Source organism: Lacisediminihabitans sp. H27-G8 (assembly GCF_046156175.1).
Lineage (GTDB): Bacteria > Actinomycetota > Actinomycetes > Actinomycetales > Microbacteriaceae > Lacisediminihabitans.
Genome location: NZ_JAYLVL010000002.1, coordinates 1 through 55,620 on the forward strand (window position 1 = coordinate 1; position 55,620 = coordinate 55,620).

A 55,620-nucleotide genomic window follows, 5' to 3' on the forward strand; every position below is an offset into this window, starting at 1 on the left:
CGGTCATCGTGATGATGCCTTTCGAGTGGGATGTGAGAGTTTCCTCGAAGGATCACACGGTGGCCGCGCCCACGTCGTCACCGACGCGGAAGCCACCGTGAGTTACACCACTATGCGGGACTCAACCAGTGCCGGATCCAGAAGTCTCGATACCAGAGTGACAGTGAAATTGCCGGCGCAACGATGCTTGTGCCGACGGCCACCGGTCCACTACCTGGTACGGCTTTCACCGCGAGCGACTCGAACCGTAGCGACATTCGGTTCCACGTCGATCTCCGACTCCAACCGAGTCTCTTCGGCGGCGCCCACAGAGCTACGTCGGCGCTCAATTAGCGCAGCCGCGAGCGGCTTTGCGAGGGTCACACAGCGCAGCTTGTTGCTCGCACAGGCAACATCCTTGCCTAACAGGAGCCAAGGTTCCCAATCAACACCAGCAGGCCAAATTATCCGCCGGACCCGAATTCCTGCCGCTTTCGACGTTGTGAACTCGGGTCCCGAGATGCGGTGAGCACTGTCTCGATCTTGTTGATCGCCACGATTGGTACTTCGTTTTTGAGCAGTCGCTCGGAAATAAGACCCTCGTCAACGACTACAACGGACCGCACTTCCCAATGCCCTGTCGCGTTTGCTATGCCGAGTTCGGCAAGGACGGGCTGAAGATGTCCCTGAACCCAGGCCGTTCGTTTACCGAGACGGGGCAGGGCTTTGTAAACGAGATTTTCGACCTCGTTCGCAAGCTCCGCCGGGGTGCGAGCCACTTCGAGATCCTTTGCCTCGACCACGACGATGACCTTATACAGCTGATCAACTGCGATTACGTCGATATCGCCGATGTCTTCACCGTCGACATTTCGGAAGTCATATTGTCCGACGCGGCGAAGCCTGCGTCGCACGTTCGTGAACCCAAGTTGCTTCAAGCGACTGGCGACATCGACCTCGAAGAGTTCCCCGTTCCGCTTGCGCTGTCGCCCTAGAGCTGCGTTCAGGCCTCTGGTCTTGGCTTGCAATCGACCCGTGCGGAACTGATTGAGCCGGTATCCGGGTGCTTGCCAAAGATTGCGGCGGCCGCTGACGACCGCAATACCGTCCGTCTCGTGACAAATCAGCGGTCGCCGAAGATAGGACCGCTCGCGATTGAACCGCCACGGGTAGACATCGGCCCGACGTTGCCAAAAGTGGTCTGGGCCCGAGCCGATGGGACCTAATGTTGACCCTGCGATGAAGGCGAGCACCTTCTCAGCAGACCATCCGAGTTCTGTTCGCAGGCGCTGCTCGATCTCTCCGTGGGCAAAAGTGAGGACGTCGCCTTGGTTCTGTTCGTTCGCCAGGCCGAGGATCTGTCCGCACGCGGCTGCGAAGTCCGTGTACGAGAATCCGAATTCGAGGACAGCGCATGCATCGATTTCCGCGATCGGTATTGCGGCCGACTCCACCTCATCTTCCGTCAGCCCGTGAGCCGATGCTTCGGCGAAAGCCTTCTCGGCTCGTGCCTGCCCAAAGCCGGCCAAGGCACGGTAGTAATTGTCCTCGTCGTGATTGGTCCCGAATCTTCCTGACGGCAGCACGCTGAGCTCGATGTCTGTGAGGCCGTGCTGGATGGCATCCGACAGCATCCCCGTGTCGACGATCTCCGACGCCAACGCGAGCAGATGATCGTAGCGCTCTCGGGTCAGCGGCTGGTGCCCCGTAGATGGTGCCGCTGAGACGTACTCGATGAGGAACCTACTCGCGAGCGACGAGGCCGTCGCCTTGCTAGCGTGCTTCGCCATCTTCAGGGCTTGGTCGTCTTCTGCTCCGAAGCACGCGATCCTGGCCTGAAGATGATCGCGCTCGCGCGTCGTTTCCGAGATCAGTGCTTCGTATTGTTCGAGGAGACCCAGCAACAGGCCCTTTTGCTCAAGATCGGCGATGACCGAGTTCAACTGATCGATGAGCCAGACGCTTACTGTGTTGTTAAGAAACTTGGTTCGCTCCTCGGGAGCGATAGGACCAACGTTGAGACCGAGGGTTTCGGTGAGGTGCTCGCCGAGTTCATCGAGAACACGCGCGAACACAGCGTCTTGCGTTCGGCGTGCAGGAGTGAGTTCCCCCGGCCACTTGAGTGGGTCGTCGTCGGAACCGAATAGATGGATCATCTTCTTGAAGCCTGGCGGTGCCAAGCGATCGATCAGGGCGTCGCGATCGGCAGCGGAACGCGTTGGTGTGCCGACTTCCAAGACTTGCAAGAGGGCGCTCACGATGTCTCGGTCGATCTCGTTGGAGGGATCATTCGGTTTCGGCGTTGGCCACTGCTGAATACGCAGCGTTCGCCGACCGGACGAATCGGTGAGAGGACGAATCCACTCACCTTCTGCGGACGGGCCTTCTTCCAAGATGTCTTCGATGACGGTCACTTGAAGGGGCGATTCGGGCAGGTGGCCCAACACTTCGGGTGCGAGTAAGTGGATCTGCCAGATCCAGAAGGCGACGGCTTCACCGATCTCGAAGAGGAACCCACGTGATTTCCCCTGCGCACTTCGCTCGAGATGCACCCAAGCAGGGATTGGACGGAGGCTCACGAAGAAGGAGACCCCAGAACTGCCGCTGGCCATGTGAACGGGAGAGGAGATCCCGTGCATCGCGTGTGCTTCGACGAGGGTCTGAGAGGTCGGATGCACAAGATCTCTCCGACCGATCTTCCGGAAGTTCTCGACGCGGAGGTCTTGTCCGCGCGCGACCTGGACGAACACCGCGTTGGGTCTTGCGTCGTCGCTTGTGTAGAAGCTGTCTCTCTGGTCGTGGTACATCGAGTAAAGATCGACGGCAGAAAAACTCAAGACGTGCGTATCGGCCTGAAACTTCTCCGAAGCTCGGGCGAAGTACCACAAGGTGAGATCGTCTGTCCCAGGTGTTTGGAGGATGGTTTCTAGGTCTCCGAGGGGCAGGAAAAGAGTAGGCGCGGGTTCTCTGGAATTTGGGATCGCGAAGCCCATATCTCGACCGATTCCCTGATAGATGATGAGGCGCAGCGTCTTGTCCGGCGACGAACGGCCATCGTTGAAAACTGAGGCGGCCTGGTCCGCAAGCGGCCACGCATTCCAGCTACCGTAAGGAGAGTCCGGGTTATAGTCCTGAAGATCATCCGAGAACACAATGACGTCCAGAGTTTTGTCCGTGTCATACGGTGCCGTGAGTCGGATTAGGGCCGAGTCGGCGACCTCGATGTCTTCGAATGGTTCATCGGTGATGCCGCGCAGCAGTTCGACCGCTCTTGCGGCTGTGAGTTCGCGTACGGCGAGTGCGAGCGCCTCGTGGCACTTCCATTCGTATGCCTCGAGCACAAGCTGATGACGAAGATACGCGGTCAGTTCACCGGGCGAGGCGATCGTGATAAGGCCCCCGCTCCGTACCAAGGGTTTCAAGATGATCTGGTCATCAAGTAGTTCACCTTCCGTCCACGGCGGAATTTCTCCCTGATTCTGGATCAATTTCTCCGAAAGGAACTCGACCAGGTGCGCCGGATATTCGGCGAAAACATCCCTTTCCGTCATCTGCACCCCTGACGCTTGATTGCTCATCGAAGACGCGCTCGGAACCTCGATTCGGTCGTTATCCGAAGGCACATCACCAACCTGCAGGCCCGCGGAGCGGCAAATACTGTCGCTGAGCTCGAGCACAAACTTCGCAAGTACCTTCGCGCGAAGCAGGTATCCCTTAGGGAACGTACCTACAGGCGTCCCGAAGATCGCCGTGAGTATCATGGCCGCGACACGACCACACTCGGTCGCCTGCCCTTGCAAAACGAGCCGAGGGCCGCCGTAGAACGGTATCTCCACGACATAGATGCCTTCGAAGGCATCTTCTTGCTGGCGAATATCGGGGCCGCCCACTTCGTCCAAGTTGAGCAACCGCTTGATCGTCGATGACGAGAGTTTTCTAGCCGCCGGCCGTGGCGGCAGACGCGCAGCAAACGCAGCAAGACGTTGCAAGCGAACTAAGGCGTGAACGTTGGTAAGGCGAAGCTGCAGTGAGCTCGCAACAGCAAGAAGAGACGGTCCGTCAATATCCCCCCAGGAGTCGGTCACTGTGCTACCTCCCGGACGATGTCGTGCCAGGAACCAGGCTACTCAACTGTGGAGACATTCCCTTGAGCAGCGCGGTCACTTCAAATGCGATCACAATGCTCGGTCGCGAGCGCGAGCTCGAGCTCGACGCACGTCTACGCGCTCTTAATGTCTGGATACTATTTTGGACGCTCGCGGCATTGATCACTGTGGAGTAGAACGAACCTAGAGGTGCGGACTCGGCTGGGTCGAGCCGATGCAAATAGTCATGACACCAAGGTATTGAATCGGCCTGACTTTCGTTCCGTTCTTGAAGTAAGGATGGAACATCATGAACAGGGAGTATTTACCGGAGATGCGTGAGCGGGCGCTGCGGATGCTCGCGGAGGCTCGGCCGGAGCACCCGAATTTGATGACCGCGATCCGTCACGTCGCGGGAATGCTCGGGATGAGCCCGGAGACGTTGCGGCTTTGGCAGCGCCGCTACGAGGTTGGCCATGGCAAACGGTCCGGAGTGACCACGGAGGCGGCCGTGGAGATCAAACGGTTGCAGCGGGAGAACGCCGAGCTGCGGAAGGCCAACGAGATTTTGAAGGCCGCGAGCGTGTTTTTCGCGAAGGAGCTCGACCGCCCCTCGACGAGATGATCCGGTTCATCAACGAGCACCGGGATCGTTTCGCCGGTCGAGCTCATCTGCCAGGTCCTGCGCCCGGCAGTGAGAGGATTCCTGACCTCACGCGGCTATCGCGCTGCTGCGGGCAGGACGCCGTCCGCGCGGCAGCTGCGTGACAATCTCCTGGTGCCCGAGATCGTTCGTCTTCATGCGGAGAACTACGGCGTCTAGGGGCGCCGGAAGATGCATGCCTTGATGCGCAGGCAAGGGTGGGCGATCGGTCGAGACCAGGTCGAGCGACTCATGCGGGATGCCGGCGTTCGCGGGGTGCGCAAGTCGAAGAAGGTGTTCACGACGAAGTCCGGCCCCGCGCTGCAGCGGCCGAAGGACCTCGTCAACCGCCGCTTCACCGCCGCCGGTCCGCGGCGACTCTGGGTCTGCGACGTGGTCTATGTCGCAACGTGGTCAGGGTTTGCCTATGTCGCGTTCGTCACTGATGTCTACTCGCGTCGCATTGTCGGCTGGAACGTCGCAGCGACACTGCGGGCCGAAATCCTGCCCATGCAGGCTCTCGATATGGCGGCGTGGGACGCAGGCGGAGACCTCACCGGGGTTACGTGTCACTCCGACCGGTTGAACTCGCGAACTATATGGCGATGGTCTGAACCGATCGCATCGTCGAACTCGGCGCGGTGCCCTCCACCGGAACTGTCGGCGACAGCTATGACAATGAGATGGCAGAGGCCGTCAACAACCTCTACAAGACGGAGCTGATCCGCCAGCAGGGTCCGTGGCGCACAGTCGAACAGGTCGAGCTCGCCACCCTCGAATACGTGTGGTGGTGGAACAACCAGCGACTCCACGCAGAGCTCGACATGCGAACCCCGACCGAGGTCGAGAACGCATACTACGCAGACAAAGAATCCGCCCAACCGGCACCCGCCGGATAAGGCTCTCGCTAGGAACGAAAGTCAGGCCGATTCAGTGCTTCGCCTATCCCACGACAACCCGGATCGCCCGGGTTCAACAGAATCCCGTCGGGCAGAAGCTCTGAAGAAACCATTCTCAGGACGAATAAACGGTGAGTTAGTGGTGACATCGATCTATTACCGCCAAACACAAAGGCCGGAAATCCTTGGATTTCCGGCCTTTGTCTGTTGCGGGGACAGTGTGCTGGTGCAGGATTTGAACCTGCGACCTCTGGGTTATGAGCCCAAGACCGTCGGCGTGATTCGTTTGACATCGCCGGTTTCGCTTACCGGCTCTGACTAGGTGGAGTGGATCAATCCAACTCGCACTGAACCGTGCTAGGTGAGGTGGATGCTGTGAAGAATTTCCGTGGGATTTTCGCGGGGTTTACGTGTTTTTGACCCGATTGAGGGTTCAACTCGAATGTCCGACTCACCGCAATCGCTGACATGTTGGTGCCCCTGGAGGGACTCGAACCCCCAACCGTTTCCTTAGGACGGAACTGCTCTTCCATTGAGCTACAGAGGCTGGCCAGTCGAGTTTAGCCGCAGGCGCACGCGACGGGTTCTCGAGCGTGCGTCGATCAGGAATTCCAGTGGTAGTGGCCCTTCGCGTCAGCGCCTTTGCTACCGCAGGTGTAGGTCTTGCCGTTCGCTGCGACGCCGGATTGGCCGACCGCTGCATCCGGGCAGAAAGCGCCTGGGGAAACTAGAGCAGGAGCGGCAGGAGCGGGAGCTGCGGGTTTCGGCGCAGCCGGAGCGGGCGCTGCCGGGGCGGGCGCGACGACTACCGGCGCCGGAGCTGGCGCAACGATTTCCGGCGCCGCGACCACCACGGGCGCGGGGGCGAATGATGATGTGAAAGCTCGCTGGTCGGGGCAGCTCGCGAGCACCCGCGCCATAGCTTCCCCCTCGGCAGTCGTCACCCACAGGCCGTAAGTGGCTTTGACCGATATCTGCCTTGCGACGTATTCGCAGCGGAAGGACTTGTTCGCCGGCAGCCAGGTGGCCGCATCGCCGGCACCCTTCTGGTCGTTCGACCTCGCATCGACGGCCAGCAGGTTGATCGGATCGTTGGCCAGCGAGATGCGCTGGGCCGACGTCAATTGCTGGGCGCCCGTCTGCCACGCGTCGCCGAGAGAGACCACATGGTCGATCTGAACGAGAGCGGATGTCGCGGAGCCACGCACAAAGGACATCGAGGTGCCGAGATAGGGGTTCGCCAATTCGCCGGTGAGCACTCGACAGCTTCCTGACATGGTGGTGCCGGTGAGGTCGCGGGAGAGGATGTCGTTGCGGGTGTCGCATCCGTTCCTATCGACATCCAGCCATGCGGCTCCGAAGTCGGCGACGCGCGCATATCCCGTCATGGGCGCTCGGCCCTTGACGGGAAGCGTCGCTAGCACCGAAAAGGCCGTTGCGTCCGTGTCAGCGGAACTCTCTATCGCGACCGAACTGTCGCTCTCAGGAGTGGTGGCGACTTTTGGGTCCGCCGGCTCCTCGGCAGTGAACGCGACGGAGGGTGCTTTCGCGGACGGGCTCGGGGAATCCGTCGGTTCGACCACGGACGCGGCCAGCGATGCGGAGGGCGACGGTGCAGCGACCGCGCCTCCGGCGATGGTCAAGACGAGCGCGCCGCCGAGCACGGCTGCGCCGACTTTACGGGACGGGATGAGTGCCCATGATGTGCGACCGAACACCACCGAGTAGATCCCGGTGAGGAACGCAGCGATACCGAGTGTGATGAGAAATCCGGAGGCGCCCCCGGATGCCAGTCCGATGAAGAGAAATAGGGCCAGGATCGCACCCACCACCCAAGTGGAGACCGTGGGCCGGAGCCGCGGCTTCTTCTGCTCCGGAGCCGCGTCCACTACGTGGCGGTGCTCGGTCCAGGCTGATCCATCCCACCAACGGAGGCCGGGCGTGGCGGGACCGTCGCTGTACCAGCCGGGCGGAGGTGATGACGGCACAGGATTGCTCATGTTCGTCATGGTAGCGGTATATCGGGGAGACACCCCGTGACGCGCGATATGGCTTCGTGCCGGCGGAGCTAGGCCGCGGGCAGGAACTCTTCCCACTCGGCCTCTGCGCGCTCGACCCCGCGCACCAGCCAGGCCGTGCCGTGGGGCGGCTTCGGGCGCACGCGCAGGGTCCAGTTCATCTCGGCCGGCGTGCGGTCGCCCTTCACGTTGTTGCACTTGAGGCAGCACGCCACGAGGTTCTCCCAGCTGTCGGCGCCCCCACGCGAGCGCGGCAGAACGTGGTCGATCGTGTTGGCAGCTCCCCCGCAATATCCGCAGCGCTGTCCGTCGCGACGCAGCACACCGCGACGCGACACCGGAATCAGTCGGCTGTTCGGGATGCGCACGTATCGTGTCAACAAGATGACAGACGGGCGATCATAGGAACCGGATGCCGCCCAGACCGGATGCCCGGCATCCGCCGCGACGATCGTCGCCTTCTGGTTCATCACGAGCACGAGCGCTCGCTTGAACGACACCACGGCGAGGGGCTCGAAGCCCGCATTGAGGACCAGCGTGCGCATTGTCATCCTTTCGAAAATGCCTGGACGGCTTCCAGGCAGATCGATGCACCTTGCGTTCTGGGCGTCGTGGTCGAACGCGGGCAGCAGGCGGTTTCGGGCAAACAAAAAGGCACTGTCAGTGAGACAGTGCCTGATGATTACCCGCGTGGAAGCCCACCCGTTGCTGACAGCAGTGCCGTATGAAAAAGTACGCGCGCGCATCCACGGATTGGATGGCTCGTGACTGTGACATCGGGCTCTTTTCGAAAACGACTCTCAGAAGTGCAAGAAACCCAGCGTAACCCAGAAAATACGCGCAATCGAAGGCACGGCACGCACCGAAACGAAGCGTTAACGCGTTGTTAGATTCCCACGTAGACGTGGATGGCGACCTCGGTGGGCAGCTCGAGGCCATCCTCGTGGCCCTCCACCTGCACGAGCACATACGAACCGACGGCGGTGAAGCTCGCCTTCGCGCCCGGCAGCACACCGGCCGTGCGCAACTGCTCGAGCAGTTCCACCTCGTACTGCACAGGCTCACCGAGACGACGGATGACGCCGGTGATCGGTCCGACCGCACCGAGCGTGTAGTTGACGATGTTCACGACACCGTCGGAGAACTGGCCGACCGCGTGATCGCCCAGCTCATCGAGGCCCGGGATCGGGTTGCCATACGGGGAGTGTGTGGGGTGCTCGAGAAGCTCGATGATGCGGCGCTCCACCGACTCGCTCATCACATGCTCCCAGCGACATGCTTCCTCGTGCACGAGAGCCCAGTCGAGGCCGATGACATCGGCCAGCAGGCGCTCGGCGAGGCGATGCTTGCGCATGACATGCACGGCCTTGCTGCGACCCTCCGCAGTGAGGGCCAGGTGGCGGTCGCCCTCGACGACAACCAGACCGTCGCGCTCCATGCGGCCGATCGTCTGCGAGACAGTGGGCCCGGAATGGCCGAGTCGCTCGCTGATGCGCGCGCGGAGGGGGAAGATGTTCTCTTCCTCGAGCTCGTAGATCGTGCGGAGGTACATCTCAGTGGTGTCAATGAGATCGGCCATCGTCGCCTCCTAACGCTGCGTGCTTCTCAGGTAAGCCTAACCTGCGGCACAGCCCCGGCATTCCGTGCCGAAACCGCTCCCATAGAATTGGCCCCATGCCGCAATTGACCATTCCCTCGTCCCTCCTGCCCGCCGACGGACGATTCGGCTGTGGTCCGTCCAAGGTGCGTCCGGAACAGCTCGCCCATCTCGCGAGCGTCGGGGCGAACATCCTCGGTACGTCCCACCGCCAGGTACCGGTCAAGGACCTCGTCGGGCGGGTGCAGTCCGGGCTGTCGCAGCTCTTCCGCCTTCCCGACGGCTATGAGGTCGTCATCGGCAACGGCGGATCGACCGCATTCTGGGATGCTGCCGCGTTCTCGCTCATCGAGAAGCGCAGCCAGAACCTCACCTTCGGCGAGTTCGGATCCAAGTTCGCGCAGGCCGCCGGCGCCCCCTTCCTCAAGGCACCGATCGTGATCAACGCGCCCGCCGGATCCCGTAGCGAGATCGAGATCACCTCCGGCATCGACGTCTACGCCTGGCCGCACAACGAGACCTCCACGGGAGTGATGGCCCCGGTCATCCGCGCCGCCGGAGACCCGGGCGCCCTCACCGTGGTGGACGCGACGAGCGCGGCCGGTGGCATCGACTTCGAGGCGGCCGAGACCGACGTCTACTACTTCGCGCCGCAGAAGAACTTCGCCTCGGACGGCGGCCTGTGGTTCGGCCTCTTCTCCCCCACCGCGATAGAGCGGGTGGAGCGCATCGCGGCGAGCGAGCGCTGGATCCCGGAGTTCCTCAGCCTCAAGAACGCGGTGGACAACTCCCGCCTCAAGCAGACGCTCAACACCCCGGCACTCTCGACCCTGCTGCTCATGGAGAACCAGATCGACTGGATCAACGGCAACGGCGGACTGGCCTGGGCGGATGCCCGCACCAGGGAGTCCTCCACCGTGCTGTACGACTGGGCCGAGGCATCGACCTATGCGACCCCCTTCGTCACGAACCCCGATCACCGCTCGCAGGTCGTCGTCACCATCGACTTCGAAGACAGCATCGACGCGGCCGCTATCGCGAAGACCCTGCGAGCCAACGGCATCGTCGACACCGAGCCCTACCGCAAGCTCGGTCGCAACCAGCTGCGCGTCGCCACCTTCACCGCGATCGAGCCGGATGATGTGCGGGCCCTCGTGTCCTCCATCGAGTTCGTCGTGGAGAACAGCTGAGCATGCGGCTCTTCCTGAAGGATTCCGAACGCCGCCCCGACCCGGTGCCGGTGAAGACGGATGACCGCCGCCCGCTGCTGGTGGGGTTGGCGGTCTGGGTGATCGCCACCATCATCGTGCTGCTCTTCCTGCGGCCGCTGAGCGACTCCGGCAATGGCCCCATCCTCTGGACCTGCGCCGTCGGAATCCTGCTCGGGCTCGCCGGTCTGATCTACGCGGCGAAGCGCCCGAAGTAGGTCGGTTCGGTCAGACGGAGCGCTCGTGCTCGTCCTCGGGATCGTCAGGATCGTCGAGGTCTGGGTCGTCGTCGTCTGATTCGTCGTCATCGTCGTCGTCCGACTCATCGAGGTCGTCGATATCGACGCCGTCGAGGTCGCCGCCGTGAAGCACGTCACTCCCGAGGTCGTCGTCATCGTCATCGTCATCATCGGACTCGTCGTCGTCTGAATCCTCGTCGTCCGATTCGTCGACGTCGCTCTCGTCCGACTCGTCGTCGTCGTCGTCATCGGAGTCGTCGTCGAGCTCGTCGTTGGACTCGTCATCCTCCACCGCCGTGTCCTGGGCTGCGGTGTAGTCGGCGAGGCGATCCACCCACGGCACCCACGCCGGCGACAGCAGGGCATCGTCACCCGGGGTGAGTTCCGTCTCGAGCACGCTCGCCGGAGCGTCCTCGAGATGCGCGATGCTCACGGTCCAGCGCCAGCCCGGGTAGCCGGAAAGCAGCGTTTCGAAGTAGACCGTGGTCACGCCTTCGCCGCTGTCGATCGATCCCGCGGGGTCACCGATGGACTCGGCCGAGGTGATTTCGAGCAGCGCGGTCCGCCCCAGGTCGAAGTCGGAGTCGAGCGCTACAGAAGCAGGCACATTCGAAGCTGCTGGTTCGGAAGAGGATGCCGCCGAATCAGGCATCGAGTTCATCCGCGACCTTGCGCAGCATCGCGGCGATCGTCTTGCCGTGCTTGCTGTCGGGGTAGCGGCCGCGCTTGAGGTTGGTGCCGATTCCGTCGAGGAGCTTGACCAGGTCCTCGATGATGATCGACATGTCATCCGCGGGCTTGCGGCTCAGCTTGGCGAGGCTCGGAGGGGCTTCGAGCACCCGCACCGAGAGCGCCTGAGCGCCGCGCTTGCCATCGGCGATACCGAATTCGAGTTTGGCGCCGGCCTTGACCGTGGTGCCGGCGGGAAGCGCGGAGGCGTGAAGGAAGACCTCCTGGCCGTCATCAGAACTGATGAAGCCGAAGCCCTTCTCTTCGTCGTAGAACTTGACCTTGCCGGTGGGCATGGCGGTACCTCTTTCACTTGGCTGTGCCCGTAACCCTACGGGGAGTCGGGGGCCGTATCCTTAGGACTGTGGCAAAAGAAACCCCGGTGACCATTCATCGTAACGAAAGCGTGCTGGCCTTCATGATCGCAGGGATCGTGGGCCTGTCGATAGTGGCGTTCCTCACGGTGATCATCGCCACTGCATCTGGCCTTCCGGGCAACCAGTTTCGGGGGGGATTCTGGCAGGCGGTAGCCCTGCTTCCGGGTGTCGGACTGCCCATCGGATTCGTCCTCATCATCGTGCTGATCGTCATCAGCGGCATCCGGCGCAGTCGCGAGGCGAAATCCACAACGGCAGCGCCAGCGCGCACGGCCCGCAACACCAGCACGAAGAAATAGCACGCAGCGATTCAGCGGTGCCGCTGATCTGATGCCACCGAACGGGGGCCGCTGGACCAAGGAACGGGTGGGCAGACATGAGTGACACCCTGTCCCTGGCGACGCGCCTCCGCGCGATGGACGACACGGCCCTCGCCGCAACTCTGCGGGCACGGGAGATTTCACCCTCCGGCATCAAGGACTTCTTCGACCTCGCCGAGGCCTTCCTGGATCGCGCGTCCGTCCAGCAGATCCTCATGCGCCTCGACCGGGAGACGCTGGCGGTGCTCGCCGCGATCGGGCAGCTCACCGAGGAGACCGGACCGCCCACCGCAACGGACATCGCCGCACGACTCTCCGCCCTCTCCGGCCGCGAGGTGTCGGCCGAGTCCATCTCCGACCGCGTTTCCGGAGCAACCGCCCTTCTGCTCGTCGAAGCCGAGTCCCATCGATTCGCCGCCTACGGCAGCGTCCGCGACCAGTTGCGCTCCTGGCCGGCTTTCGGACTTCCCTCTCTCGCCGACCTCGCGTCGACGAATGCCCCGGCCGCCCTCGAACCGGTGCCGGATGTCGACCGCCGATTCATCGACCGCCTGGGTGCCGAACGTGCCTTCGCCGCCATCACCGCGATCACGGAGCTCCTCGTCGAGGTGGAGCGAGACCCCGCCCGCGAGCTGGCGAAGGGCGGTGTCGCCCTGCCCGACAGCAAGCGTCTCGCCCATGCGATGAGCGTCGATCTCGAATCCGTCGCCGTCTTTCTCGCTGTCGCCGACCGCGCCGGGCTCGTGGCTCGTGAGACCGGATCGTGGATGATCACCGACAGCGGCGGCGCCTGGCTGCAGCGCTCGACGGGGGCGCGCTGGGCCACTCTCGGCGCGGCCTGGTTCGAACGCCTGCCCGCCGACATCCGCCAGCTCCTCGGCGAGCGCACCCACGCTCTCTGGGGTTCCGGCCTGCGCGGGTACATCGACTGGCTCTATCCGGCGGGCGGCGACTGGATGGACGAACGTATCGGCGCCTACACCCGCGACGCCGAACTGCTGGGCATCACCGCCAACCAGGCGCCCACCGGACCCGGGTCCCTGCTGCTCGCCGACGGCATCCGCCCCGCGGAAGAGGCGATGACCGCGCTGCTGCCCGCAGAGGTCGAGCAGGTCTATCTGCAGCACGACCTCTCGGTGGTCGCACCAGGGCCGCTGACGCCCCGGGTGGATGCCCGGCTGCGGTCGCTCGCCGACGTGGAGAGTCGCGCGCTCGCCTCGAGCTACCGCGTGTCCACCTCGAGCGTCAATCGGGCGATGGCCGCGGGCGAGACGGCGGAGTCGATCCTGGAGTTTCTCGGCGGAATCTCGCTCACCGGCATCCCCCAGCCGCTCAACTACCTCATCGGCGAGGCATCCAGCCGCTACGGACAGGTGAGGGTGGGCAGCATCGCCGATCCGAGACCGGATGCCCGCAGCTACATCCGCTCCGATGACGAGTTGCTCATCGGCACGATCCTGGTGGACCAGAGCCTCTCGTCCCTTGGCTTCGAGCGCACCTCTGCCACCCGGGTGCAGAGTCGCTTCCCCCTCGACGTGGTGTTCTGGTCGCTGAGCGACGCGCGATACCCCGTTGCCGCGGAGGATGCTGCCGGTGAGATCGTCGCATTGCGGCGGCAGCGCCACGCCAAGGCCGTTGCGCCTGCGGGAATCAATCCGGTGGACGCGCTCATCGAACGGCTGCGCCTCGGCGGTGAACCGGAGGAGGAAGAGACGGGCCACGCCTGGCTGATCCGCCAACTGGATGCCGCGATCAAGGCCAAGACACCTCTCACGGTGACAGTGACCATGCCGAACGGCACCCTCGTGGACTACCAACTCGAGCCGACGAGCGTCGCCGGTGGACGCCTGCGCGGCCGCGACAACCGCGCCGCGATCGAGCGCACCCTGCCGCTATCGCGCATCGCCGGGATCTCCCCGGCGAAGTAGCGCCGGCGGTCACAGAAGACCACCCACCAGCGTGACCTAGGCTTGCGAGGTGGATGCGCTGTCTGGACCCCTGATCGTGCAGAGCGACCGCACCGTGTTGCTGGAGGTCGCGCACCCCGCCGCTGAGGATGCTCGCCACGACCTAGCCGTGTTCGCGGAGCTCGAGCGCGCACCCGAGCACATCCACACGTATCGCATCACCCGCCTCGGGCTCTGGAACGCTCGCGCCGCCGGTCACACCGCCGAGAACATGCTCGACACGCTCGAGAAGTATTCCAAGTTCCCCATCCCCCAGAGCGTTTCGATCGACATCGCCGAGACCGTCGGCCGCTACGGCCGGCTCGTCATCGAGCGCGACGAGAACGGCACCCTCATGCTGCGGTCGACGGATGCCGCGGTGCTGAGCGAGATCGTGCGGGCCAAGCGCATCGCCCCCCTGCTCTTCCTCCCGGAGGACCAGCGCGGCAAAGGTCCGGCGATCGACCGCTATCAGATCCAGGCCTGGGCGCGCGGGCAGGTGAAGCAGGAGCTGGTCAAGCTCGGCTGGCCGGCGGAGGACCTCGCCGGGTACACCCCGGGCACGCCGCATCCGATCGCCCTCGATACCAGCGAGTGGAACCTGCGCGAGTACCAGAACCACGCGGTGTCGAGCTTCGTGGACGGCGGATCGGGAGTCGTCGTACTGCCCTGTGGCGCGGGCAAGACCCTCGTCGGCGCCGGCGCGATGGCGAGGGTCGAGACCACGACGCTGATCCTCGTGACCAACACCGTCTCCGCGCGACAGTGGCGGGCGGAGCTCCTCAAGCGCACGACGCTCACCGAGGATGAGATCGGCGAGTACTCCGGTCAGGTCAAAGAGGTGAAGCCCATCACGATCGCGACGTACCAGATCCTCACGGCGAAGCGGAAGGGCGAGTACGCCCACCTCGCCCTGCTCGACGCCCTGGACTGGGGACTCGTGATCTACGACGAAGTGCACCTTCTGCCGGCCCCCGTCTTCAAGCTCACCGCCGAGCTGCAGGCACGTCGTCGCCTCGGCCTCACCGCCACCCTCGTGCGCGAGGACGGTCGCGAGGGGGATGTCTTCAGCCTCATCGGGCCCAAGCGGTTCGACGCGCCGTGGAAGGAGATCGAGGCCCAGGGCTTCATCTCGCCGGCCTCGTGCTTCGAGGTGCGCATCGACCTGCCCCCGCAGGAGCGGCTCGAGTACGCCGCCTCCGCCGACGATGAGCGCTACCGGCTCGCGGCGACCGCGCCGGCCAAGCTTCAGGTCGTGCGCGACCTGGTGAAGAAGCATTCGGGCGAGCGGATTCTGGTGATCGGGCAATACCTCGACCAGATCGACACTCTCGCCGAAGTTCTCGACGCGCCGAAACTCACCGGATCGACGCCGATCGAGGAACGCGAACGGCTCTATCAGGCCTTCCGCGAGGGTGAGATCACCGTGCTCGTGGTCTCGAAGGTCGCCAACTTCTCGGTGGACCTTCCCGAGGCGACCGTTGCCATCCAGGTCTCCGGCAGCTTCGGATCGCGCCAGGAGGAGGCCCAGCGCCTCGGGCGACTGCTGCGCCCGAAGGAGAGCGGGCTTCCCGCCAACTTCTACACGCTGGTCGCCCGCGACACCGTCGACCAGGACTTCGCCCAGAACCGCCAGCGCTTCCTCGCGGAGCAGGGCTACAGCTACACGATCCTGGACGGCGACCAGATCGCGGCCTGAGCCCCTAGGGCAGCTCGTCTCCCGACTGTGCCGCTTTCATCATTCAGGAAGCTGTGGTGCTGGAGTTACCGGTGGGCCTGGTGAGCTCCCGGGAGTTGACTCTTTGCCCATGGGCCGCAGAACTTCCTGAATGATGAAGGGAGAGCGGCTGCAGGGGTGCGGCGGCGTGGTGCGCTCGGTTCAGCGCAGTTCGTAACGCAGAAGCAGGGTGTCGCCTGAGGCGAGCACGTGCCCGAGGGCCAGGTCGCGGGGGCTCGCGAGGTCGCCGGTGATGATGCGACCGGCCTCCCCCGCCACGAGCTGTGGGCTCACGGTGAGGCACAGCTCGTTCACGACACCGGCGGCGAGCAACGTGCCGAAGAGCGAGGGGCCACCCTCGCAGTGTTGCTGCGTGAGTCCGCGCTCGGCCAGTCCAGCGACGAGACCCACGGGGTCGAGTCGCGAGTCGCCCGCGATCAGGATGTCGGCCACGGCGGACAGCGCGTCTCGGCGATCCCGGGGCGCGGCATCCGTCGTCACCACGATCGGGCGCACCGGAGCCTCGCTGAAGATGCGCGAGGAGGGGTCGAGGTCGAGGCGGTTCGACACGATCGCGAACACCGGATGCGGCGCCAGCCCGCGCGACACGCGCCGGTCGATCGATGCGGGCGGCAGCACCATCGGCCCGTAGCCCTCCCCGCGCACGGTGCCCGCGCCGACGATCACGACATCGGTGAGCTCTCTCAACAGGTCGAAGACCCGGTGATCGGCGTCACCGCCGAGTGCGCCGGATACCCCGTCGACTGTCGCCGCTCCATCCACGCTCGACACGAAGTTCACCCGCAGCCAGAGAGCACCCCGATCTTCGCGGTCGTACAGCGCAGAGAGTTGGCCGTCGGAGAGGTCGGATCCCGGGGAGGGGAACAGCCAATCGATCTGCACGCTCATCAGACCCCCATCAGACGTTGTGACGCGCGTAGGCGGGCTGACGGAATCCCAGCACGGCTTCGGTGAGCCGCACCGCGTCGACGGCGGCGGGCACGTCGTGCATCCGCACGATCCTGGCGCCGTTCATGATGCAGATGACGGCGGCGGCGATCGAACCGGACTGCCGCTGCCCCTGCTCCCGGTCGATGGCCTCACCGATGAAGTCCTTGTTCGATACCGCAGCGAGCGTCGGCAACCCGATCGCCGCGACCTCCTGCAGTCGCCGGGTGATCTCCAGGGTGTGCAGCGTGTTCTTGTTGAGATCGTGTCCGGGGTCGATGACCAGGCGATCCCGGGGGATGCCCGCGGCCTCAGCCTGCTCCACCCGTGCGCGCAGGTAGTCGACCACCTCGGCGATCACGTCGTCGTACTGCGGGCTCTGCGGCTCGCTGCGCGGAACGCCGTTGCTGTGGGTGATCACGAGAGTCGCGCTGCTCTCCGACACGACCTGTGCCATGTCGGCGTCGGAGAAGCCGCTGGTGTCGTTGATGACGGATGCCCCGGCCTCGATGCTGCGCCGAGCGACCTCCGCGTTGGTGGTGTCCACGGAGATCACCACGTCGCTGCGCGCATGGATGGCCGCGATCACCGGCACGACTCGGTCGATCTCCTCCGCGAGACTCACCGGGTCTCCGCGGCCGAATGGCACGCCCCCGATGTCCACCCAGTCGGCTCCGGCGGCCGCCGCGGCCAGCGCGGCATCGACGGCCCGGTCGAGAGCGAAAGTGGCTCCCTTGTCGAAGAAGGAGTCCGGCGTGCGATTGATGATCGCCATCACCGCGACCTGCCGGTCGAAGTCGAAGGTGCGGCTTCCGATGATGCGATTCACGATCACAGACTAGCCACGCGATCCCGGATTCCCGCCGAGAATCGGCAGCTCGAGAGATCCGTCCCCCATACTCAGGAAGCGCACAGCTGACGCGCAGATACTGGTGCCATGAGCGATGGCCCGAAGATCCTGATTGTCGACGACGAACCGAATATCCGCGACCTGCTGACGACGAGCCTGCGGTTCGCCGGTTTCGCCGTGCGCGCCGTGGGAAATGGGGCACAGGCCATCTCGGCCGTGCTCGAGGAGGAGCCCGACCTCATCATCCTCGACGTGATGCTGCCGGACATGAACGGATTCGGCGTGACCAAGCGCCTCCGGTCGAGCGGGTATACCTCGCCGATTCTCTTCCTCACGGCCAAGGACGACACCGAAGACAAGATCACCGGTCTGACTGTCGGTGGCGACGATTACGTCACCAAGCCATTCAGCCTCGATGAGATCGTCGCGCGCATCAAGGCGATCCTCCGCCGCACCATGCAGGACGAGGAAGACGCGATCATCCGCGCCGGCGAACTGACCATGGACCAGGACACCCACGAGGTGACCATCGGATCCGAGCAGATCGAGCTGAGCCCGACCGAGTTCAAACTGCTCCGCTACCTCATGCTGAACCCCAACCGTGTTCTCTCCAAGGCGCAGATCCTCGATCACGTCTGGGAATACGACTTCAACGGCGACGCCGGCATCGTGGAGAGCTACATCTCCTACCTGCGCCGCAAGCTCGACCAGTATTCCGAAGAGCCGGTGATCCAGACCAAGCGCGGCTTCGGCTACATGCTCAAGGCCGCGCGGGCCTGAGCATCCCCCGCAGAGCTTTCGATACGGGGGTCGCTTTCAGGGTGTGCGCCGTAATCTGGATCTCCTGATGCACGAGAAACTCACGCGATGGTGGAGCGGCGTCTCCCTTCGCACCAAGATCACCGGCGTGACCGTGCTTCTGGTGACCCTCGGACTGCTCGTCGCCGGCGTCGGCACCATGACGGTGCTGCGCACCTACCTGCTCGCGGATGCCGACGCGAAGATGACGAAATACGCCCAGGCCGTGCCCGGGTACACCAAGACCGGTGCGAAGACCTGTGACGCGCTGCCCGGGATCAACGACTACTACCTCGCCGTGCTCGACACCAACGGTGACGAGCTCTGCAATAACGGCGCGCTGACGCATTCGGCACCGAACGTGCCATCGATGCCCTTCAACACCGTGATCAAGACCGGTGGTGTGCCATTCACCGTCTGGGACAAAGAACACGACGACCAGTGGCGCATCGTGGCCGTTCCGCGCAACATCGTCGACTCCGCGGACTACGTCACCGTCGTTGTCGCGGTCGACCTCGTGAGTTCCGACAAACTGATCAACCAGTTCCTGGTGATCTTCCTCGGCTTCGGGCTCGCGGTGATCGTGCTCGGTGCCGCGCTCACCCGGCTGCTCGTGACCTCCACTTTCACTCCGCTGCGCGAGGTCGAGGCGACCGCCGCCGCGATCGCCGACGGGGACTTCAGCCAGCGGCTGCAGGGCGCCACGCCGAACACCGAGGTGGGGCGGCTCAATCGTTCGCTCAACACCATGCTCAACCGCATCGACCGGGCCTTCTCCGACCGCGCGCGCACCATCGATCAGATGCGCCGGTTCGTCGGGGATGCCAGCCACGAGCTGCGCACTCCGCTCGTCTCTGTGCGCGGCTATGCCGAGCTGTACCGCATGGGCGCGCTACAGAAGCCCGAAGACGTGGCTCAGGCGATGGAACGCATCGAGAAGGAGGCGATCCGCATGGGCGAGCTCGTCTCCGACCTGCTGGAACTCGCCCGCATCGATGAGGCGAAGCCGCTGCAACTCGGCGCCGTCGACCTCGTGCCGATCGCCCATGATGCCGCCCTCGATGCCATGGCTTCCGCCCCGAAGCGCACGGTCAGCGTGATCGTCGCGAAGGCTGCACCCTCGACGACGGATGCACCCTCGACGACGGATGCCCCGGCAGTACCCGTCTCTCCTGCACGCCCCACGGGCGCGCCGGCCGCGACCGGTCCCATCCGCTTCGCCGGGGCGCAACTCGCCCGTCTCCGCCGTCGCCAGGCGCGCGGTGAGTTCCCGACGATGCCGATCGAGATCGTCGCGCCCGTCGTGGACGCCGTGGAGCAACCCGCCGTCGTGCTCGCCGAGGAGAACAAGATCCGGCAGGTCGTCACGAACCTGATGGGCAATGCGATGCGGTTCACTCCGGATGACTCGCCGCTCGAGATCGTCGTGTCGGTCGACTCCGCCCGGGGTGTCGGCGTGCTCGAGGTGGTGGACCACGGGGAGGGGATCCCGCCGCAGATCCGCGACAAGATCTTCCAGCGGTTCTGGCGGGCGGACTCGTCGCGCACCCGCGAGACCGGCGGCAGTGGACTGGGGCTCGCGATCGTCTCCGGCATCATCGCCTCCCACAAGGGAGAGGTGACCGTTCGGGAGACTCCCGGAGGTGGCGCCACCTTCCGGGTGAGCCTTCCACTCCTCCCCGAGGACTACACTCCCGCCGCTGCCCCCAAGCGCGACTGACGCGGGCTCGCACGCCGCGACCGGAGGTTAGCGTCGGGGAGCGATCCGACCCATCCGGTGTGCGGACGTGAACCCACGGAGGCAGACATGACGCGCTATCAGGTCGACAGCGAAGCGGTACTCGCGGCGACAACGGCCGCGAAGGGCACCATCGGTCGAATTCAGGGCGAGGTCGGCGCCCTTCACGGACAGCTCACCAGCCTGCAGGCATCCTGGTCGGGACCCGCGGCCACTGCGTTCCAGGGCGCGGTGACGGAGTGGAAGGGCCTCGAACAGCGTGTCGAAGAGGTACTGGCGGCCATGGGCACGGCGCTCGGGCATGCCGGGCAGCAGTATGCCGAGATCGAGGCGGCGAACACCCGGTTGTTCGCACACTGAGCGGTTACCGGGGCAGGGGCGGCTGGGCTGCCGGCTCGGGCGGGCAGGCGTGTGGCGGGTGGGCATGCAGTCACGGGCGGGCAGGCGTGTGGCGGGTGGGCATGCAGTCACGGGCGGGCAGGCGCGTGGCGGCCAACCGTCACAAACCGCTGGCCACAATCCCCCAAAGAGCACTTGCTGACGGATCGGCCGCCGGATGTCCCACTCTGAGCAAGCACCAGCCCCCTGCCCATCCGCCAACCGTCACAAAGCGCTGGCCACCGCCCCCGAACGAGCACTTACCGACGGACCGGCCGCCGGATGTCCCACTCTGAGCAAGCACCAGCCCCCCTGCCCATCCGCCAGCCGTCACAAACCGCTGGCCACAATCCCCCAAAGAGCACTTGCTGACGGATCGGCCGCCGGATGTCCCACTCTGAGCAAGCACCAGCCCCTGCCCATCCGCCAACCGTCACAAAGCGCTGGCCACCGCCCCCGAAAGAGCACTTACCGACGGACCAGTATGCGGATCGCCCATCCACAGCGAGCACCAGCCCCTGCCCAACCGCCGACTGAGGGCTGCCGACTGCTGACAGCTGCAAACCGCTGGCGGCCGCCCCCGAAGGAGCACTTACTGACGGACTGGCTCGCGGATGACCCACCCCTAGCAAGCGCCACCCGGCCCATCCGCCAGCGCCACCCCTGCCCATCCGCCAGCGCCACCCCTGCCCATCCGCCAGCGCCACCCCTGCCCATCGGCCAGCGCCACCCGGCCCATCGGCCAGCGCCACCCGGCCCATCCGCCAGCGCCACCCGGCCCATCCGCCAGCGCCACCCGGCCCATCGGCCAACCGTCACAAACCGCTGGCCACCGCCCCCGAAGGAGCACTTACTGACGAGTCGGCCGGGAGATGGCCCAGCTGTAGCTAGCACTAGCCCATCGACCATCCGCGAACAGTCGCAAACTGTCCGCGAGATCGGTCGGTCGAGCGTCTTGTGACGGATCGCTGAGGCAACCTGGTCACCGCCACACACGACAGCAGGGCGCCTCCCAAAGGAGACGCCCTGCTGTCTGGTCGTTCTTGCCGTGCTGGCGGGACTTAGAAGTCCATGCCGCCCGACGGGTCGCCCATCGGTGCTGCAGCCTTCTCGGGCTTGTCAGCGACGACGACCTCGGTGGTGAGGAACAAGCCGGCGATCGACGCTGCGTTGAGCAGGGCCGAGCGGGTGACCTTCACCGGGTCGTTGATTCCGGCGAGGAGCATGTCGACATACTCACCGGTCGCGGCGTTGAGGCCGTGTCCGGTGGGCAGGTTGCGCACCTTCTCGGCGACGACACCGGACTCGAGACCGGCGTTGAGCGCGATCTGCTTGAGCGGGGCGTCCACGGCGACCTTGACGATGTTCGCTCCGGTCGCCTCGTCACCCGTGAGACCGGTGAGGGCCTCGGAGGCGAAGGCGATTGCGCCGGCCTGGATGAGGGCGACGCCACCACCGGCGACGATGCCCTCTTCGACGGCGGCCTTCGCGTTGCGAACGGCGTCCTCGATGCGGTGCTTGCGCTCCTTGAGCTCGACCTCGGTCGCGGCTCCGGCCTTGATGACCGCAACGCCACCGGCGAGCTTCGCGAGACGCTCCTGGAGCTTCTCACGGTCGTAGTCGGAGTCGGTGTTCTCGATCTCTGCACGGATCTGCTTGACGCGACCGGCGATGGCCTCGGCGTCGCCGGAGCCCTCGATGATCGTGGTCTCGTCCTTGGTGACGACGACCTTGCGGGCACGGCCGAGCAGGTCGAGGGTGGCGTTCTCGAGCTTGAGTCCGACCTCCTCGGAGATGACCTGGCCACCGGTGAGGATAGCGATGTCCTGCAGCTGAGCCTTGCGACGGTCGCCGAAGCCCGGAGCCTTGACGGCGACGGACTTGAAGATGCCACGGATCTTGTTGACGACGAGAGTAGCGAGAGCCTCGCCATCCACGTCCTCAGCGATGATGAGGAGCTGCTTGCCCGACTGGATGACCTTGTCCACGACCGGGAGGAGGTCCTTGATGTTGGAGACCTTGGAGTTGACGATCAGGATGTAGGGGTCTTCGAAGACCGCTTCCTGGCGCTCCGGGTCGGTCACGAAGTACGCTGACAGGTAGCCCTTGTCGAAGCGCATGCCCTCGGTGAGCTCGAGCTCGGTTCCGAAGGTGTTCGACTCCTCGACGGTGACGACACCCTCCTTGCCGACCTTGTCGATCGCTTCCGCGATGAGGGCGCCGATCTCGGGGTCCCCGGCAGAGATGGAGGCGGTGGCCGCGATCTCCTCCTTGGTCTCGATCTCCTTGGCACCGGCGACGAGGGCGGCGATGACTGCCGTGACGGCCTTGTCGATGCCGCGCTTGAGGCTGATCGGGTCGGCGCCGGCCGCGACGTTGCGCAGTCCTTCGCGCACGAGGGCCTGGGCGAGAACGACGGAGGTGGTCGTGCCGTCGCCGGCGACGTCATCCGTCTTCTTCGCTACCTCTTTGACGAGCTCCGCACCGATCTTCTCGTACGGGTCGTCGAGTTCGATCTCTTTGGCGATGGAGACACCGTCGTTCGTGATGGTGGGGGCGCCCCACTTCTTCTCGAGTACGACGTTGCGGCCGCGCGGGCCGAGGGTCACCTTGACGGCGTCGGCCAGGATGTTGAGGCCGCGCTCGAGGCCGCGACGGGCCTCCTCGTTGAAAGCAATGATCTTTGCCATGTGTGTTTTTCGTCCTTCCGGGACGTCATGTAAGCAACAGCTATTGGCACTCTCAATAAGGGAGTGCTAAATGATTCTGGCACTCTCCCCCTGAGAGTGCAAGTGAGCTTCGGGGTCGTGCAGCTCTAGCCGGGAGCGACGACCGAGACGGATCCCGCCGAGGGAACCAGCTCGATCCAGGTGTTGCCGACGGCGAGGAGCACTGGTGCCCCCGCGTCATCGGCGAGATGGATCGGATCCGTCGCCGATGCCTTGGTCCAGCTCGCGTGAACGGTGCGCCCGCCGGAGGAGATCCAGGCCTCACCCGAGCCGATCAGGTTGGTCTTTGGCACGTTCTGGTCGGTGGTAACCGTGACCCGCATGACGACGACGTTCGTGGTGGAGAGTTGCGCCCCCGCGCTGTCGAGGTCGGGGCCGGTGCCCTGGGACCGGAGGAAGACGGCCTTTGTGGCATCCCACGTCCAGCTGCCGGTGGTCACACCGGAGAACGCGTAGCTGATCGCAGCCGTCGGGGTCCCGGCCGTGGCCGCGGTCGACGCGGGGGCGGGAGCGTACTGGAACTGCTGAGCCGGGGCGGGGATATCCGCGTGCTGGGCGAGCAGCTCAGGGGCCTTGACGAGCACGTTGTGGGGCGCCGCCTTTGTCGGGGTTCGGAAGAAGGTGCTCGCCGTGTCCGCCTGGCCGTGGATGGCGTTGTACACGGGTGTCTTGCGCATGAGGTCGATGAAGCGTTGCTGGCCGCCGGAATAGCAGATGATGCCGCCGAGTGGCGAGACGATGTCCGGATCCATCGGTCGGATGGAGCGCACGGGACCGATCAGAGCGGGGATGCTGGATTGCCAGACTGCGACGTAGCGGGTGAGACCGCCCTCGACCAGTTCCTGGTAGACGAGGTCGGTGCTCTCCAGGCCGACCTGCGGTCGCGCGGAGGGCAGGTTGTCGATCTTCGCCGCGATCGACGCATGGTCGAGGGATCCCGCGGGCACCGTCGTTCCGCGCAGTGGCGCGATCGAGGTCGGCGGCGCCGTGACCGTCGCTGTGGGGCTCGGGGTCGGGCTCGCCGACGGCTTCGCCTTCTGCGTAACGCAACCCGACATCGACAGGCCGAGCCCGATTGCGAGAGTCAGCGAGAGTAGTGCGCGCACCCGTGCCGGCGTATCCCCCATGCGCACAGAATAGCCGCGCTCGGGGGCGACGGCCGGGCCATTGGACCCTACTGGGCCAGGCGCACCGATTCGGCCTGCGGGCCCTTGTTGCCGGTGCCGACCTCGAAGGTCACTTTCTGCCCCTCTTCGAGCACCTTGTAGCCACCCATGTCAATCGCGGAGTAGTGGACGAAGACATCCTGCCCGCCACCTTCTTCCGTGATGAAGCCGTAGCCCTTTTCAGCGTTGAACCACTTGACGGTTCCGTTCGCCATCGAATACTCCCTGTGTTTCGCCTCCGGCTGCCGCTGTCAGCAACCAATCCCAGATAGTAATGGCGATTCGGGCAAATCGGAACGAATTAAACCTCAGCGAAACACGGGGCGGCGGATCAGCCTGCGGGAAGCTTGTAGTCGCTGCCGAGCACCACGGTGATCGGCGATCCCGGGTAGGCCGCCGAGAGCCGGATTTCCCCGATCTTGAGCGACAGCACCATGGCCCGCGCCGCCGCTTCGTTCGCTGCGTCGCCGTAGTAGACGACGGTCTTGGTGATGTCGGTGGATCCGGCATTCGTGCGCGATCCGATCTGCTCGGATGCTCCGGCCCAGCCCTGCTTGACGAGGTCGTTCCCGGCAGCGGTCGCGAGTCCCTTGGTGGTGGTGCCGTTCAGCACGGTGATCGCCAGTGCGGGATCGATCTTGGGCGTGATGGTCGGCGTCGGAGTGGGAGTCGGCGTCGGGCTCGCTTTCGCTGTCGCCGTCGCCGTCGCGAACGGGAGGTCGATGGTGCCCCGGATGACCGCAAGGCCGAACAGTCCCGCGGCCACCAGCACACCGGTGGCGAGCGCAGCCCAGGCGAACGCGATCCATCCGCGGCCCCGCTGGGGAGCGGAACGGTGCGCGCCGGTGCGCAACAGGTCGTCAGGCACGCTGTCGAAGCGGTCAGTCGATGTGTTCGCCATCAGTTCTTTTCGTCGATTCGGTTACTGGGATGTGGAGTCGGCGGTGCCGAGAACCCGGGCGGATCGCGCGTCGGTGCGGGCATCCCGCAGTCGCTGCAGCCGTCTCACCAACAGGGGATCGAAGAGGATGGCTTCCGGCAGGTCGAGCGCCGCGTTCAGCAATTGATAGTACCGGGCCGCCGGAAGGTTGAACTCCGCTCGGATTGCCGCCTCTTTCGCCCCGGCATGCGACCACCACTGGCGTTCGAACACCAGAATGCTCTGTTCCCGGGCGGGAAGGGCCGCGATCTCCGGGGTCGCTGAGGGCGTGTCAGACCGCTCGGATGAGGCTGGCACAGGTTCTCCCTCCGCTCTGCGGCAATACTAGGGCGGCCTTGCTGTGTGCAGCCGGAGGCACCGCCCGCGCCGCGAAGATGGGCCGAGACCGCCTACGGCGTGGCGATCCAGTCGAGGGACTGGCCGTGCGCTCCCGTGAAGGCGAGCGGGACCTCATCGAGGGCGAGCACGAACCGACCGTCGGATCCCCCGTCGTCAGGCAGCGCCGCCCGCACGGTAGGCAAGCCGCGCACCCCCTCGAGCGAGATCCAGCGGGTGTCGAGGGCGCGCACGACGTCCACGAACCGCATCCGCTCTGCGAAGGGCAGGTAGACGAGCACCGCACTCGTGATCACGACGAGGGTCGCGCCATCCGGGGCCTCCGCGGCGAGAGACGCCAGTTGCGAGGCATCCCCCCGCACCACACGAGGCGGGTCGGTCGCTGCGATGCGGATGGAGGCCCGCAACCGTGCGCGGCGCTCGTGCTGCTCCGGCCAGACCAGCGTCTCGAGCCAGCGCGTGTCGTCGGCGTCCTCCACATCGAGCGGACGGAGGTCGATGCCCGCGCGCCAGACGACATCCGGCACCTCGGTGGGGCGGGGCATGTTGCCCGTCGTCGCACACTCGAGCAGCACGGTGCTCGGCCCGACGGGTGGATCGATCGCCGCCCCGCCGTCGTAGGAGTAGCTGTATCGGTCGGGGAAGAGGCAGAGGCCGGCGCTCGCCCCGACTTCGAGCAGGGCGAGGGGGCCCGGGACGAGCGCAAGGGCGGGCAGAAGCGACGCGCACCGCCGCGCCTCATTCGTCTGGGTGCTGCGGGCCAGCGCCTCGAGCTCGACCTCGGACCAGTGCTGCAGAAGCCAGCCGCGCAGGCTCGGGTAGTCGGCCTCCGGTGCCCCGAGCAGGCGAGCGCAGGCGAAGATGAGATTGGGTTGCCGCTTCTGCAGGGGCAACTCGTCGATGAGAGCGATCAGCGTCGGGTCATCCGCCACGCCGAGCGCCCACTCCTCGTAGATGGCCGACTCGCCCCGCGCTTCGAGCTCGCCGAAACCCCGGTACCAGGTGGCGGTGTCCATTCAGCGCCGTGCGCGGTACATCGAGATATGGGGGATGCCGGCCTCGATGTACTTGTCGCCGAAGGACTCGAATCCGAACTTGGCATACAGCGGGGCGATGTAGTCCTGGGCGTGCAGAAGCATGGACTCGTGACCGTGCTGCTCCATCACCCGGCCCACGAGGAGCTGCGCCAGGCCTTCGCCGCGACGATCCGCGCGCACGACGACCCGCCCGACGATGTGGCGGGCGTCGAGATGGGTCGCTTCGGCGTCCACGAGCACGCGCAGGTAGGCGGCCGCGCCCGAAGCATCCGCAATCCAGAGGTGCTCGGTGGTCGCCTCCTGGTCGCGATTGTCGAGTTCTTCCTCATCGATGCGCTGCTCGACGAAGAAGACGTCGGTGCGAAGCTTGAGTACGGAGTACAGCTCCTCCAGTGTGAGTTGACTCCACGATTTCTGGACGATGGAACATTCGGGCATACTGCCGAGTTTAATGAGAGGCGCACTGAGTTTTATCGGATGCGCACTGAGGCACCGGAAGGAACCGACCATGAGCAAGAACACCGACAACACGCAGTACCCCGTCGCCAAGAGCGATTCGGAATGGCGAGCAGAGCTCGACCCCACCCGATTCTCCATCCTGCGTGAGGCGGCCACGGAGCGCCCGTGGTCGGGAGCACTGCTCGACGAGAAGCGCGCCGGGGTCTACACCTGTGGCGCCTGTCACGCCGAGCTCTTCGCCAGCAACACCAAGTTCGACTCCGGATCGGGATGGCCCAGCTTCTACGAGTCGGTCAACCCCGACGCCGTGATCCTCAAGACCGACAAGAGCCTGTTCATGACCCGCACCGAGGTGCTGTGCGCCAACTGCGGTTCGCACCTCGGGCATCTCTTCGATGACGCCTACCAGACGCCCACCGGCGACCGGTACTGCATGAACTCGCTGTCCCTCGAGTTCAAGGAAGAGGGCTAGAGCCCCGATGTCGCTACTGGATGCCGTCAGCCGCCGCCGCTCGCAACCGAAGGTCACCGCTGACGCACCCAGCCACGCCGAACTGCTGCCCCTCGTGGCGGCGGCGTCCTCCGTCGCCGACCACGCGGCGCTGCGCCCCTGGCGCCTCATCGAACTCCGCGGGGCTGCGCGCGAGCGACTCGGCGCGGCGTTCGTCGAGGCGAGCGGCCTGGAGGGCGCGGATGCCGCGAAGCTCGCAGCCAAGCCGCTGCGGGCATCACTGCTGATCGCCGTGGTCGAGGCAGTGCAGCCCAGCCACAAGGTGGCCGACTGGGAGCAGGAGGCGGTGGCAGCCGGTGTCGCCCACACTCTCAGCCTGTTGCTGGATGACGCGGGCTGGGGCGTGATGTGGCGCACCGGGCACCTTACCCGCTCGCTTCCCGTGCGCGTGATGCACCACCTGGCCGACAACGAGCAGCTGCTCGGCTGGCTTTATGTCGGAGGACGTGAGCACGGCGAGAAGGCCGGCGAACGCAAGCCGTTCCCCGCCGAGGAGTACCTCAGCGCACTCTGAGCGCCCGGGACGGGATCGCGGCGATCGCGACGGCCACCAGGGTGAGCAGCGTGCCGATGACGGTGGAGGTCACCACCGTCTGGCCGGCGGCGGGCACAACGAGATCGAGCACGAGCGACATCACCAGCTGTCCGGCGACCGAACCGAGACCGAGAAGCAGCACTCCGGTGACCCGCACCACGACGACCGCTCCGCCGATGAAGATCGTGCCGATGAGTCCGCCGAGGTAGAGCACGGGGGTGGTCGGCATCCGCTCGGGAAGGCCCACGATCGCTTCGTGGATCAGGCAGGCCACGAGAAGCACCGTGGCACCGACCAGGAAGTTCATGAAGGTGGCGGTGAGGGCGGATCCGGCAACGCGTCGCACCTGGCCGTTGACCGCCTGCTGGAGGCCTACCGCCAATCCCGCGGCGAACGGCAGCAGCAGCATCCAGGCCGGGATGTCGCCGCCGAAGCCCGCCGAGACCGCCACACCGACCGCCACGAGAGCGAGCGCCGAGCCGAGAAGCCGGGTGACCGTGATCGCGGCCGGGGGCGTGTGGCCGATGCCGTTACGGTCGATGGCGAGTCCACTGATGGTCTGGCCGCAGACGACGGCCACGGTGAACAGTGCGACACCCAGCACCGCGCCGGTGATTCCCTGCGAGAGCACGAACAGGGCGCCGCCCGCTCCCCCGCACAGGTACCACCACGGTGTGGTTCCCTCGCGGACGGAGGCGAACGCCTTCGAGAGCCCCCGGCGGCCGGGCGCCCACGCGGCGAGCGCGACGACGAGGATGACGAGGCCGGAGCCGAAGGAGATGACCGCGGCGAGATAGCCGTCGGAGAGCGCCCGGCCCAACTCCCCGTTGACCCGTGACTGGGTCGCGGTGAGAACGCCGACCAGCACTGCGCCCGCGACCCCGATGGCGACGGCCGACCGGGAGTGCGCAGGTTCGGTCGTCATTGGTCCAAGGTTATCGGCAGCGGCACCCCACTCTGCGCACGCCAAGTAATATGAATACCCGTTCGCCCCCTTAGCTCAGTTGGCCAGAGCACCGCTCTTGTAAAGCGGGGGTCGTCGGTTCGAATCCGACAGGGGGCTCTCCACCGGTGTTCCAGTAGCGCCGTCTGCGGCGCACATCGAGACCCCCGTTAAGGCGCAAAAACAGGATTCGGGTGAGACAGAGGCACGATATCGCACCGCCGGACGGCGTGAGCTGCCCGGCGGCCAACCGCGTTCTAGTTGATTTTCACGTCGATGCCTGAGCGATTCCGGCGATAACACCGCACACGATTGCCAGGCCGTAGACCGCGACTCCAGCAACAAGTACTCGACTGACCGGGGTCCGAAGCCGCCGACCGGGCGCGGCGATAGCGTCGATCGCGGGGCCATCGAGACGGTCGTCCGCGTATCGCCGAGTCTGGCGCAGTGTCTTGGCTCCGAGCGTCTCGACGATGCGATCGGCGCGTTCATAGGTCAACGGTGAAAGCATGTCGAACGGTTTGTGGGAGTAGACAAACATCCAATCGTCCACGACCTCGACATCAAAAACCGCGGTCTCGTCGATCAGCAGCGCCATCAGGTCGGGTGTGAAGACGTAGAGAGCGTCTCGTTCATAGGCGATCGGCGCGTAGAGCGTGAAATATTGGCCGAAGTCTCCCTCCAATGGCAACACCTGATGCTTTGTGAAAGTGACGGGCAGGCGAGTACCGAACAACTTTTGATTCAGTCTCGATTGCATCACCATGTTGGGTACTTTGCGGTCCAGTCGAATGGCGAGGTAACCCCACTCGGGGACTTGGCGCGGGCCGATGTCGCCGACGTAACGAAAATTGCCGATTTCTACATGACGACTGCGATCGAACCGCATCACGTTGAAGCTTCGACGTGCCTCACCCTGGTTGAAGATTGTCCCCGCGTAGCGTGGATTCGTTATTCGAGGATGGAAGACGATCTCGTTCTGTTCGGCGAAGGCGGAGAGTCGAAACCATGTCTTCCATGGCGCCGCCGACACAACGTCCCGCCGAAAGATCTCCCAGAAGAACAACAGAATACGCCCGACCAGGGCTGCGAGGACACCGGCGATCACTCGAGTGAATATGGGGCCGACGAAGATCCCAGCGAGAAGCACGAACTGCACCGGAATGGTCGCAAGCGCCAGAACCGCCATGAAAATAGCTACCGGCAGGGCCTGCCTGAGATCTCTGCCCGCGATCGACTCCAACTCCGAGCCGCGCGAAGCCCGCTTGAATGCGCGAAGCATCTGGGGATCCGGTGCTGATTCCAGCGCCCCGTAGTTGCGCGGAGGTGCGACAGAGTTGTCTTTATCTCGAGTCCACGGCATGACTGAATACTGGCACGGAGAGCCAGAGGCCACGAGACACAGCCCTCGTCGCCCTGCTCCCGATCTTCAGCGAGAAATGCTGAGCGTCGGCGAAAAGTGTCCAACTCCATCGAGAATTGCGGAACTCCGCTGGATATCAGCACCGTCGCACCTCAGGTGACCGGTCCAATTCGCCCATCTCAGCGGGGTCGTCGGTTCGAATCCGACAGGGGGTTCTCCACCGGTGGTGGACGAGCGCCGTCTGCGGCGCCTATCGAGACCGCACCTTCCGCCAGGCTCGGCGCTTGCCCGGGCTAGCTGGCCGGGTCGTACATGAACTCTCGGAGTTCCTGCGCACACCGGCAGGCGACCGCGATCTTCCTCGACCACTCCACGGCATCTTTGCGCGTCGGCAATTCCAGGACGGTGAACCCGCCCTTGAGGCGACTGCCCGGATAGATCTCGGGAGCGACCGACCCATCGGCAGACACCAACACCGGATCGACCTGTTCGTCGATCCCTCCCCCGAACACGTAGACACCGGCCGCTTTGGCCTCCTCGATCACGGCGTGGGAGTCGGCGACCACGAACGGGAACTCCTCCTCGGTGAGCACCATGGCTTCGCTCGGGAAGGAGATGAGGTACTTGGTCATGCCGACATTGTGCTCCGCACGAGCGCTGCGCATCAAGAGTGAGTGCGTCATCGGCCTAGCGCTCTGTGGACCCCTCGGATACGGTCGGCGTATGAGCAATGTTCGGTTGAGCGTCGTGGTGGCCGGCGTCATCGTGTCCCTCGCGCTCTCGGGTTGCGCCGCCGTCGTCGGCCCGGCCCACCTGTCGAAGGCGGTGCCGTCATCCACACCCGCGATTGATCGTTTCGCCGTGCCGGATCTCGGCGCGAAACCCGCCCCGGCCGCTCCGCTGACGGATGCCGAAGCGGAGACCGCCCGGCTTGCGGAAGCGGACCGCCAGTGGGCGGACCTGGTCGCACTGCATCCCTCGGCCGTGCGCCCCACCGTCGACCTGATCGCCTACGGCACCGGTACCCCCCTGTTCGCCGCTTCGGTGCAGTGCATGAAGCAGGCGGGGTACCACGCGGCCCTCTCCCAAGAGGGCAACGGCTGGGAGTCCAGCGGACCGACCGTCGAGAGTGGGGACATTCCCGAGGACCAGGCGACGGCCTATGCGGTCGCCTCGTATGTGTGTTCCGTCCAACACTCCGGCCGGCCCGAGCCGCCCTATACGCAAGACGAGCTCCGCTACGTCTATCGCTATCTCGATGAGTACCTCGTGCCGTGCTGGACCCACTACGGTTTCACGGTCCGCACCAGCCCGCCCGGGCTTGACGCCTTCCTCGCCTCTCACGGCGCATGGTTCCCCCAGAGGTCCGGCTCCGGGTCGATCGGCGAAACCGAGATCGACACGGCCTGCCCCGCCCGTTCGCCCCTCCGCGAGCCCTGAGGCCACCCACTCCGAGTGGGCTCGACTCTGTCGAGGCATCTGCGCCTGCGTTGACACCAAAATCGTTTGACATGACACCACGATGGTGTCATGCTGATGTCATGGACTTGGGACCTTACGTCAGCGACCTGCAACGACAGTTGGTGGATGCCACCGCGAACGGCGCAGAAGACACCCGCCTCGCAGCGGAACGGCTCGCCGCCGGACTGGATGCCGCGACCCGGCTGGTGCTGCTCGACGCTCTCTCGGCGGCGGTCGGCGAAATCACCCGCGACCTCGCACCGGGCTCGGTCGACCTGCGACTCCGCGGACGCGAGGTCGAATTCGTGGTCACCACGGCGAGCGCCGAGACCGACGTCGACGAGGTGGCCGCCCTCGACATCGAGGATGCGAGCACCTCGCGCACCACCCTGCGACTGCCCGACGCGCTGAAGGCGCGGGTGGACGACGCGGCGGCCGCCGACGGCCTGTCGGTCAACACCTGGCTGGTGCGGGCTGTCGCCTCCGCCCTGCAGCCCCGACAACGACGGACCGCCCAGCGAACGCTGCGCACCGGCGACAACTTCGCCGGCTGGGCGCGATAGGCACCCGTACCCACCCCTCGCCCGAACCACCCACCTGCCCCCACCCGCGGGGCCTCTCGAGTACGCCTCCCGGAAGGACAGCGCCAGCATGCCCACTTACACGACCACCCTGCCGATCGACCTCGCCATCGACCTGCCCGTCGGTGCAGTCGACGTCATCGCCACTGACCGGGAAGACACGGTCGTGACGGTGACCGCAACGAATCCCGACCGCGCGGTGGACCGCCGGGGCGCGGAGGAGACGAGGGTCGACTTCGACGGCCAGCGACTCACCATCACGGCACCGAAACCCCGACTGAGCTGGATCGGCCCCACCGAGTCCGTCGACGTGCGGGTCGAGCTGCCCACGGGGTCTCGGCTCACCGCGGAGGTCGCGGCCGGCGGCATCCACACCGCCGGCCGCCTCGGAGCCACCCGCATCAAGAGTGGGATGGGCCCCGTCGAGCTCGCCATGACCGGGGACCTGTGGCTGCGGGCGGGGCACGGCAATGCGACCCTTGGAACCGTCGATGGCGAACTCCAGGTCACGGCCGACCACGGACAGATCCGGGTCGGGGTCGTCACCGGAGACTCCATCCTCAAGGCCTCGCACGGAACGGTCACGGTCGGCGAGTCGGGCGGAGAGCTCGAGGCGAATCTCTCCTACGGCGACCTCGACATCACCACAGCGCTCGCCTCGGTGACCGCGAAGACCGCCTACGGCAGCATCCAGCTCGGCGCCGTCTCGAGCGGTTCGATCCAGGTCGAGAGCGGTTTCGGCCAGGTGACGATCGGCGTGCGCACCGGGGTGCCGGCGTGGCTCGACCTCGCCTCCAAGAACGGACACGTGCGCAACCAGCTCGATGGCGACCGTGCCCCCGAACCCTCCGAAGAGACCGTCGCCGTGCGAGCCCGCACGCAGTGGGGCGACATCACCATCACCCGAGCGCCCTGAAAACCGGGCCGACGAAGAGAGTGAGAACGGCATGACCAGCTCAGCGATCAACCTTCGCGCCCTGCGCAAGTCCTACGGCGCCAAGACCGTGCTCGACGGTATCGACCTGAGGGTCGCCGCCGGTACCGTCACCGCGCTACTCGGCCCGAACGGTGCGGGCAAGACGACGACCGTGCACATCCTCTCCACTCTCGTGCGGCCCGACGGCGGCGCAGCGGCGGTGAACGGATGCGACGTGGTCCGCGATCCCGGTGGCGTGCGTGCGGCGATCGGGCTCACGGGCCAATTCTCCGCAGTGGACAAGCTGCTCACCGGCGAGGAGAACCTGTTGCTGATGGCCCGGCTTCGCCACCTCGGCGCGAAGGCGTCGAAGGCACGGGTGTCAGACCTGCTCGAGCAGTTCGACCTCGTCGAGTCCGCCCGAAAGCCTCTCGCCACCTACTCCGGCGGAATGCAGCGTCGCCTCGACCTCGCGATGACCCTCGTGGCGACGCCGAGTGTCATCTTCCTCGACGAGCCCACCACCGGTCTCGACCCGCGCAGCCGCCACACCGTGTGGGACATCGTGCGCGGCCTCGTCGTGGAGGGCACGACGGTGCTGCTCACCACCCAGCACCTCGAGGAGGCGGATGAACTCGCTCACCGCATCGCCGTGCTCGACGGCGGTCGAATCGTCGCCGAGGGCACGCCGGAGGAGCTCAAGCGACTGGTGCCGGGGGGACACATCCGCCTGCGGTTCGCAGAGCTCGCCTCGCTCGATGCGGCGTCACGGCTCCTCGACAGTTCCGTCCGCGACGATGCCGGACTCGCCCTGACCGTGCCGAGCGGCGGCGGTGTCGGCACGCTCCGCACCCTGCTCGACCGTCTCGAGGCGGCGGGCATCACGCTCGACGACCTCAGCATCCACAGCCCAGACCTCGATGACGTGTTCTTCGCCCTCACCGGCACGGAAGAGACAGAGCAATGACCACCATCGCCCTCCGCCGACGGTCTCATGTGATCGCTGACTCCGTCACGATGCTGCGCCGCAACCTACTGCACGTCGTGCGTTACCCGGGTCTGTCGATGTTCACCATCCTCGGCCCGGTAGTGATCCTGCTTCTGACCGTCTTCGTCTTCGGTGGCACTCTGGGGGCAGGCCTCCCCGGCGTGGACCCGGCCGGCGGTCGGGATGCCTACCTCGCCTACGTGATGCCGGGAATCCTGCTGATCACCATTGCGGGCACTGCCAGCGGTGCGGCCATCACGGTGGCGATGGACATGACCGAGGGCATCACCGCGAGGTTCCGCACGATGGCGATCTCACGCTCCGCGGTACTCGCCGGTCACGTGATCGGCAATACCATCCAGGCGATCATCGCCGTCGCCCTCGTGCTCGGCGTCGGAGTGGCCATCGGTTTCCGCCCGACGGCAGCACCACTCGAGTGGATCGCCGCAGCGTTCGTCATCGTGTTGATCGCTTTCGCCATCAGCTGGATCGGGGTCGCCATGGGGATGCAATCCAAGACCGTGGAGACGGCGAGCAACCTGCCCCTCATCCTGACTCTGCTTCCGCTGCTCGGCAGCGGTTTCGTCCCGACCGCGTCGATGCCGTCATGGCTGCAGTGGTTCGCCCAGCACCAGCCGTTCACGCCGTTCATCGAGACCCTGCGCGGGCTGCTGGTCGGAACTCCGCTGGCAGGCAACCTGGCTCTCGCGATCGGATGGAGCATCGCGATCGCGGCCGCCGGGGCCATCTGGGCGATAGTGATCTACGAGCGTAAGTCGGTGCGCTGAGACGGGTCAGGATGCCTGGCCGACGGGGAGCGAGTTGTCACGGAACCAGTCGAGCAGTCCGCGCGCTCGCTCAGCAGCCTCTGACGCCGGCATGGGGCTCTTCTGCTGGTGGAAGAAATCGTCGTAACCCGGGATGGAGCGCGATGAACTGTCGGTGAGTGCACGGAACCCCATCCGCCAGCTCGGATAGCGACGTTCCGCGATCACTTCCACGCTCAGCAGTTGCACGCCATGATGCCGGGGATCGACGGAGATGATGGCGTAGCACGCGCGAATCGCGTCATCCGGACCCTCGAGCACCTGCATGAACTGGCTGTTGCTGTAGAGCAGGATGCCGGTGATCCCCTGCCGCGCGTTGTTCTCGCGAATGCTCGTGAGCAGTTGGGCGAGTTCCTCGTCGGTATAGGCGCGAGTCGCGGAACTCAGGTAGGCGATCGATATCATGGGCTCCCCCTTCCTGACCCATGCTCGCCTACGCGCACGGTGCCGCACAGACCCCAGAAAGGGTGCGGCACCGGTGCGGCGAAGCGCTGCGGGCCAGGCGGAGAACCTCAGCCTGCGAAAGGCAGGCCGTGGGAGGCAGGCCGTGGGAGTCAGGCCGCCGGAGTCAGGCCGCGACGCCCAGCTTGTCCAGCGAGTCCTCGACGATCGTGAGGCCCTCCATACCAGGAAGCCCGGAGATGGCGGCATCGATCTTGCGCGCACCCTTTCGGCCCTCGGCTCCGCCCATGAGGTGGCCCATCACGTGCTGCACCTCGGTGCGCTCCATGATGCTGGAGCCGACGGGCGCCCAGAAGTTCTTGAGCGCGAAGCGGGCGAGCACCTGAGCCTTGCGGCTCTTGGCGAGACGATCACGGGCCTGGGAGGTGTAGAAGGCGACGTGGCGGGCCTCCTGCTTCGCGATCCGCTTCAGCAGCTCGGCGAGCACCGGGTCTTCCTCCAGGTCCGCCATGCGGTTGTAAGCGGTGATCGCCGACCATTCGTTGGCCGCACCCCAGGCCATGTGCACGGCCACGAAGTCCGCGCCCACCAGCTTTCCGGCGATGGACTGCTTGATCGGATCCAGCTTGTCCTTCCACCCGAGCTTCAGGCGGTCGGCCTTGATCTCGTCGAAGTCGACGACGATCCCGTGCATGCCGAGAACCGTCGCGAGCGCTTCGCCGTGCCAGAACTCCTCGCGGTTCCACATCGTCATGAACGCGCTCATGTCCGCCTCCTTGTGGGAGGGGGTGGTGAGGAGGTCGCGGGTGTAGCAAACCGTGTGATATTCCACATCCGCCATATAACGAAGGGTGCGAAGCGAGCCCGCCGGAAGAGGATGCTCGCGAAAGCGCTCGAGGTCGAGATCGTCCCAATTCACGTTGACCGAGGTCGCGGTGTACTTGTCTACATCGAATGCCATGTGCTGTGAGGAGAGGCCGTGACGGCTACTCTCCCGCTCCTTTCGGGCTTACCGGATCCGTGGGGTGGGATCCGCGCTTCCAGTTGTGGATGCTCCACCTTCTTCGTTGTGCCTCACGCGACAGATTGGTGTCGGGGTTGACCGCACTGGGGTTTCCCAGCAGTTCGAGCCAGACCAGGTCGGCATGACTGTCACCGTAGCCGTAGCTCTGCGAGAGATCGAATCCGTTGGTCTCGGCGTAGCGCAGCAGCCAGGCGGCCCGCGCCTCATCCACCAGGGGCGGTTGGGCGAGATAGCCGGTGAGCACACCGTCGCGCTCGTGCATAGACCCCGCGACCACCTCGTCGAAGAGATCGGCGAGCGGGGCGACGAGGGTGCCGATCGATCCGGTGACGAGCACAGTGCGATGGCCGGCGGCCCGGTGCTCCTTGATGCGAGCGATCGCGGCGGGCATGGTGTGCCGCAGGAGGGTATCGCGGTAGCCGCCCGAGACGACGCTCTCGAGCCGCGCCACCGGCATGCCGCTGTAGCGTCGGAGGAAGACCCGGATGAACTCCCCGCGGTCCCGGCGTTCGGCGCTCAGGTAGCCCGGCAGCGAGCCGAGCAGGCTGGCCACTTCGCCCGGCCAGGCTGCCTTGCGGAAGCCCGCCGAACGCACCCAGAGGTACTGCTCGACGATGTTGGAATCGACGACTGTGCCCTCGAGGTCGAAGACGGCCACGACATCGGTGCGAGCCGGCAACGCCTTCTGCACCCTCTCGGAGGCGGCCGGTCGCACGGCGAAAGCCCGGGTGAGGGTCGTGATGGCCGGGAAGTGCACGCGCTGGAGGTAGTCCTCCCAGTCGATCGTCGTCACGTCGAAGCCGGTGTCGTCCCCTGGCGCGAGCGCCAGGGATTCCCCGAGCTCGCGGAGCTTTCGGTCGTCGAAGATGATCTCCGTCTGCACGTAGGCGCGATAGAGCTCGGCGAAGTTTCGCAGCGATTCGAGATCGCTCCGACGGGTCGTCACCTTGGCGATCTGGGCGCGGGTGCGGGCCGTTGAGGGGAATCTCTCGAGCAGCTTCTCGCGCCGGTCGTTCCAGCGCTCCTGATTGCGCAGGGCGCGCTCCACTTTGCGGTCACCGGGAAAACTCCAGGTGGGCACACGCACCTGGCCCTCACTGGCGTGTGGCATCGGGTTGGCCGTGAAGAACTCGTTCATGTTCTGCAGCATGCGATGGATCGGCAGCGGATTGCTCGCCCCGGAGCTCACCTGCACGTATTGGGCGACCGGTGCCGGGCGCGCGGCGATCGCGAGGATCGCGTTCACGACGAAGTCCACGGGGATCACATCGAGCACGCTGTCGGGCAGGCCGGGGAACTCGGGCAGCAGGCCGCGCCCGTAGGCGAGGATCAGCGGGTCGGCCACCTTGAAACCGTCGATCCAGCCGGGGAACGGATGCTGCAGCGCACTCTCGATGATCGCGGGGCGCACGACGGACAGCCGGTGGCCGGCATCCCCCCACATCTCCTCGGCGGCTCGTTCGGCGAAGGCCTTGGTGAGCGTGTAGACGTCGGTCCAGCCCAGGCTCTCGGCCCGGGTGCGGCCGTAGTCGACGAGGCGGGAGCGCACCCACTCGACACGGGCGGCTTCCGCGGCCTTCGCGACCGCCTGCGGACCTTCCTTGCCGTGCTCGGCCCGGCCCTCCCCGAGGAATCGCCGCAGGGTCTCCGGCTGGCGTGAAGCCATCTCGACGCGGACGCGAGCGTCGCGCGCGGCTTCGAACTCGCTGCGCCAGTCCACGGTGTGGGCGAGTCGCGCCTCCGGCACGATCCCCTTGCGGATGCCGCCGACGTACGCCGTCGACACGTGCACGACGTGCGGGTCAGCCCCACTCTCGAGCAGCGCGGTGTAGAGGGTCACCGCTCCCCCCAGGTTCGTCTCGAAGGCCTGGTCGATGGGGGGATCGAACGACACCGATGACGCGCTGTGGATGACGACATCCAGGTCTGCGGGGAGCGCCGGCACCGAGCCGAGATCCCCCTCGACCACGCGAAGGCGTTCACGAACGGCGCGTTCCACCTCGTCGTCTCCGACGCGCTCCCGCCACAGGCGGAAGACCGGCTTGCGCAGCAGGGTGCGCAGGCGGTCCGTCGCACTCGTGCTGCCCTTCGAACGGATCAGAAGCGAGATGGTGGTGTCCTGATGCGACGACAGCAGACGCTCGAGGATCGCCTGGCCGACGAACCCGGTCCCTCCGGTGAGGAAGACGTGGGACGAGCCGAGTCCGGATGCGGCGACGGCCTTCGGCGCCGCGACCTTTGCCTTGCGTGCGGGAGCCTTTTTCGACGGCTCTGCGGCGGCGTTCACTCGCGCAGCTTCCGGGTCACGGCATCACCGATGCGGGAATCCATGCCGGGCAGCCCGGCGACCCGGCGACCTATGTCGGCGGCACGCTCTCGCCCCGTGTCGTCACCGAATACGGACTTCTCGAAGAAGGAGCGGTCCTCGCCGGCGCGGTCGATGGCGCCGAGCGGCCAGGCCTGGCGCTCGAGAGACGTGCGGGTGAGGGCGACGGCTTTGGGGTCATCCGCCAGTCGACGCCGGGCCTCGTCGTCGAAGAAGGAGACGTGCCTCTCCTTCACGGCGACGATCGTCGCGATGGTGGCCGAGAGCGCTGAGCTCTGACTCGAGGCATCCAGACGGTCGTATGCCGCACGGGTCACCCATTCGTCGACCAGGCCCGTGGTCACGTGCACCCCGATGATCGGCACCCCCTGGATGAGTCCGGCGATGGCCCGACGGATCGGTCCGCGTCGTTCGACCGACTCGGTGTGCGAGCGGCGGACCGAACCCTCGGCCGCGTCGTGCGACTTGGGTTGCCCGTTCGCCTCGAGCACGGCATCGAGAGCGTCGGCAATCCAGAATTTCTCGAATGCCCAGGTCACCAGAAAGGCCGTGATTCGGGCATCCTTGTGCGTCGCCGTCACCAGCAGGTTGCGCAACTGCTCCATCGTGCCGCTCTCCAGGCGGGCCAGATACCGCACCGAGCGGATGCTGTCCGCCGAGAGCGGGTCCGTCGAGAATTCGTCGAGGCGCAGTGTCTCGCGATGATTGCCCTGTGCCGTGCGGGCGAAGCCGCGCACGTCGAATCGTGCACCGGTGGAGTTCAGGGCGCGATCGCCGGAACCCGCCGGGGATTCAGTGGTGGAGTCGCTGTTCGCGAATGTCATGATTTCAAGCCTTTGCTGCCATCGGAGCCCCTGTTTAGGCAACCGCTGCCCCCTGAGCAGCGTAACCTAACGGCATGGGTGTAGCTCTCGTCACCGGCGGGACGTCTGGCATAGGTGCCGCGTTCGCCCGTCTCCTCGCTGCGCGTGGCTATGATCTCGTGCTCGTCGCTCGGTCGACCGACCGGCTCGAAACGATGGCCGCGGAATTGAGGGCGACGGGTCGTTCCGTCGAGTTGCTTCCGGCCGACCTGTCGGACCGGAACGCGGTCGCCCGGGTGGCCGAACGGCTGAGCGATCCCGAGCGGCCCATCGACATGCTGGTGAACAATGCCGGATTCGGCATGCATTCCTCGTCGCTCGATCCCGACGTCTCCGAATTCGACCGGGCGTTCGAGGTCATGTGCCGAGCGGTCTTCGTTCTGAGCGGTGCCGCGGCTCGAGGGATGGTCGAGCGTGGTTCCGGCAGCATCCTCAATGTCTCGAGCACGGCGGGGTTCCTCACGATGGGCGCCTACTCGTCGATCAAGGCCTGGGTCACCTCGTACACCGAGGGACTCGCGGTGGAGTTGCGCGGCAGTGGCGTCACGGTCACTGCCCTCTGCCCGGGTTGGGTTCGCACGGAGTTTCATGAGCGGGCCGGCATCCGGTCGGGCAGCATCCCAAACTTTATGTGGCTCGACGCCGAACAACTGGTGAGCGCAGCCCTGCGCGACGTGGATCGAGGCAAAGTGATTTCCATACCTACTCTTCGCTACCGAGCGCTGATCGGCTTGGCCGGGCTCGCTCCGAAGAGCGCCATCCGTTCGTTCTCCGGTGCGATCTCGTCGTCGCGGCGAAAGCCCGTAGTGCGGTGACGGCGCGGATGCCTCTCAGCTCTCGCCCCGCCGGGCCCCGTTCCGCAGCGAAGCGTCTTCATGATCGCTTCAACTCCCCCTACCAGGCCGTGGCACGCTTCCTCGCCCAGCGCGCACTGCTCAAGCCGCTCATCTGGTCGCTCACCAGCGTCACCGTGATCCGCAGTGAGAAGCTGAAAGAGGTGAAGGGCGGGTTCGTGGTGATCGCGAACCACTCCAGCCATCTCGACACCCCGCTGATCGTCGGATCGCTCCCCCGCCCACTGGCCCGCTACCTCGCCGCCGGTGCAGCCGCGGACTATTTCTTCAACGTCTGGTGGCGCCGCGGGCTCACTGCGCTGTTCTTCAATGCCTTCCCCGTTCGTCGAACCGGAACGGACACATCGTCGACCAGCGCCCGCTCGCTGCTGATGCGCGGCATCCCCGTGCTGATCTTCCCGGAGGGCACCCGGTCGAAGGACGGCGAGCTCGGCCGCTTCAAGCCGGGGGCTGCGGCTCTTGCCGCCGCCTGCGACGTGCCGTGCATCCCGGTGGCCCTCATCGGGGCGCACATCGCACACCCCCGCGGCACGAACTGGCCGAGACCCGGCAGACTGCCCGTCGGAGTCGTCTTCGGAGACCCGCTTCGCGTCGCGGAGGGCGAATCCAAGGGGGACTTCGCCGAGCGCACTCGCCAGGAGATCGTGCGCCTGAGAGACCTGCATTCGGCCGACATCCTCGGCCGACACACACGACCCCGGCAGAAATGACCGCGGTACCCGCAACACATAAGGAGTACAGAAGTGACCGATGTTCAGCACATGAAGTGGTGGGGCTGGGGACGGGATGGCGTTGCATTCCATCACGATGACAAGCCCGGGTTCGCCCCCTTCCTCACCTTCGCCCTCGGGCTCGAGCCGGGGGCGCCGACCGTCGCGCCGCCCACGTTCGAGGATCTCGACGTTCCGGCCAGCCGGGCGAGCGCGGACTTCATCGCCCAGCTGACCGCGATCACCGGTGACGAGCACGTGACCACCGACGACATGAGCCGCGTCGTGCACACCTTCGGCAAGAGCATCCGCGACCTGATCCGCGTTCGCGCCGGGTCCCTCGCCCGCACCCCGGACGTGGTGATCTACCCCGCCGACGAATTCGAGGTGCAGCAGGTGGTGGATGCCGCGGTCGCCGCCGACGCCGTGATCATCCCCTTCGGTGGCGGAAGCAACATCGTCGGCAGCCTCGAACCGCTCGCCGAAGAGACCCGCACCGTGATCTCCCTCGACCTAGGGCGCCTCAACCGAGTGATCGACATCGACGAAGGATCCGGACTCGCGCGCATCGAAGCCGGAGCACAGGGCCCCGACCTCGAAGCCCAGCTCGAGAAGCGCGGCTGGACGATCGGTCACTTCCCCGACAGCTTCACGCACTCCACCGTCGGTGGCTGGGTCGCCACGAGATCCTCCGGCATGCAGTCGGACAAGTACGGCGACATCGCCGACATCGCCAAGGGACTTCGCGTCGTGCGCCCGGGAACCGTGCTCGTCATCCGCGCCGTGCCGAGCGCTTCCACCGGCCCGAGCGTGCGGGAGATGATCCTCGGCAGCGAGGGGCGCCTCGGCGTGATCACCGAGGTGACCGTACAGGTGCACCGCATCCCGGTGAAGCGTGAGATCCAGGCCTACCTCTACCCCACCTGGACCGATGGGCTCGCCGCGATGAAGGAGATCTCGGAAAGCGACGCCACTCCCTCGGTAACCCGGGTCTCCGACGGTCGCGAGACCGTGTTCTCGTTCGCGACCAGCAAGGAGAGCAAGGGAATCTCGAGCCTCGTGACCAAGGGCCTCGGCGTCTTCCTCAAATCGAAGGGCTGGGACACCGACAAGATGTGCCTGTCGTTCATCGGCTACGAGGGCAGCGAAGAGCATGTGGCCCGCAACGAGAAGCTCGTCGGGCGCATCGTCAAGAAGCACGGCGGCATCGGAGTGGGCAAGGGACCCGGCGCCCTCTACGACCAGAAGAAGTTCGACACCCCGTACATCCGCGACTTCCTGCTCGACCTCGGCGGCTCCGCGGATGTCTCGGAGACCTCGGCCCCCTGGTCGAAGCTCCCCGGACTGTACGACAACGTGATGGCCGCCGCGAACAAGGCCTTCGATGAGATCGGGGTCAAGGGCTGGATCATGGCCCACCTCTCCCACTCGTACCACTCGGGAGCGTGCCTGTACTTCACCTTCGCCTACCTGCCGAGCGGCGACTCACTCGACCAGTACGACGTCGTGAAGAGCGCCATCCAGCAGGCCTTCATCGACTCGGGCGGAACCGTGTCGCACCACCACGGTGTCGGCCTCGAGCATGCGCCGTGGCTCGAGCAGGACATCTCCACCGGAGGGGTCGCGGTGATGCAGGGACTGTTCGACTCGGCCGACCCGACGAACACCTTCAACCCGGGCAAGATCATCACGTCGGCCCCGGTGCCGGCGGCGGCCCTGCGGGACTGACCCCGGCGGTACTGACCGAAAACGAGAAAGGCCGGACCCCAGGGTCCGGCCTTTCTCGTCAGGCGTCACTTGTCCGGCGCGAGTCGGTGTTGAGCGGGTGAGCTAGTTGCCGTCGGCAGCCGACGGCGACGGGCTCGGCGTCGCCGAGGAGTCTTCGCTGAAACTGTCCCCGGCGGCCTTCGACACCGCGGTCGCGAAGTCTGCGGCGTTGTCGATGGCTCCGCCGTACTTCTTGCCGTTGATGATCACGGTGGGAGTGGACGAGAGATTCTTCACATCCGTGCCGGCGAGCGGATCGGTCGTCGCCCGGGCGGTCGCGGCATTCGTCCACGACTTGAACTTCTGGTCGGTGATGCAGTTGGCGATGGAATCGGCCTTGCCCACCTTCGCCTTCTTCGTGAGCGAGATGATCTGGTCGTCCGTGAGGCCCTCGGTGTTCTCCTTGGGTTGGTTCTCGAAGAGCAGCGCGCTGAAGTCGAAGAACTGGTTGGGCGAGTAGTTCGCCACGCAAGCGGCCGCGTTCGCGGACCTCGTGGAGTACTTCTTGCCGAGCGAGGACTGGTCGAGGATGGCGACCGGGTGAATCTCGAGAGTTGCCGCCCCCGTTGAGACCCACTTCTTGATCTGCTCCGCGTTGGTCGCTTCGAAGTCACCGCAGTAGGGGCACTGGTAGTCGATGTAGACGCGCAGGTCGATCACGTTGGCGGCGTTGGTCTTGGACGGCACGGGCTTGGCCCCCGGTTGGAGCGCTGCGGTCGGCACGGCCTTGAACCCCTGGCCGATCTTGATGCCGTCGCTGATCATGTTCGCGGGGCCGGGAGAAGGCGGCCGCACGCTGTTCACGATCACGAGACCGATGACGGCGACGATGGCGATCACCAGGACGGCGAGGCTGCCCTGCAGGATCACCCGACTGCGACGATCCTTCTTCTTCTGCTGTTCGCGCAGCGCACGGGCCTTCTCACGCGCAGCCTCACGCCTCTCGTTCTTGCTGAGACCTTTGTCACTCGAACCGTCGTAGGTCATCGAACCTCACTCGCTATCCATCAATGCCGTGGCCATCAGCCGCTGCAGTTTGCCGTGAGCGGAGCCCTAAGAACACTAGACACGCAGTCTGGGAAAAAGCCAAAGTGCCAGCCGCTTAAGCCTATCGAGGGGAATTGGCCCCCTGGTGCACCCTGTTCGAGTGGCATAATGGCCTTGCACTACCATCCATTCACTACGGATCGTCCGGCACGTACCTGCCGGTGAAGGAGTTGTACAACCATGGCATCTGTCACTTTTGACAAAGCTACCCGCCTCTACCCCGGCTCGACGAAGCCCGCGGTCGACGCACTCGACCTGCATGTTGCGGACGGCGAGTTCCTCGTGCTCGTCGGACCCTCCGGCTGTGGAAAGTCCACGTCCCTGCGCATGCTCGCCGGGCTCGAAGAGGTCAACGACGGCAACATCCTCATCGGTGACCGCAACGTCACCGACGTGCCGCCGAAGGACCGCGACATCGCGATGGTGTTCCAGAACTACGCGCTGTACCCGCACATGACGGTCGCCGAGAACATGGGCTTCGCGCTCAAGATCGCTGGCGTCAACAAGGACGAGCGTGCCACCCGCGTACTCGAAGCCGCGAAGCTCCTCGACCTCGAGCCCTACCTCGGCCGCAAGCCGAAAGCGCTTTCCGGCGGCCAGCGTCAGCGCGTCGCCATGGGTCGCGCAATCGTGCGCCAGCCCCAGGTGTTCCTCATGGACGAGCCGCTGTCGAACCTCGACGCCAAGCTGCGCGTGCAGACCCGCACCCAGATCGCATCCCTCCAACGCCGACTCGGCGTCACCACCGTCTACGTCACCCATGACCAGACCGAGGCGCTCACCATGGGCGACCGCATCGCCGTGCTGAAGGACGGTGTGCTGCAGCAGGTGGGGACACCCCGCGACCTGTACGCCAACCCGAAGAACGTGTTCGTTGCCGGCTTCATCGGCTCCCCGGCGATGAACCTCTTCACCGCGGACCTCGTCGATGGCGGTCTCAAATTCGGCACGGCAGTCGCCGCGCTCGACCGTGCCACCATGGGCAAGACCGACAACACCAAGGTCACCATCGGTGTTCGCCCCGAGGACGTGCGCGTATCGACCTCTGGTGAGGGCCTGCAGGTTGCGGTCGACCTCGTGGAAGAGCTCGGCGCGGACGGCTACCTCTACGGTCACACCGACATCGACGGCGCGCGCGTCGACATCGTCGCCCGTGTCGATGGCCGCTCGCACCCGAACGCCGGTGACACGGTCTTCATCCTCCCGGAGCCGGCACACGTGCACGCGTTCGACATCGGATCGGGCGACCGCCTGAGCAAGGCCGTGGTCGACTAAGCAGTCGAATACCCTTCGGTGCGGGCGGCGATCACGATCGTCGCCCGCACTTTTTCGTCCGCACTACAACTCCGTTAGGCAACGCACATGAGCGGTTCCCTGAACATCACGTCCGCGACAGTCGATCCAGCGCTCCTGGACCTACCGTGGAACCTCCCGCTCGACACCTGGCCGGACAGCGTGATCGCCGCGCTCCCCAAGGGCATCTCGCGCCACCTCGTGCGCTTCGTGCATCTCAGCGGCTATGTGATCGCGATCAAGGAGACCTCGTCGGAGCTCGCCCGCCGGGAGTACGAGATGCTGCGCACCCTGCAGAAGCTCGATGTGCCCTGCGTCGACCCGGTCGCGGTCATCACCAATCGAACGGATGACGAGGGCAACGAGCTCGATTCCGTGCTCGTCACCCGCCACCTGAAGTTCTCGCTGCCCTATCGGGCGCTGTATTCGCAGACTCTGCGCCCCGAGACCGCGACCCGCACTGTCGATGCGCTGGCCGTTCTCCTCGTGCGCCTGCACATCATCGGGTTCTTCTGGGGCGACGTGTCGCTCTCCAACACCCTCTTCCGCCGGGATGCCGGCTCCTTCGCCGCCTACCTGGTGGATGCCGAGACCGGCCAGCTCTACAACGGACTGTCGAACGGCCAACGGGAGAACGATCTCGAGATCGCCCGGGTGAACATCGCCGGTGAGCTGCTCGACCTCGCCGCGGGCGGGCGACTCGAGGAGGGACTGGATCCCGTCGAGGTGTCGAACGGAATCGTCGCGGCCTATCGCAGCCTCTGGGTCGAGCTCACCGGATCCGAATCCTTCTCCTCCTCCGAACGCTGGCGCATCAACGAGCGGGTCGAACGACTCAACGAGCTCGGATTCGACATCGAGGAGCTGGCCATCAAGACCGACGACACCGGCTCACAGGTGCGCATCCAGCCCAAGGTCGTGGATGCCGGGCACCACCAGCGCCGCCTGCTGCGCCTTACCGGCCTCGACGCCCAAGAGAACCAGGCGCGTCGCCTGCTCAACGACCTCGACTCCTACACCGCCACGTTCAACAAACAGGGCGACGACGAGGAGATGGTGGCCCACGAGTGGCTCGCGAAGGTCTTCGAGCCCGTGATCCGCGCCATCCCCCGCGATCTCAAGGGACGACTGGAGCCGGCGGAGATGTTCCACCAGCTGCTGGAGCACCGGTGGTACCTGTCGCAGAACGAGAACCGCGACGTTCCCCTCGCCGAGGCCGTCAGTTCCTATATCGACACCGTCTTGCGCCACCGTCGGGACGAGGCGACGGTCATCGCTCCGGCTACCGGCACGATCACCCTGCCGGTGGACGTCATCGCGGAGGACGACTGGCGCTCGAAAGTCTGACCCGCCGCGCCGACGCTACTTCTTCTTCGCGCGCTGCTTCGAGATCTCGTAGAGGGTGACGCTCGCGGCGATACCGGCGTTGAGCGACTCGGTCGAGGAGTTGATCGGGATCGAGATCACGGCATCACAGGTCTCGGTCACGAGGCGGGAGAGTCCCTTTCCCTCGCTGCCGACGACGACCACCAGCGGCTCCTTCGCCCAGGACAGTTCGGGCAGCGGAGTGTCACCGTCGCCAGCGAGACCGAGCACGAACACGCCGCGCTCCTTGAACGCCTTGAGCGTCTGAGTGAGGTTCGATGCCATCGCGACGGGCGTGCGGGCAGCGGCACCCGCCGAAGTCTTCCACGCAGCGGCGGTGAGACCCACCGAACGACGCTGCGGCACGATCACGCCGTGACCACCGAATGCGGCGACCGAGCGGATGATGGCGCCGAGGTTGCGCGGATCGGTCACGCCGTCGAGCGCGACCAGGAGCGGAACCCGCCCGCTTGCCACGATCTTGTCGAGGAGGTCGGTGGGGTGCGCGTACTCGTAAGGCGGAACTTTGAGGGCGAGCCCCTGGTGAACCGAGTCGAAGCCGGCGAGGCGGTCGAGCTCCGGGCGCATGACCTCGAGAATCGGCAGGCCGCGCTTGGTCGCGATCTGCATGACCTCTTTGACGCGGTCGTCGTATTCGATGCGGGTCGCGATGTAGAGAGCGGTCGCCGGGATCTTGGCGCGGAGAGCCTCGAGCACCGAGTTGCGGCCGGTGACGACCTCGAACTCGTCGGTCTGCTTCGGACGCTGTGCACGCTGGGGACCGGCAGCACGCTGCGGCGCACCCGTGCTCGACGGCTTCTTCGTGCCGCCGGCAGCGGCGAAACGGTCATTGGCCGCTTTGCGCTTGCCCGCGGGATGGTACGGACGATCGACGGCCTTGGGGGTGGGCTTCTTACCCTCGAGCGCCTGGCGACCCTGGCCACCGGAGCCGACCTGCTTGCCGGTGCTGCTCTTGCGCACGGCACCCGCGCGCGGCTTGTTGGCTCCACTGCTCTTCATTAGTCAAGACTCCAATGCGACCCCGACGGGGTGTCTTCGATCTGGATGCCGGCTGCGGCAAGTTCATCGCGAATGCGATCGGCGGACAGGAAATCGCGCGCCTTGCGTGCCGCGTCCCTGTCCTCGAGCAATTTCTCGACGAGAGTTGCGAGCGCTACACTCGCCGGATCATCCGCAGCAGTCTGCCACTCTACGGCCATCGGGTTGATTCCGAGAACTTCCGTCATCGCCAACACCTGGCCCTGCAGGGCTGCGGCGCTGCCGAGGTCCTCCGCATCGAGAGCCGCGTTGCCGGCACGAACCTGCTCGTGGAGCACGGCCATCGCCTGCGGAATGGCGAGGTCGTCGTCCATCGCCTCGGCGAATTCGTCGGGAATGGTCTCCACGCCGGTGCCAGCGAACTGGGTTCCCTCGAGGCGACGGGCAGCGCGGTCGAGGAACACCTCGATGCGATCGAGGGCGGCTTCCGCTTCGAGAAGCGCGCCATCGTGATAGTCGATGGTGGAGCGGTAGTGAGCGGAGCCGAGGTAGTACCGAACGACGAGCGGGCGAGCCTGATCGAGGAACTCGGCCGCGAAGATCGAGTTGCCGAGCGACTTGGACATCTTCTGTCCGTTCACATTGACGAGCCCGTTGTGCACCCAGACGCCCGCGAAGCCATGGCCGGCGGCGGATGACTGGGCCAGCTCGTTCTCGTGGTGCGGGAACCGCAGGTCCAAACCGCCACCGTGGATGTCGAACCGGGTGCCGAGATACTGCTGCGACATCGCGGAGCACTCGATGTGCCACCCCGGGCGGCCGTCGCCCCAGGGCGAAGGGTAAGCGGCGGAGGCCGGCTCGTCCTGTTTATGCCCCTTCCACAGAGCGAAGTCGCGGGCATCGCGCTTGCCCCGGCTCGGCGCATCGGCGGATGCCGCCATGTCTGCGGGCTTCTGGTTGGTGAGCTCGCCGTAGGCCGGCCAGGACGCCACGTCGAAGTAGACGTCGCCCGATTCGTCGTCGGCGGCGTAGGCGTGACCGCGCTCGATCAGCTCCGCGATCAAGCGCTGCATCTGCGGGATGCTGGCGGTCGCGCGCGGCTCGTAGGTGGGCGCGAGGATGCCGAGGCGCTCGTACCCCCGGGTGAACTCGAGCTCGAAGCGGTAGGCGAGAGCCCACCATTCCTCGCTCCCGGTGGCCGCGCTCGCGAGGATCTTGTCGTCGATGTCGGTGACGTTACGCACGAGCGTGACGTCGTATCCGCGATAGCCGAGCCAGCGTCGCCACTGGTCGTAGACGAGGGCGGAGCGCAGGTGACCGATGTGCGGCGAGGACTGCACCGTGGGTCCGCAGACGTAGATGCCGACCTTGCCTTCGACGATCGGCACAAGGTCGAGAAGCCCCTGCGAGCGGGAATCGTAGAGGCGCACTGTCACGCGCACCAGCCTACCGAGTGCTCCCCGACCGAATGCGCTGAAGAAGGCAGGTCGCGACGACGCTGATACCGTCGCCCCGCCCGGTGAATCCGAGCCCGTCGGAGGTCGTCGCCGCCACACTCACCGGAGCCCCGACGAGTGCGCTGAGCCTGGTCTCGATCTCCGCTCGCCGGGTGCCGATCTTCGGATGGTTCGCCACGACCTGCACCGAGACGTTGCCGATCGCGAACCCGGCGGCTTCCACGAGCTCCACGGTCGCGGCGAGGAAGACCTCGCCATGGGCATCCGCGAACCGGGGATCCGAGGTGCCGAAGTTCGAGCCGAGGTCACCGAGGCCGGATGCCGAGAGCAGCGCATCGCAGATGGCGTGGCTGACCGCATCCCCGTCGCTGTGCCCGGCGAGGCCGACCTCCCCCGGCCAGAACACGCCGCCCAGCCAGAGCGGACTCGACTCGTCGAAGGCATGCACATCGATGCCGATGCCGGTGCGGGTCTCCGCCGGCACGACCGCGGCGAGCAGGGACTCGGCTCGCCGGAGGTCCCACGGTGTGGTGATCTTGAAGGCGAGGGCATCGCCGTCGATCACGACCACCGGGTGACCGGCGGCAGCGAAGAGGGCGGCATCATCGGTGTGGTCGGCGCTCGCGTCCGCGTAGGCGGCAACGAGCTGCTCCCGCGGGAAGCCCTGCGGGGTCTGCACCGCCACGAGCTCCGAGCGATCGACGGTGGAGACCGCGAGCCCGCCCTCCACCCGCTTGATCGTGTCGGCGACAGCGAGGCCGGGGATCACACCGGAGCCGGTCTGACGCACCGCCGCGACCACGGCGTCGAACTGGGCAGGCGGCGTGAACGACCTGGCCGCATCGTGAACGAGCACGATCCGGACACCCGCTGCGAGCGCGGCGAGGCCCGCCGCGACGGAGCCCTGGCGCGAATCGGAACCGATGACGACGGTCACCGATTCGTGAGCGGCCCCGGCGACCTCGGTCGCAAGCGCGCGTGCTTCGTCGACCCAGTCGGCGGGCGCGACCACAACGACCTGGGCAGACTCGCCGCAGCGGAAGACCCCCTCGAGGGCATGCACCAGGATAGGTCGACCGGAGACCGGCACGAAAGCCTTGGGATGCGCGTGCCCGAGACGCGAACCACTGCCGGCGGCGACGACGATGATGCCGACATCGGGCTCGGGGTTAGGACGCAAGAACCTCATCGAGCACGGTCGAGGCCTTCTCTTCGTCGGTCTTCTCGGCGAGGGCGAGTTCGGAGACGAGGATCTGCCTGGCCTTGGCGAGCATGCTCTTCTCGCCGGCGGACAGCCCCCGGTCCTGGTCGCGGCGCCAGAGATCGCGAACGACCTCGGACACCTTGATCACGTCTCCCGAGGCGAGCTTCTCCAGGTTGGCTTTGAAACGGCGTGACCAGTTGGTCGGCTCCTCGGTGAACGGGGCCCGCAACACTTCGAAGACGCGGTCGAGGCCCTCCTGCCCGATGACATCACGAACCCCGACGAGATCGACATTATCTGCCGGTACCTCGATCACGAGGCCGCCCTGCGCGACGGTGAGTTTGAGGTAGAGCTTGTCTTCGCCCTTGACCTTGCGCGTCTTCACTTCGGTGATCGTCGCCGCACCGTGGTGGGGATAAACAACCGTCTCGCCGACCTCGAAAAGCATTGCTGGCACTCCGTTTCAGTGGCCGTCAGTTTATCACAGGGCCTTTTCCGTGGCGGGGGCGGGAGGCCTTGGCCGCCGCCGCCGTAGGCTAAACTTCGAACTGGTTTCGTTGGCCATCCGCTGCGACATCGCCGTGTTTTCGTATCGTTCTGGAGGGTCCCGTGAGAGCTCGCATCGTCGCAACCGTCGTAGTGGCGGCTTCGCTGTTGCTCTCCACTGCCGGCTGCAGCTTCTTCGCGCCGCAGTCGACACTCAAGAAGTACGACCCGAGCGACGGGGTGGGCGTCACCGTCGGCCAGGTGAAGGTGCGCAACGCACTGCTCCTCACCAAGGACGGGCAGGAGGCGAGCTTCCTCGTCAACCTCGTCAACGACGGCCAGAAGACCGTGAACGTGCTCATCCAGTACGACGGCACGACCGCCGAGGGGACCTCCGGCAAGGTCGACACCCGCGTTCAGCTCGACGCAGGGGAAGTCAAGACCTTCGGATCCTCCGACACCCGCCAGCTGATCTTCAGCGGAATCGACTCCAAGCCCGGATCCCTCTTCCCCGTCTTCGTCCAGTACGGCACGGAGACCGGGGACCAGTTGCTCGTGCCGGTGCTCGACGGGTCACTCTCCGAATACTCGAAGCTGCTGCCGATGCCGCTGCCGACCGCCACCCCGCCGGTGAACCCGACGGTCATCCCGGTCCCCACCCCCACGGCGAAGACCACCCCGTAGCCGCTGGGCCGAAGCGGACCCCGCTCGCGGGTGGCGCCTAGGGTATAGGGCTCGAAGCGGAGCCCGCTCGCGGGTGTCCGCCTAGGGTTCAGGGCTCGAAGCGGTAGCCCAGCCCGCGAACGGTCAGCAGCATCCTCGGGTCGGAGGGCTCCTTCTCGATCTTCGACCGGATGCGCTTGATGTGCACGTCGAGCGTCTTGGTGTCGCCGAAGTAGTCCGAGCCCCACACACGGTCGATCAGCTGGCCGCGGGTGAGCACCCGGCCGGAGTTGCGGAGAAGCACCTCGAGGAGCTCGTATTCCTTCAGCGGCATAGCCGTGTCCACCCCGCGCACGGCGACAGTGTGGCGGTCGACATCCATGCGAACATCGCCGGACTCGAGGATGGCGGTGTCGTCTTCGTCGGTCTCCACCCGGCGTCGCATGACGGCCCGGATGCGCGCGAGCAGCTCGCGGGTGGAGTACGGCTTGGTGACGTAGTCATCGGCGCCGAGCTCGAGTCCGACCACCACATCCACTTCGCTGTCCTTCGCGGTGAGCATGATGATCGGCACCTGGGACCGCGTGCGGATCTCGCGGCAGACCTCGGTTCCGGCGATGCCGGGCAGCATGAGGTCGAGCAGGATGAGGTCGGCTCCGGCGCGGTCGAACTCCGCGAGGGCGGAGATTCCGTCGGCTGCAATGGAGGTCTCGTAGCCCTCACGACCGAGCAGGAAGGCGAGGGGCTCGCTCAGGGAGGGTTCGTCTTCGACGATCAGGATGCGCAACTCAAGCCTCTTTCAGGGATGCAGCCGTGGCGTGGGACGCTTCGGGCAGGCGGATGGTGAAGGTCGAACCGTTTCCGGGCTGTGACCAGACGCGGATGTCGCCGCCGTGATTCTGCACGACGTGCTTGACGATGCTGAGGCCGAGCCCCGATCCCCCGGTGTGGCGTGAGCGAGCCGGATCGATGCGGAAGAAGCGCTCGAACACGCGGTCGAGTTCGTCATCGGGAATGCCGATGCCCTGGTCGGTGACGGCGATCTCGACGATGCCGTCGGCGTTGCTCACGCCGACGCCCACCCGGGAGCCCTTGGGCGAATACTGGATCGCGTTGGCGATGAGGTTGTGCAGGGCGACGGCGAGCAGCGGCTCGTCGCCGTAGACCTCCGCGCCGGCGTCTCCCCCGCTGACGATGGTGACTCGGCTGGACTCCGCCGCCACCCGGTTCTGGTCGATCGCAAGGGCCACCACGTGGTCGATCTCCACGACGTGGGGGCTGGTGAGGGCATCCGCCGCCTGCAAGCGGGACAGCTCGATGATCTCCTGGGTGATGCGGGCGAGACGATCCGCCTCCTTGGTGAGCCTCTTGGCGAAGCGGCGCACCTGGTCCGGATCGTCGGAGGCCGCCTGCAGTGCTTCGGCGAGAAGGCCGACCGCGCCGATCGGGGTCTTGAGTTCGTGGCTGATGTTGGCCACGAAGTCCCGCCGCACCTCGTCGAGGCGATAGGACTCGGTGCGGTCCTCTGCGAGCAGCAGGATGTATCGGGCACCCAAGCGCGCGACCCGCACGAAGAGGTAGATGTTCGCGTCGCCGAAGGGGCCGCGAGAGAGCTCGAGCTCCTGCGTGATCGGTTCGCCGTATCGACGGACGCGATCGACGATGGTCACGAGTTCCGGATGCACGAGAGCCTGGTTCCAGACGAGACCGAAGGCCATCGCTCCCGGGCTTGCCTTCACCACGGTGTTCGAGGGATCGAGCACGATCCCGGCGGACTCGAGGGCCTCGATCACCTGGTCGACACCGTCGGGCACCGCGGTACTCACCACCGCCACGGCACGCTGCCCGCGATGGGCGGAGGCGACGAGCAGCGCCGTGACGCCAACGCCGACGGCGACACCGAAAGCCAGCGCGAGCGGCACCAGCAGGGCGGAGTCCATAGCCACTAGATTAGTTACATCTGGGGGCCCGGCTCGCGCCCGTGTGGCAGCAGGCTCCGGCACTTGGCGTGTTGTTCAGGTGCGGTTCCCCCGCTGTTCACCTGCGCGGGGCAGGGTTGCAGCAGAACTGTGCGGGAATCGAAGACTCGCAGCGAAAGGGACGTGAACGATGCGCGAGGTATTCCAGCAGGAACTGGCGGAGGTGCAGGAGCGCCTCGTCGAGATCGCTACCCTCGTGGAGACGTCGATCGACAACGCCACCCGTGCGTTCAATGAATCGAACGTGTCACTCGCCGAGGCCGTCATCGCCGACGACAGCAAGATCGACGAAGCGGCCATCGCCCTCGACGAGCTGGCCATCAACATCCTGGCCCGCCAGCAGCCGGTAGCCCGCGACCTGCGCATTGTCGTGAGCGCCCTGCGCATCAGCGCCTCACTCGAGCGCATGGGCGACATGTCGGAGCACATCGCTCAGCTGGCCCGCTACCGCTTTCCCGACAAAGTGGTGCCGAAGTCCCTTCGCACCACGTTCGCCGAACTCGGCCATCTCGATGTTCAGATCGCGCGCAAGCTCACCCAGTTGCTTCGCACCGAAGACGTGCGCATCGCCGAGGAGATCCGCAACGACGACGACCGCATCGACGCGCTGCACCTGAGCGTGTTCGACAAGGTGCTCGGCGAGACCTGGAAGGGTGCGGCCGTCGACACTGTGGATGCCACTCTCGCGTCGCGTTACCACGAACGGTTCGCCGACCACGCGGTCTCGATCGCGAAGAAGGTGCAGTACCTGGCTACCGGCGACTGGGTGGCCGCGGAACTGTAATCCGCGCCGGCGCGGGAATTCCTCTTGCGCCTCGACCGATTCCCGTCCTCAGGACCACCGCGCTGTGGGAACGGTGCGGTGGCCGGAAGAACGGCTGACGGTCGAGTGCGGCGCTACTTCTTGCCCTGCGCCGCCACTGCTGCCGCACCCGCGGCCGCAGCCTCGGGGTCGAGGTACTCGCCGGGCTTCACCGGCGCGAAGGTCTCGTCGAGCGTGTAGACCAGTGGGATGCCGGTCGGGATGTTCAGTTCGGCGATAGCGTCGTCCGCGATGTGGTCGAGGTGCTTCACCAGCGCGCGCAGCGAGTTGCCGTGCGCGGTGACGAGCACGATCTTTCCCGCGGCGAGGTCGACCGTGATGTCGGAGTGCCAGTACGGAAGCATCCGGTCGATGACCAGTTTGAGGGATTCGGTTCGCGGCAGGTCGTCGCCGAGGCCGGCGTAGCGCGGATCATGAGCCTGTGAGAATTCGCTGTCGTCGTCGAGCGGCGGCGGCGGAACATCGAAGGACCGGCGCCAGGTCATGAACTGCTCCTGGCCGTACTCGGCGAGGGTCTGCGCCTTGTCCTTGCCCTGCAGGGCACCATAGTGACGCTCGTTGAGGCGCCAGCTGCGCTTCACGTCGATCCAGTCCCGGTCGGCCACATCGAGCGCGATATCGGCGGTGTGGATGGCCCGCTTGAGAACGCTCGTGTACTGGATGTCGGGAAGGATGCCAGACTCCGCGAGAAGTTCGCCGGCCCGGTGGGCCTCGGTGCGTCCCACGTCGCTGAGGTCGACATCCACCCACCCGGTGAAGAGGTTCTTCTGGTTCCAGTCTGACTGGCCGTGGCGCAGGAGGATGAGCGTGTACGTCATGTCTCAACTCTAGCGAGCGGGATAATCGACGCATGCCCATCGGTTCGATCACTCGTGGGACCACCGGAACCAACCGGCTCCGCCGTGTCGACCGGTGGATCGCGGAGCTGCCGGCCTTCCGCCGCGCGGCCGATGCGCTCGTGGTCGACCTCGGCTACGGGGCATCCGCCACCACCACCCTCGAGCTGCACCAGAGGCTCTCCCGGGTACGGCCGCAGGTCGAGGTCGTCGGCCTAGAGATAGATCCGGCGCGGGTCGCGCTCGCGAGCATCTCCGCAC

The 55,620-nt window shown here is 65.8% G+C and carries 56 protein-coding genes and 3 tRNA genes (1 of these 59 only partly in view); 27 read left to right on the plus strand and 32 right to left on the minus strand.

Going from position 1 to position 55,620, the window contains the following annotated elements:
- Nucleotides 1-443: 443 nt before the first annotated feature.
- Nucleotides 444-4,064 (minus strand): hypothetical protein, encoded by a 3,621-nt coding sequence (locus VLI63_RS04760; protein WP_409155776.1) that lies wholly within the window; start codon nt 4,062-4,064, stop codon nt 444-446.
- 310 nt (nt 4,065-4,374) lie between these two features.
- On the opposite strand from VLI63_RS04760, the gene VLI63_RS04765 reads away from it, so the two are divergent.
- The 3 genes from VLI63_RS04765 to VLI63_RS04775 all read left to right on the plus strand — a co-directional run bounded on the left by VLI63_RS04765 (nt 4,375) and on the right by VLI63_RS04775 (nt 5,606).
- Nucleotides 4,375-4,689 (plus strand): transposase, encoded by a 315-nt coding sequence (locus VLI63_RS04765; RefSeq protein WP_409155777.1) that lies wholly within the window; start codon nt 4,375-4,377, stop codon nt 4,687-4,689.
- Nucleotides 4,690-4,899: 210 nt separating this feature from the next.
- Nucleotides 4,900-5,430 carry a transposase gene (locus tag VLI63_RS04770; RefSeq protein ID WP_409155778.1) on the plus strand — a complete coding sequence of 177 codons (531 nt, stop codon included), beginning with the start codon at nt 4,900-4,902 and terminating at the stop codon, nt 5,428-5,430.
- Nucleotides 5,349-5,606, plus strand: a complete 258-nt coding sequence (locus tag VLI63_RS04775) for an IS3 family transposase (protein WP_409155779.1) — start codon at nt 5,349-5,351, stop codon at nt 5,604-5,606. Before VLI63_RS04770 ends, VLI63_RS04775 begins: the two co-directional genes overlap by 82 nt.
- Nucleotides 5,607-5,827: 221 nt before the next feature.
- Here the strand turns inward: VLI63_RS04775 and VLI63_RS04780 are convergent.
- The 5 genes from VLI63_RS04780 to VLI63_RS04800 form a co-directional block, all read right to left on the minus strand.
- Nucleotides 5,828-5,919, minus strand: a tRNA-Met gene (locus VLI63_RS04780).
- A 159-nt stretch (nt 5,920-6,078) separates the two neighbouring features.
- Nucleotides 6,079-6,153, minus strand: a tRNA-Arg gene (locus VLI63_RS04785).
- Between the two features lie 55 nt (nt 6,154-6,208).
- Nucleotides 6,209-7,606, minus strand: a complete 1,398-nt coding sequence (locus tag VLI63_RS04790) for a DUF1524 domain-containing protein (protein ID WP_409155780.1) — start codon at nt 7,604-7,606, stop codon at nt 6,209-6,211.
- Between the two features lie 68 nt (nt 7,607-7,674).
- The gene (locus VLI63_RS04795; protein WP_185201554.1) at nt 7,675-8,169 is read right to left on the minus strand and encodes an HNH endonuclease; all 495 of its coding nucleotides are present in this window, start codon (nt 8,167-8,169) and stop codon (nt 7,675-7,677) included.
- A 341-nt stretch (nt 8,170-8,510) separates the two neighbouring features.
- Nucleotides 8,511-9,203, minus strand: a complete 693-nt coding sequence (locus tag VLI63_RS04800) for a metal-dependent transcriptional regulator (protein WP_409155781.1) — start codon at nt 9,201-9,203, stop codon at nt 8,511-8,513.
- Between the two features lie 95 nt (nt 9,204-9,298).
- Between VLI63_RS04800 and serC the strand changes: the two genes are divergently transcribed.
- Nucleotides 9,299-10,411, plus strand: a complete 1,113-nt coding sequence (gene serC / locus VLI63_RS04805) for a phosphoserine transaminase (protein WP_409155782.1) — start codon at nt 9,299-9,301, stop codon at nt 10,409-10,411.
- A 2-nt stretch (nt 10,412-10,413) separates the two neighbouring features.
- Nucleotides 10,414-10,647, plus strand: a complete 234-nt coding sequence (locus VLI63_RS04810; protein ID WP_409155783.1) for a DUF2530 domain-containing protein — start codon at nt 10,414-10,416, stop codon at nt 10,645-10,647.
- A 10-nt stretch (nt 10,648-10,657) separates the two neighbouring features.
- Here the strand turns inward: VLI63_RS04810 and VLI63_RS04815 are convergent, their stop codons facing one another.
- Nucleotides 10,658-11,275: a DUF3027 domain-containing protein gene (locus VLI63_RS04815; protein ID WP_409155784.1), complete on the minus strand. Its 618-nt coding sequence runs from the start codon at nt 11,273-11,275 to the stop codon at nt 10,658-10,660.
- A 37-nt stretch (nt 11,276-11,312) separates the two neighbouring features.
- Complete coding sequence (locus VLI63_RS04820) at nt 11,313-11,693, minus strand: cold-shock protein (protein ID WP_185201559.1); 381 nt, start codon at nt 11,691-11,693, stop codon at nt 11,313-11,315.
- Nucleotides 11,694-11,779: 86 nt separating this feature from the next.
- Between VLI63_RS04820 and VLI63_RS04825 the strand changes: the two genes are divergently transcribed.
- From VLI63_RS04825 to VLI63_RS04835, 3 genes are all read left to right on the plus strand, one after another.
- On the plus strand, nt 11,780-12,073 hold the full coding sequence (locus VLI63_RS04825) for a hypothetical protein (protein ID WP_409155785.1): 294 nt from the start codon (nt 11,780-11,782) through the stop codon (nt 12,071-12,073).
- A gap of 77 nt (nt 12,074-12,150) precedes the next feature.
- Nucleotides 12,151-14,022, plus strand: a complete 1,872-nt coding sequence (locus tag VLI63_RS04830) for a helicase-associated domain-containing protein (protein WP_409155786.1) — start codon at nt 12,151-12,153, stop codon at nt 14,020-14,022.
- A gap of 49 nt (nt 14,023-14,071) precedes the next feature.
- Complete coding sequence (locus VLI63_RS04835) at nt 14,072-15,739, plus strand: DNA repair helicase XPB (RefSeq protein ID WP_409155787.1); 1,668 nt, start codon at nt 14,072-14,074, stop codon at nt 15,737-15,739.
- A 180-nt stretch (nt 15,740-15,919) separates the two neighbouring features.
- Here VLI63_RS04835 and VLI63_RS04840 read toward each other — a convergent pair whose 3' ends face one another.
- Both VLI63_RS04840 and folP read right to left on the minus strand, forming a co-directional pair.
- Nucleotides 15,920-16,666: a pyrimidine reductase family protein gene (locus VLI63_RS04840; protein ID WP_409155788.1), complete on the minus strand. Its 747-nt coding sequence runs from the start codon at nt 16,664-16,666 to the stop codon at nt 15,920-15,922.
- Between the two features lie 10 nt (nt 16,667-16,676).
- Nucleotides 16,677-17,534: a dihydropteroate synthase gene (folP, locus tag VLI63_RS04845; RefSeq protein WP_409155789.1), complete on the minus strand. Its 858-nt coding sequence runs from the start codon at nt 17,532-17,534 to the stop codon at nt 16,677-16,679.
- Nucleotides 17,535-17,642: 108 nt separating this feature from the next.
- Here folP and VLI63_RS04850 point away from each other — a divergent pair, with 108 nt between their 5' ends.
- The 3 genes from VLI63_RS04850 (at nt 17,643) to VLI63_RS04860 (ending at nt 20,451) form a co-directional block, all read left to right on the plus strand.
- Nucleotides 17,643-18,335, plus strand: a complete 693-nt coding sequence (locus tag VLI63_RS04850) for a response regulator transcription factor (protein WP_185201565.1) — start codon at nt 17,643-17,645, stop codon at nt 18,333-18,335.
- Between the two features lie 67 nt (nt 18,336-18,402).
- Nucleotides 18,403-20,073 carry a sensor histidine kinase gene (locus tag VLI63_RS04855; RefSeq protein ID WP_409155790.1) on the plus strand — a complete coding sequence of 557 codons (1,671 nt, stop codon included), beginning with the start codon at nt 18,403-18,405 and terminating at the stop codon, nt 20,071-20,073.
- Between the two features lie 87 nt (nt 20,074-20,160).
- On the plus strand, nt 20,161-20,451 hold the full coding sequence (locus tag VLI63_RS04860; RefSeq protein ID WP_185201567.1) for a WXG100 family type VII secretion target: 291 nt from the start codon (nt 20,161-20,163) through the stop codon (nt 20,449-20,451).
- Between the two features lie 1,079 nt (nt 20,452-21,530).
- Here VLI63_RS04860 and groL read toward each other — a convergent pair.
- From groL to VLI63_RS04895, 7 genes are all read right to left on the minus strand, one after another.
- Nucleotides 21,531-23,159: a chaperonin GroEL gene (groL, locus tag VLI63_RS04865; protein ID WP_185201568.1), complete on the minus strand. Its 1,629-nt coding sequence runs from the start codon at nt 23,157-23,159 to the stop codon at nt 21,531-21,533.
- Between the two features lie 125 nt (nt 23,160-23,284).
- On the minus strand, nt 23,285-24,325 hold the full coding sequence (locus tag VLI63_RS04870; RefSeq protein ID WP_409155791.1) for a DUF3048 domain-containing protein: 1,041 nt from the start codon (nt 24,323-24,325) through the stop codon (nt 23,285-23,287).
- A gap of 47 nt (nt 24,326-24,372) precedes the next feature.
- On the minus strand, nt 24,373-24,579 hold the full coding sequence (locus VLI63_RS04875) for a cold-shock protein (protein WP_354574317.1): 207 nt from the start codon (nt 24,577-24,579) through the stop codon (nt 24,373-24,375).
- A gap of 116 nt (nt 24,580-24,695) precedes the next feature.
- Nucleotides 24,696-25,265 (minus strand): LytR C-terminal domain-containing protein, encoded by a 570-nt coding sequence (locus VLI63_RS04880; RefSeq protein WP_409155792.1) that lies wholly within the window; start codon nt 25,263-25,265, stop codon nt 24,696-24,698.
- A 21-nt stretch (nt 25,266-25,286) separates the two neighbouring features.
- The gene (locus VLI63_RS04885) at nt 25,287-25,601 is read right to left on the minus strand and encodes a DUF3263 domain-containing protein (protein WP_409155793.1); all 315 of its coding nucleotides are present in this window, start codon (nt 25,599-25,601) and stop codon (nt 25,287-25,289) included.
- A gap of 92 nt (nt 25,602-25,693) precedes the next feature.
- A complete protein-coding gene (locus tag VLI63_RS04890) occupies nt 25,694-26,656 on the minus strand; it encodes a DUF2332 domain-containing protein (protein WP_409155794.1) in 963 nt (320 codons plus the stop codon).
- Nucleotides 26,657-27,115: a GNAT family N-acetyltransferase gene (locus tag VLI63_RS04895; RefSeq protein WP_409155795.1), complete on the minus strand. Its 459-nt coding sequence runs from the start codon at nt 27,113-27,115 to the stop codon at nt 26,657-26,659.
- Nucleotides 27,116-27,185: 70 nt separating this feature from the next.
- Between VLI63_RS04895 and msrB the strand changes: the two genes are divergently transcribed.
- Nucleotides 27,186-27,608 carry a peptide-methionine (R)-S-oxide reductase MsrB gene (gene msrB, locus VLI63_RS04900; protein WP_409155796.1) on the plus strand — a complete coding sequence of 141 codons (423 nt, stop codon included), beginning with the start codon at nt 27,186-27,188 and terminating at the stop codon, nt 27,606-27,608.
- Nucleotides 27,609-27,615: 7 nt separating this feature from the next.
- A complete protein-coding gene (locus tag VLI63_RS04905; RefSeq protein ID WP_409155797.1) occupies nt 27,616-28,161 on the plus strand; it encodes a nitroreductase family protein in 546 nt (181 codons plus the stop codon).
- Here the strand turns inward: VLI63_RS04905 and VLI63_RS04910 are convergent.
- Nucleotides 28,148-29,107: a DMT family transporter gene (locus VLI63_RS04910; protein WP_409155798.1), complete on the minus strand. Its 960-nt coding sequence runs from the start codon at nt 29,105-29,107 to the stop codon at nt 28,148-28,150. The two genes, VLI63_RS04905 and VLI63_RS04910, sit on opposite strands and share 14 nt — an antisense overlap.
- 64 nt (nt 29,108-29,171) lie before the next feature.
- Between VLI63_RS04910 and VLI63_RS04915 the strand changes: the two genes are divergently transcribed.
- Nucleotides 29,172-29,245 (plus strand) — tRNA-Thr (locus VLI63_RS04915).
- Between the two features lie 148 nt (nt 29,246-29,393).
- On the opposite strand, the gene VLI63_RS04920 is transcribed toward VLI63_RS04915, so the two are convergent.
- Together VLI63_RS04920 and VLI63_RS04925 are read right to left on the minus strand one after the other, a co-directional pair.
- Nucleotides 29,394-30,488, minus strand: coding sequence for a hypothetical protein (locus VLI63_RS04920; protein ID WP_409155799.1), 1,095 nt, complete (start codon nt 30,486-30,488; stop codon nt 29,394-29,396).
- Between the two features lie 293 nt (nt 30,489-30,781).
- Nucleotides 30,782-31,120 (minus strand): YciI family protein, encoded by a 339-nt coding sequence (locus VLI63_RS04925; protein ID WP_409155800.1) that lies wholly within the window; start codon nt 31,118-31,120, stop codon nt 30,782-30,784.
- 91 nt (nt 31,121-31,211) lie between these two features.
- Here VLI63_RS04925 and VLI63_RS04930 point away from each other — a divergent pair, with 91 nt between their 5' ends.
- The 5 genes from VLI63_RS04930 to VLI63_RS04950 all read left to right on the plus strand — a co-directional run bounded on the left by VLI63_RS04930 (nt 31,212) and on the right by VLI63_RS04950 (nt 35,222).
- Nucleotides 31,212-31,928 carry a hypothetical protein gene (locus VLI63_RS04930; protein WP_409155801.1) on the plus strand — a complete coding sequence of 239 codons (717 nt, stop codon included), beginning with the start codon at nt 31,212-31,214 and terminating at the stop codon, nt 31,926-31,928.
- A gap of 101 nt (nt 31,929-32,029) precedes the next feature.
- On the plus strand, nt 32,030-32,512 hold the full coding sequence (locus VLI63_RS04935) for a histidine kinase (RefSeq protein WP_409155802.1): 483 nt from the start codon (nt 32,030-32,032) through the stop codon (nt 32,510-32,512).
- 88 nt (nt 32,513-32,600) lie between these two features.
- Nucleotides 32,601-33,446 carry a DUF4097 family beta strand repeat-containing protein gene (locus VLI63_RS04940; protein WP_409155803.1) on the plus strand — a complete coding sequence of 282 codons (846 nt, stop codon included), beginning with the start codon at nt 32,601-32,603 and terminating at the stop codon, nt 33,444-33,446.
- 31 nt (nt 33,447-33,477) lie between these two features.
- A complete protein-coding gene (locus VLI63_RS04945) occupies nt 33,478-34,413 on the plus strand; it encodes an ATP-binding cassette domain-containing protein (RefSeq protein ID WP_409155804.1) in 936 nt (311 codons plus the stop codon).
- Nucleotides 34,410-35,222 (plus strand): ABC transporter permease, encoded by an 813-nt coding sequence (locus tag VLI63_RS04950; protein ID WP_409155805.1) that lies wholly within the window; start codon nt 34,410-34,412, stop codon nt 35,220-35,222. The genes VLI63_RS04945 and VLI63_RS04950 overlap by 4 nt, the downstream gene beginning before the upstream one ends.
- A gap of 6 nt (nt 35,223-35,228) precedes the next feature.
- Here the strand turns inward: VLI63_RS04950 and VLI63_RS04955 are convergent, their stop codons facing one another.
- From VLI63_RS04955 to VLI63_RS04970, 4 genes are all read right to left on the minus strand, one after another.
- Nucleotides 35,229-35,666, minus strand: a complete 438-nt coding sequence (locus VLI63_RS04955; protein ID WP_409155806.1) for a BLUF domain-containing protein — start codon at nt 35,664-35,666, stop codon at nt 35,229-35,231.
- 163 nt (nt 35,667-35,829) lie between these two features.
- Entirely contained in the window at nt 35,830-36,624 is a 795-nt protein-coding gene (locus tag VLI63_RS04960) for a ferritin-like domain-containing protein (protein WP_409155807.1), read from the minus strand.
- A gap of 25 nt (nt 36,625-36,649) precedes the next feature.
- A complete protein-coding gene (locus VLI63_RS04965; protein ID WP_409155808.1) occupies nt 36,650-38,974 on the minus strand; it encodes an SDR family oxidoreductase in 2,325 nt (774 codons plus the stop codon).
- Nucleotides 38,971-39,837 (minus strand): hypothetical protein, encoded by an 867-nt coding sequence (locus tag VLI63_RS04970; RefSeq protein WP_409155809.1) that lies wholly within the window; start codon nt 39,835-39,837, stop codon nt 38,971-38,973. Before VLI63_RS04970 ends, VLI63_RS04965 begins: the two co-directional genes overlap by 4 nt.
- Before the next feature lie 74 nt (nt 39,838-39,911).
- Between VLI63_RS04970 and VLI63_RS04975 the strand changes: the two genes are divergently transcribed.
- From VLI63_RS04975 to VLI63_RS04985, 3 genes are read left to right on the plus strand one after another with little or no spacing between them, the layout of a single operon-like run.
- Nucleotides 39,912-40,691: an SDR family NAD(P)-dependent oxidoreductase gene (locus VLI63_RS04975; protein WP_409155810.1), complete on the plus strand. Its 780-nt coding sequence runs from the start codon at nt 39,912-39,914 to the stop codon at nt 40,689-40,691.
- Between the two features lie 8 nt (nt 40,692-40,699).
- Complete coding sequence (locus tag VLI63_RS04980; protein ID WP_409155811.1) at nt 40,700-41,440, plus strand: lysophospholipid acyltransferase family protein; 741 nt, start codon at nt 40,700-40,702, stop codon at nt 41,438-41,440.
- A gap of 33 nt (nt 41,441-41,473) precedes the next feature.
- Nucleotides 41,474-43,168: an FAD-binding oxidoreductase gene (locus VLI63_RS04985; protein WP_409155812.1), complete on the plus strand. Its 1,695-nt coding sequence runs from the start codon at nt 41,474-41,476 to the stop codon at nt 43,166-43,168.
- A 102-nt stretch (nt 43,169-43,270) separates the two neighbouring features.
- Here the strand turns inward: VLI63_RS04985 and VLI63_RS04990 are convergent, their stop codons facing one another.
- A complete protein-coding gene (locus VLI63_RS04990) occupies nt 43,271-44,194 on the minus strand; it encodes a DsbA family protein (protein ID WP_409155813.1) in 924 nt (307 codons plus the stop codon).
- 240 nt (nt 44,195-44,434) lie between these two features.
- Here VLI63_RS04990 and VLI63_RS04995 point away from each other — a divergent pair, with 240 nt between their 5' ends.
- Both VLI63_RS04995 and VLI63_RS05000 read left to right on the plus strand, forming a co-directional pair.
- Nucleotides 44,435-45,529: an ABC transporter ATP-binding protein gene (locus VLI63_RS04995; RefSeq protein ID WP_409155814.1), complete on the plus strand. Its 1,095-nt coding sequence runs from the start codon at nt 44,435-44,437 to the stop codon at nt 45,527-45,529.
- Nucleotides 45,530-45,616: 87 nt separating this feature from the next.
- On the plus strand, nt 45,617-46,894 hold the full coding sequence (locus VLI63_RS05000; RefSeq protein WP_409155815.1) for a DUF4032 domain-containing protein: 1,278 nt from the start codon (nt 45,617-45,619) through the stop codon (nt 46,892-46,894).
- Between the two features lie 15 nt (nt 46,895-46,909).
- Here the strand turns inward: VLI63_RS05000 and rlmB are convergent, their stop codons facing one another.
- Genes rlmB through VLI63_RS05020 form a run of 4 tightly spaced genes read right to left on the minus strand, consistent with a single transcriptional unit; the run spans nt 46,910 to nt 51,020 of the window.
- Nucleotides 46,910-47,932, minus strand: a complete 1,023-nt coding sequence (rlmB, locus tag VLI63_RS05005) for a 23S rRNA (guanosine(2251)-2'-O)-methyltransferase RlmB (RefSeq protein WP_354574336.1) — start codon at nt 47,930-47,932, stop codon at nt 46,910-46,912.
- Nucleotides 47,932-49,347, minus strand: coding sequence for a cysteine--tRNA ligase (gene cysS / locus VLI63_RS05010; RefSeq protein WP_409155816.1), 1,416 nt, complete (start codon nt 49,345-49,347; stop codon nt 47,932-47,934). Before cysS ends, rlmB begins: the two co-directional genes overlap by 1 nt.
- Nucleotides 49,348-49,357: 10 nt before the next feature.
- Nucleotides 49,358-50,557 (minus strand): 2-C-methyl-D-erythritol 4-phosphate cytidylyltransferase, encoded by a 1,200-nt coding sequence (gene ispD / locus VLI63_RS05015; protein WP_409155817.1) that lies wholly within the window; start codon nt 50,555-50,557, stop codon nt 49,358-49,360.
- A complete protein-coding gene (locus VLI63_RS05020; protein WP_409155818.1) occupies nt 50,538-51,020 on the minus strand; it encodes a CarD family transcriptional regulator in 483 nt (160 codons plus the stop codon). The genes ispD and VLI63_RS05020 overlap by 20 nt, the downstream gene beginning before the upstream one ends.
- A 161-nt stretch (nt 51,021-51,181) precedes the next feature.
- Here VLI63_RS05020 and VLI63_RS05025 point away from each other — a divergent pair, with 161 nt between their 5' ends.
- Nucleotides 51,182-51,742 (plus strand): hypothetical protein, encoded by a 561-nt coding sequence (locus VLI63_RS05025; RefSeq protein WP_409155819.1) that lies wholly within the window; start codon nt 51,182-51,184, stop codon nt 51,740-51,742.
- A gap of 88 nt (nt 51,743-51,830) precedes the next feature.
- On the opposite strand, the gene VLI63_RS05030 is transcribed toward VLI63_RS05025, so the two are convergent.
- Together VLI63_RS05030 and VLI63_RS05035 are read right to left on the minus strand one after the other, a co-directional pair.
- Nucleotides 51,831-52,508 (minus strand): response regulator transcription factor, encoded by a 678-nt coding sequence (locus tag VLI63_RS05030; RefSeq protein ID WP_354574341.1) that lies wholly within the window; start codon nt 52,506-52,508, stop codon nt 51,831-51,833.
- A 1-nt stretch (nt 52,509) separates the two neighbouring features.
- A complete protein-coding gene (locus VLI63_RS05035; protein ID WP_409155820.1) occupies nt 52,510-53,661 on the minus strand; it encodes a sensor histidine kinase in 1,152 nt (383 codons plus the stop codon).
- Between the two features lie 169 nt (nt 53,662-53,830).
- On the opposite strand from VLI63_RS05035, the gene phoU reads away from it, so the two are divergent.
- Nucleotides 53,831-54,484 (plus strand): phosphate signaling complex protein PhoU, encoded by a 654-nt coding sequence (gene phoU / locus VLI63_RS05040; protein WP_409155821.1) that lies wholly within the window; start codon nt 53,831-53,833, stop codon nt 54,482-54,484.
- Nucleotides 54,485-54,597: 113 nt separating this feature from the next.
- Here phoU and VLI63_RS05045 read toward each other — a convergent pair whose 3' ends face one another.
- Nucleotides 54,598-55,341: a phosphoglyceromutase gene (locus VLI63_RS05045; protein ID WP_409155822.1), complete on the minus strand. Its 744-nt coding sequence runs from the start codon at nt 55,339-55,341 to the stop codon at nt 54,598-54,600.
- A gap of 32 nt (nt 55,342-55,373) precedes the next feature.
- On the opposite strand from VLI63_RS05045, the gene VLI63_RS05050 reads away from it, so the two are divergent.
- Nucleotides 55,374-55,620, plus strand: the start of a protein-coding gene (locus VLI63_RS05050) for a class I SAM-dependent methyltransferase (protein WP_409155823.1). Its footprint extends 539 nt past the window's final position; only the first 247 of its 786 coding nucleotides appear in the window; the start codon lies at nt 55,374-55,376; its stop codon lies off the right edge, out of view.

Excerpts from the sequence above, each read along its gene's own strand:
- VLI63_RS04830 (WP_409155786.1), top strand. The coding sequence starts at position 12,151 with ATGAGTGACACCCTGTCCCTGGCGACGCGCCTCCGCGCGATGGACGAC.
- VLI63_RS04800 (WP_409155781.1), bottom strand. The coding sequence starts at position 9,203 with ATGGCCGATCTCATTGACACCACTGAGATGTACCTCCGCACGATCTAC.
- VLI63_RS04930 (WP_409155801.1), top strand. The coding sequence starts at position 31,212 with ATGAGCAATGTTCGGTTGAGCGTCGTGGTGGCCGGCGTCATCGTGTCC.
- VLI63_RS04850 (WP_185201565.1), top strand. The coding sequence starts at position 17,643 with ATGAGCGATGGCCCGAAGATCCTGATTGTCGACGACGAACCGAATATC.
- VLI63_RS04765 (WP_409155777.1), top strand. The coding sequence starts at position 4,375 with ATGAACAGGGAGTATTTACCGGAGATGCGTGAGCGGGCGCTGCGGATG.
- VLI63_RS04905 (WP_409155797.1), top strand. The coding sequence starts at position 27,616 with ATGTCGCTACTGGATGCCGTCAGCCGCCGCCGCTCGCAACCGAAGGTC.
- VLI63_RS04995 (WP_409155814.1), top strand. The coding sequence starts at position 44,435 with ATGGCATCTGTCACTTTTGACAAAGCTACCCGCCTCTACCCCGGCTCG.
- VLI63_RS04810 (WP_409155783.1), top strand. The coding sequence starts at position 10,414 with ATGCGGCTCTTCCTGAAGGATTCCGAACGCCGCCCCGACCCGGTGCCG.
- VLI63_RS04980 (WP_409155811.1), top strand. The coding sequence starts at position 40,700 with ATGCCTCTCAGCTCTCGCCCCGCCGGGCCCCGTTCCGCAGCGAAGCGT.
- VLI63_RS04950 (WP_409155805.1), top strand. The coding sequence starts at position 34,410 with ATGACCACCATCGCCCTCCGCCGACGGTCTCATGTGATCGCTGACTCC.
- VLI63_RS04940 (WP_409155803.1), top strand. The coding sequence starts at position 32,601 with ATGCCCACTTACACGACCACCCTGCCGATCGACCTCGCCATCGACCTG.
- ispD (WP_409155817.1), bottom strand. The coding sequence starts at position 50,557 with ATGAGGTTCTTGCGTCCTAACCCCGAGCCCGATGTCGGCATCATCGTC.
- msrB (WP_409155796.1), top strand. The coding sequence starts at position 27,186 with ATGAGCAAGAACACCGACAACACGCAGTACCCCGTCGCCAAGAGCGAT.
- VLI63_RS04925 (WP_409155800.1), bottom strand. The coding sequence starts at position 31,120 with ATGACCAAGTACCTCATCTCCTTCCCGAGCGAAGCCATGGTGCTCACC.
- VLI63_RS04840 (WP_409155788.1), bottom strand. The coding sequence starts at position 16,666 with ATGAGCGTGCAGATCGATTGGCTGTTCCCCTCCCCGGGATCCGACCTC.
- VLI63_RS04870 (WP_409155791.1), bottom strand. The coding sequence starts at position 24,325 with ATGGGGGATACGCCGGCACGGGTGCGCGCACTACTCTCGCTGACTCTC.
- VLI63_RS04770 (WP_409155778.1), top strand. The coding sequence starts at position 4,900 with ATGCATGCCTTGATGCGCAGGCAAGGGTGGGCGATCGGTCGAGACCAG.
- VLI63_RS04945 (WP_409155804.1), top strand. The coding sequence starts at position 33,478 with ATGACCAGCTCAGCGATCAACCTTCGCGCCCTGCGCAAGTCCTACGGC.
- VLI63_RS04990 (WP_409155813.1), bottom strand. The coding sequence starts at position 44,194 with ATGACCTACGACGGTTCGAGTGACAAAGGTCTCAGCAAGAACGAGAGG.
- serC (WP_409155782.1), top strand. The coding sequence starts at position 9,299 with ATGCCGCAATTGACCATTCCCTCGTCCCTCCTGCCCGCCGACGGACGA.
- VLI63_RS04880 (WP_409155792.1), bottom strand. The coding sequence starts at position 25,265 with ATGGCGAACACATCGACTGACCGCTTCGACAGCGTGCCTGACGACCTG.
- VLI63_RS04970 (WP_409155809.1), bottom strand. The coding sequence starts at position 39,837 with ATGACATTCGCGAACAGCGACTCCACCACTGAATCCCCGGCGGGTTCC.
- VLI63_RS04955 (WP_409155806.1), bottom strand. The coding sequence starts at position 35,666 with ATGATATCGATCGCCTACCTGAGTTCCGCGACTCGCGCCTATACCGAC.
- VLI63_RS04820 (WP_185201559.1), bottom strand. The coding sequence starts at position 11,693 with ATGCCCACCGGCAAGGTCAAGTTCTACGACGAAGAGAAGGGCTTCGGC.
- groL (WP_185201568.1), bottom strand. The coding sequence starts at position 23,159 with ATGGCAAAGATCATTGCTTTCAACGAGGAGGCCCGTCGCGGCCTCGAG.
- VLI63_RS04875 (WP_354574317.1), bottom strand. The coding sequence starts at position 24,579 with ATGGCGAACGGAACCGTCAAGTGGTTCAACGCTGAAAAGGGCTACGGC.
- VLI63_RS04920 (WP_409155799.1), bottom strand. The coding sequence starts at position 30,488 with ATGCCGTGGACTCGAGATAAAGACAACTCTGTCGCACCTCCGCGCAAC.
- VLI63_RS04890 (WP_409155794.1), bottom strand. The coding sequence starts at position 26,656 with ATGGACACCGCCACCTGGTACCGGGGTTTCGGCGAGCTCGAAGCGCGG.
- VLI63_RS05045 (WP_409155822.1), bottom strand. The coding sequence starts at position 55,341 with ATGACGTACACGCTCATCCTCCTGCGCCACGGCCAGTCAGACTGGAAC.
- VLI63_RS05000 (WP_409155815.1), top strand. The coding sequence starts at position 45,617 with ATGAGCGGTTCCCTGAACATCACGTCCGCGACAGTCGATCCAGCGCTC.
- VLI63_RS04910 (WP_409155798.1), bottom strand. The coding sequence starts at position 29,107 with ATGACGACCGAACCTGCGCACTCCCGGTCGGCCGTCGCCATCGGGGTC.
- VLI63_RS05035 (WP_409155820.1), bottom strand. The coding sequence starts at position 53,661 with ATGGACTCCGCCCTGCTGGTGCCGCTCGCGCTGGCTTTCGGTGTCGCC.
- VLI63_RS04975 (WP_409155810.1), top strand. The coding sequence starts at position 39,912 with ATGGGTGTAGCTCTCGTCACCGGCGGGACGTCTGGCATAGGTGCCGCG.
- VLI63_RS04860 (WP_185201567.1), top strand. The coding sequence starts at position 20,161 with ATGACGCGCTATCAGGTCGACAGCGAAGCGGTACTCGCGGCGACAACG.
- VLI63_RS04895 (WP_409155795.1), bottom strand. The coding sequence starts at position 27,115 with ATGCCCGAATGTTCCATCGTCCAGAAATCGTGGAGTCAACTCACACTG.
- VLI63_RS04795 (WP_185201554.1), bottom strand. The coding sequence starts at position 8,169 with ATGCGCACGCTGGTCCTCAATGCGGGCTTCGAGCCCCTCGCCGTGGTG.
- VLI63_RS04935 (WP_409155802.1), top strand. The coding sequence starts at position 32,030 with ATGGACTTGGGACCTTACGTCAGCGACCTGCAACGACAGTTGGTGGAT.
- VLI63_RS05020 (WP_409155818.1), bottom strand. The coding sequence starts at position 51,020 with ATGCTTTTCGAGGTCGGCGAGACGGTTGTTTATCCCCACCACGGTGCG.
- VLI63_RS04790 (WP_409155780.1), bottom strand. The coding sequence starts at position 7,606 with ATGAGCAATCCTGTGCCGTCATCACCTCCGCCCGGCTGGTACAGCGAC.
- rlmB (WP_354574336.1), bottom strand. The coding sequence starts at position 47,932 with ATGAAGAGCAGTGGAGCCAACAAGCCGCGCGCGGGTGCCGTGCGCAAG.
- VLI63_RS04960 (WP_409155807.1), bottom strand. The coding sequence starts at position 36,624 with ATGGCATTCGATGTAGACAAGTACACCGCGACCTCGGTCAACGTGAAT.
- VLI63_RS04855 (WP_409155790.1), top strand. The coding sequence starts at position 18,403 with ATGCACGAGAAACTCACGCGATGGTGGAGCGGCGTCTCCCTTCGCACC.
- phoU (WP_409155821.1), top strand. The coding sequence starts at position 53,831 with ATGCGCGAGGTATTCCAGCAGGAACTGGCGGAGGTGCAGGAGCGCCTC.